We start from the raw sequence: 53,388 nt of genomic DNA, 5'->3' as shown, positions 1-53,388 counted from the left end.
CTGTTCCCGGGCAACAAGGTGCGCCTGAAGTACGGCCACGTCATCGAATGCACCGGCGCCACGCGCGACGCGAGCGGCAAGCTCGTCGAGGTGCAGGCCACGCTGGTGCCGGACACCAAGAGCGGCACGCCGGGCGCGGACGCCGTCAAGGTCAAGGGCAACATCACCTGGGTGGCCGCCGCGGACGCCGTGCAGGCCGAGGTGCGGCTGTACGAGCGGCTGTTCTCGGAAGCCAACCCGGGCAGCGGCGAGCTGCTGGAAGAGCTGAACAAGACGAGCCTGGAAGTGTGCTTGGCGTTTGTCGAGCCTTCGCTGGCGAATGTGGAAGCTGGCTCGGCATTTCAGTTCGAGCGGCACGGCTATTTTGTCAAAAACGCTGGTCAATCGACTTTGCAACCGTTCAATCGAGCGTGCACCCTCAAAGACACTTGGAAAGCATAAAAATGGATTTACAAACATCGCTTGACACGCATCGCCAAAAAATCGACGTAGACAATTTTGATCTAACCATTCGTGAAATTGTCAGTATGGTCAGAACCGGTGAAATCAAACGATCCCCTAGCTATCAACGAAAATTTCGCTGGAAAGAAGAAGACGAGTCTCGCCTAATCGAATCTCTGCTACTAGGCCTTCCTGTTCCAAATATTTTGTTGCCACGAATTCTGACGGATCTTGGGAATTAGTTGACGGACTTCAACGAATATCCACAGTCCTTCACTTTGTTTTAGAACAAGAAAATTCTGACGATTTGGTAATCCTTAAGGAGATGAAGAAAGAAACCAGTCTCTCGCTGCTAGATTTAGCGAAACTATCAAGCTTCAACGGCCTTCGATTTGTCAACCTCCCCCAATCGCTGCAATTTTTATTTTTAAAACGCCAGTTTCGAGTGACAGCTCTTTCAGATAAGAGCGATCATTTGGCACGCTTCGATCTCTTTGAAAGATTAAATCGCGGCGGAATTGCACTTTCACCTCAAGAAGTGCGCGACTGTGTTTATCGAGGTCCTTTTAGCAATCTTATTTCCGATCTATCACTTAACTCAGACTTCTTGCAACTGATTAAAGTGCAAAAGCTTCATAAAGATGATGGAACAATTGAAGAACAGGTATTGAAGTTTTTCGCCTATCTCAATTGGAGAGAGAATTTTGACGGCTCGGTAACAGAGTTCTTGAATCTTTACATGGAACACCGGCACAAAGAAACCAAAACATCAAAAGATAGGGCCGAATTTACGGCAACTGTAAAAGCGCTTCAACCTCACATTTCAGGTCCGATGTTACGTAAAAACACGAAGCTGACGCCACTTAATCAGTTCGAAGCAATACTTGTCGGCGCCGCAGAAGTTTTGCGTAAAAATAATGTCTTACAGCCTCAAAAAGGTTGGCTTGATGACGCGCAGTTGACAAAATTTAGCACCGGAGGCACGAACACGCGAGCAATGCTGAAGGGAAGAATACAGCGCGCTTCAGAGTTGCTGCTCGGTGCTCCAGTGGAATAATGGCAAACCGCTACGATGCCGAGTTATCCGCTTTACTCGTTAAGCTTGATGAAATCTCACAGTCTTTGCGTTGGGCTGACTCGGCAAGTCTAGGTTCCTCCCCCATACAAAAGCAGGTGGCACAACTAGTAATCTCTACATCATATGTACTAGCAGCCGCCGCAATTGAAGAGTACATGAGAGAAATGGTAAACGGTTTATGCAGAGAAATATGCAAGGCAAGGCCGACCTTTTCGGCACTTCGCTCTTCTTTAGTTTCGGTATTCGCCGGGTCGCAAATAAGCTCCATGAGAGACCTGAAAGACTACGAGAAAATATGGGAAAAGAGACGAGAATTTTCAAACCTATTTTCATCAACTAATCTGGTTGATGTCGAAAATACAGAAACCCCCATAGACGGAAAAACAATTCGGCCAGTTCATGTTGAAACTATTTGGCAGGTTTTTGGATTTGAGGAGCAGCCATTTACCAGCGCTTTATACAGAGCTTCACTTACCGATATAGCCGATGGTAGAAATGATGTTGCGCACGGGCACACTTCTATAAAAAAATTCGCCCACAAAAAAGGGGCGCCAGATACAGATAAGAAAATTCAAAGAATTCAGGAATTAGCACTTCATTTTACGATACATGCAGAGCGCTATATCGAAAAAAAGCTTTACCTCAAGTCGACTTAGATCTAATTAGGCGTATGCCCATGCTTTTATTCATGCAATGTGAATTAAATGCTCATCAACGGCTACGAACTGCAAGAGAGCGGTCGATTAGCGGTTTATACGCTCATTGGAAGTAGCGATTTAAGAAACACAGGCGATTACTGAACACCGCTATCTTCGAATTTTTTGGCTGGTCCCAGGGCGACACTCTCCGCACGAGGTCATGAACGCAGCGACGACGCTATAGATGCGACAATCGATTTAGTTGATACTTGTTTCGCGAATCATACGGATTGACTTACCAACTGATATTTATCCGAGATAGATACGTGACAAATCGGAGTAAGTAAGTCTTCAGACTTGCGCCACAAAGCCGGCTCTCGTGGTTTGGCATTTTTATGCTGCGCGTTATTCCGATCGTTTGTAGACGACGCCGAGCACCGCGCTGTTCTCGTCGGTGGTACACACAGCCGAGCGGCCTTGCGGGCCGACCTTCAGGTTGATGGCGTAGACGCCGTCGCGCGGCGTGGAGCCGCTGTCCACCGCGATGCTTCCCGCGGGCACTCGCAGCTCCCGCGCGGCAGCCGCGACGCAGTTCTTGACGCTCGCCTCGGGCGCGCCGCCGACGCGAACGGAGGTGCTGTTGCAGGCGGCCAGCAGGAGCGCCGCGCCGGCCATGCTTGTGATCTGGAGGAGGCTTCGCATCGTCATGAGGGTTCCTGTTGTTCACTAGATGAGCATTAGGGCGCGTCAACCAGAGGGCGTGGTGCAGGACGGCTGCTTCCCTGCGTGTGGCCCGTTGCCGCCTCTTGCGATGCAGCGGCTTTCCACCTGAAACTCAGAACCCTAAGTCGTTGATTTACATTGATTTTCCGTATAAATTCAATTTTCTAGAATTCATACGGAAAACCCATGGATTTCCAAGACATCGGCGACGACGCTCGCCGCCAGTACATCGACGCAAGGGCCACCTTCGAGGCCCTCGAAGCGGCCGAAGCCCAGGCTGCGGGAGTACGCGGTGGCATGTACTGGAAGACCGTCGGCGGCATCGACTACCTCATTCGCACCAGCACCCGCAACGCGCAGAAAAGCCTCGGGGCCCGGGGCCCTGAAACCGAAGCCATCCACAACAATTTCGTCCGAAGAAAGGAAGAAGCGGAAAGCAGGATCAAGGACCTGAGCGAAGCAGTGACGCGCCATCAGCGCATGAACCGCGCCTTGTTCGTCGGGCGCGCCCCGACCATCGTCGTCGACATCCTCGACATGCTGAAGCGCGCAGACATCCTGGAGCACTTCACCGTGGTGGGCACCCACGCGCTCTACGCCTACGAAACGGCGGCGGGCGTGCGCCTGCACAGCGCAGCGGTGGCCACGCGAGACGTCGACCTGCTCTGGGACACGCGCAAGCGCTTCCGGCTGGCGACTCAGCTCAAGCGGCTGGACTCGTCCATGCTGGCGTTGCTGCGCAAGGTCGACAAGACCTTTTCGCTGATCGACGATCAGCGCTATACGGCTGTGAACAGCAAAGGCTTCGAGGTCGACATCCTGCGCCGCGAAGCGCAAGAGCAAGACCCCCACCCCGCGCAGTTGAGCGACGCCGAAGACGACTTCTGGGTGGTGCAGGCCCGCAACGCGGAACAGCTGGTGAGCGCGCCCCGTTTTTCCGCGGTGGTGGTCGGCACCACCGGACACATGGCGCGAATGAACACCGTGCATCCGCTCGCCTTCGCGCGCTTCAAGCGCTGGCTGGCGGATCGCCCCGATCGCGATCCGCTCAAGTCAGGGCGCGACACCCTGCAGGCGGACACCGTCGAACAGCTGGTGCGAGACTATCTGCCGCAGCTGGCCGACACACCACGCGCCGCCACCCGCCCATGAATTTGCCAACCTCGTCCCGCCTGATCCGCTTCAACAAACCCTACGGCGTTCTCAGCCAGTTCACGCCCGAGGGCCGCTGGCGCGGGCTGAAGGACTTCATCGACCTCCCGGGCGTCTACGTCGCGGGCCGGCTCGATGCCGACAGCGAGGGCCTGCTGCTGCTCACCGACGACGGCAAGCTGCAGGCACGCATTTCCGACCCGCGCTTCAAGATGGAGAAGACCTACTGGGTGCAGGTCGAGGGCGTGCCGACCGAAGAGGCGCTTGCCGCGCTGCGCAGCGGCGTGCAGCTCAACGACGGACCGACGCGCCCCGCCCGGGCGCGTCTGCTCGACCCGCCGCCCGCCGTGTGGCACCGCGAGCCCCCCATCCGCGAGCGCAAGAGCATTCCCACCGCGTGGCTGGAGCTGGCGATCAGCGAAGGCCGCAACCGCCAGGTGCGGCGCATGACCGCGGCTGTCGGGCTGCCGACGCTGCGCCTGGTGCGCGCCGCCATCGGCCCCTACACGCTCGACGGACTGGCGCCCGGCACCTGGCTGGAACAACCCGGCGGCTGAGCCGCCCGCCGCACAACCCTTCATCCGGACCCTTTCCATGCACACCAAGCCTCCCTTCCCCGACCTCTCGTCCAGCGTCTTGAACCGCCGCGGTGCCGTGCTCGGCGCCCTCGGCCTGCTCGCGCTGCCCACGATGCACGCCAGCGCCGCGACCTCGGCCCACGCAAAAACCAGCAAAACGAAGAAGCAGCCGGCGCCCGACGTCTGGCCGCACGCCTCCCTGGTGCCGGGCGGCGTCGCCCGGCTGTCGCTCGGCCCCTCGGCCACGCGCCCGAAGGCCTTCGCCGGCGACGTGCCGCTGCTGGTGCTCGGCGACCCGATCGAATGGACCGCGCTGGTCGGCATTCCGCTCGCGGCCGAGCCCGGCGAGGCCAGCATCGCGGTGCGCGCCGAAGGCAAGCCCGAGCGGCAGGTCGCCTACACCGTCGCCCCCAAGCAGTACCGCGAGCAACGCCTGACGGTGGCGCCGCGCACGGTCGACCTGTCGCCCGAGGACGAGGCCCGCTATGTGAAGGAGCGCGACCACCTCACCGGCGTGATGGCCACGCTCACCGACCTGCGCCCCGACGCCGCGCTGCAGATGCGCGTGCCCGTGCCGGGCCGCCGCTCCAGCTCGTTCGGGCTGCGCCGCGTGTTCAACGGGCAGTCGCGCAACCCGCACAGCGGCATGGACATCGCCGCGGGCACCGGCACGCCAGTGCTGGCGCCGCTGCCGGGGAAGGTGATCGACACGGGCGACTATTTCTTCAACGGCGGCACGGTGTGGATGGACCACGGCGGCGGCCTGCTGACGATGTACTGCCACCTGAGCCGGGTCGACGTGAAGGTCGGCGACGTGCTGAAGACCGGAGAAGCGCTGGCCGCGGTGGGCGCGACGGGGCGGGTGACGGGGCCGCACCTGCATTGGTCGGTGATGCTGAACCGGGCGATGGTGGATCCGGCGTTGTTTATTGCGGGGTGAGTTCGCGAACGGCCCCCCGAGTTCCAGCTTCATGCGTCCCTCCGAAGCCTTGGCCCTTCATCGCGCGCGCATTGCTGAGATAGCGCTGCGCCATCGCGTGAACAATGTTCGCGTCTTCGGCTCGGCCTCTCGCGGCGAGGACGGACCCGACAGCGACCTCGACCTGTTGGTCGACCCCACGGAGCAGACCACGCTCATGGACATCGGCGCGATCCGCCACGAGTTGAAGCACCTGCTGGGAGTGAGAGTCGACGTGCTCACACCCAACGGCTTGCCGCCGCGCTACCGCGATCAGGTGCTTCGCGAGGCCGTGCCGCTGTAAGGAGCAACGCGCCGCTCCGTTGCGCGGTGCTGTTTTCGACGTGGACATGCAAGGTGTTGGACCCGGGGTGTTCATCGCCGATCAGGTAGTCACCCCGAGTTGCGAAACCCGACTCGCCTCCTAAACTCGCGCCATTCGAACAAGGGGTGGATCGGGAATGGCCAGACAGACAAAAGCCGAACGCCGGCGTGAGCGCGCACGAGGAGAACTGGCAGGCAAGGGATGGTCGGCGGCGATCATCGGTGTCTTGCTGCTGGTCGGACCCAACTTCATGCAGGGATCCATCGTCGGCACATTGGGCCCGGCGCTTCGTCCGGCGGGCTGGGCGGCGCTGGCAATCGGCGCAGTGCTGCTGGGACTGCACTACGTCATCGCCCGCAAGGCGCCGCTGCCGAAGGTGGAACGCGTCGCACAGCAATCGCCTGCCTTCGAAGCGGCTGCGCCAGCACCATCCCCGTCGGTGGCCCACCGGCGCGAACCCGTCTTCGCACCTGCGCCGCCTCGTTCCACGTCCCCGCCGGCATCCGTGCCGCGGCACGAGCGCTCATGGAGCCCTGCCGTGCTCGCAGCCATCGAATGGCGCCGCTTCGAAGCGGTGTGCGAAGCGCTCTACGCGCAGGCCGGATTCACGACGCGCAGCCAGTCGCATGGCGCGGACGGGGGCGTCGACATCTGGCTTCAGTCCAGGCACAGCGACGTGCCTCGCATCGTCCAATGCAAGCACTGGCAGAGCAAAGCCGTGGGCGTGAAGGAGATGCGTGAGTTCTTCGGTGTGATGGCGTCGCACCAGTTGAAGAGCGGCACCTACGTCACGAGTTCGACCTTCTCCGCCGAGGCCGCTGCGTTCGCCGAGGCAAACGGTATCCACGCACAGGACGGCGCCGCCCTGCTCAAGCTGATCGCCCAGCGCACACCCGAGCAGCAAGCGGCATTGCTCGCGGTGGCTTACGAAGGCGAATACTGGCGGCCGACTTGCGCAAGCTGCGGCACCAAGATGGTCGAGAGAAACTCGTCCAAGAATGACGGCAGCTTCTGGGGCTGCGCCAACTACCCGAAGTGCCGGGGCAGGACGATTGCAAAGTCCAAGGCATCTGCAGAGGTCTGATCTCCAGGCGAGCCGCCTTCAGGCGCTGCGATGAACTCGCTTGGCGCGGCGACTACAGCATCGCAGACAAGCCGCGCCACTTGCTTATCTGCTCATCTGCTGGCCGCGCTTTTCGGCCACGCGGCGGTGCACCACGCAATCAACCCCAGCAACCCCGCCTGCACCGGCAACCGCACCACCAACGCCCAATACGGCACGTTCGCAAACAGATCCGGCCGCTGCAGCATGTAGAAATGCGCCGGCGTGACGGCCAGCGTGAGCAGGAACAGCCCCACACCCGCGGCCCGCCGCGTCGGCCGCCACAACAGTCCGGCCGCACCCAGCAACTCGAACACCCCGCTCACCAGCACGGCCTCGCGCGGCCAGGGGATGTACGGGGGCACGATGCGCATCTCGGTCTCGGTCAGCGCGAAATGCGCCACGCCGCCGATGGCGAACCACAGGAAGACGAAGGCCAGGCCCGCCACGCGCCAGCGACCCAAGGCGGGCGTGGCCGGCCTGGTGGGAGTGGCGCTCATCGCGCGGCCAACCTCACAGCGGCTTGGTGAGGTACACCGCCTCGCGCCCGACGATCGTGCGCTGCGCGGGCATGAAGATCGTGCAGTCGTCGCACAGGGCGCGAATTTCTTCGGCGCCGTTGGTGGCGATGAGTTCGCCCTTGGCGAAGGTCTCGAAGCCGATCAGCGGGCGCACGAACGCGAAGTCTTCCGACTTGATGACATACGTCTGCAGCAGCTCGAAGCGCCGTTGCGGTTCGGGCTCGGGGGTGGCCGGGTTCTTGTCGACGAGGCCGAAGTACGCGAGAAAGTCGTAGGTGACGGCGGTCGCCAGCTCGGACGCCGAGCGCAGGAAGTGCTGGCCGCACTCGACCACCATGGCCACGCCCTTGCCGTCCGGGCCGCCGTGGCTGCCGTACTGGATCAGCGGCGTGCCCGAGCCCAGGCCGTCGGGCATCACCAGGTGCACCGACGGGCGGCCGATGGCCAGCGCGACCTTGGCGTTGCGCTCGAACGCCGGGTACACCCAGAACGGCACCACGGGCTGGCTGGTCGAGTGGATGTCCAGGATGTGGTCGGCCGCGTCCACCACCGGGCGCAGGATGCGCGCGCGGCGCAGTTCGGGGCTGTCCTCGGTGCCGTCGAGCCACTCGGGCGACCAGATGCGGTTGAGGTTGTGCACGATCTGGCGGCTGTCGTAGGGCGACTCCTCCTTGAACGACTCGTAGGCGTCGATGTTGGCGAAGGCCACGGTGAGCGTGCCGACCTTGGGGCGCACGTTGTTGTCGAGCAGGTGCGTGGCGGCGGTCATGCCGCAGATCTCGTTGCCGTGCGTGAGCGCGTTGATGAGCACGTGCGGGCCGGGCTTGCCGGATTCGAAGCGGTGCACGTAGTCGATGCCGACGTTGCCCTTGCGGTAGGCGGAGAGGTCGCGGGGGAGGACTTCGAGGGCGGCGGGAGATTGGGTCATGGGGCTCTGCGGTCGTGGGAGTGAAACGAAAAGGTCCGGCGAGTTTGCTACAGGCCGCGTGTTTGTGCTTCGGCTGGCACCGCGCCGGAGACCAGGCCGCCGACCGAGCCGGGCAACGAACCGAGCAATGCATAGCGCGTGGCCTTGCCCTGCCCCGTTCGCTCGAGCAGGCCCGCCGCGACGAGCTCGGTCAGCTCGCGGTAGGCCGTGGCGCGCGACACGCCGGCAATGGCCCCGTACTTCTCCGTGCTCATGCCGCCCAGGAACCCGCCGGGGCCCGCGTCGTACAGCTTGTTCAGCACCTTGCGCTGGCTGGACGCGAGCTCGGGGTGGGCGGCGTTCAGCGCGGCCCAGAAACCGCTTTTGGCACCCGCCGCCTGGATGTGCGCCACGGTGGACAGGCACGCCTTCTCGACGCAGCCCGCGAACCAGTGCACCCATGCGGTCACGTCCATGTCGCCCTGCGCGCTGGCCGCCTGCAGCTGGCTGTAGTAGCCCGACCGATCGAGCCACAGCTGCTGCGACATGCTGAACAGCCGCTGGCTGCTTCGCAGGTCTTGCGCCAGTGCCAGGTCGCTCAGCGCGCGGCCGATGCGGCCGTTGCCGTCTTCGAACGGATGGATGGTCTCGAACCACAGGTGCGCGAGGGCGCTGCGCACGATGTCGTCGATGCCCGGTTGCGCGCGGCCCGCCTCGAACCAGTCGAGCAGCGCGCGCATGTGCGCGGGAACATCGCGCGACGGCGGGGCTTCGTAGTGCACCGTGTCGGGCTTGCCCAGCCGGGGCGTGACGATCTGCATCGGGTCTTCGTGCACGCGGTAGCCGCCGGTCACGATGCGCGTGATGCCGCTGCGGCCGGTCGGGAAAAGCGCGGCATGCCAGTCGAACAGGGTCGCTTCGGCGAGCGGCTCGTTCCAGCGGGCCAGGGCTGCCTCGACGATGTCGAGCGTGGCCTCGGTGCGTTCGTCGCGGGGAATGCGGCTTGCGGGCGTCAAGCCCAGTCGCCGGGCGGCGGAAGCCCGCACCGAATTGACCTGCAGCGTCTCGCCCTCGATCTGCGCGGTGGCGATGGCCTCGCGCGACCATTCATCGAGCTGAAGCTCGGCGAGGTCCACAAGCTGCAGGTTGCTGGCCACGCCCAGCATGCGCCCCTGCGCCAGCCGCGCCGCGGACAGCGCGGGCTGCAAGGCCTGCGCATCGACCTCGAAGCGCGGCCATTTCTTGGTTTGCCAGATCCGCATGAAGCGCATCTTAGGCAAATACGCTTCAAAAATGAAGCGTATTTATGTCCAATACGCTTCAGGACAGTTCGACGCCTACCAATTCACCTCCCGCTCCGGCGTAGCCGAAATATGGTGGATCGACAGGTCCGCCCCGTCGAATTCCTCTTCCTGCGTCAGCCGCAGCCCCACCGCTTTCTTCAGCGCGCCGTACACCGCCCAGCCCGCCAGACCGGCCCAGGCCACGCCCATGAGCGTGCCGATGAGCTGCGCCCACAGGTTCACCCCGCCGATGCCGCCCAGCGCCTGGGTGCCGAAAATGCCGGCCGCGATGCCGCCCCAGGTGCCGCACAGGCCGTGCAGGGGCCACACGCCGAGCACGTCGTCGATCTTCCATTTGTTCTGCACCAGCGTGAACATCTTCACGAAGATGGCGCCGGCCACGCCGCCCACCACCAGCGCGCCCAGCGGGTGCATCAGGTCGGAGCCGGCGCACACGGCCACCAGCCCGGCGAGCGGGCCGTTGTAGACGAAGCCGGGGTCGTTCTTGCCCATGGCCAGCGCCACCAGCGTGCCGCCGACCATCGCCATGAGCGAGTTGACGGCCACCAGGCCCGAGATCTTGTCGATGCTCTGCGCGCTCATCACGTTGAAGCCGAACCAGCCCACGCACAGCACCCACGCGCCCAGCGCCAGGAAGGGAATGTTCGACGGCGGGTGCGCGCTGAGCGAGCCGTCGCCGCGGTAGCGGTTGCGGCGCGCGCCCAGCAGCAACACGGCCGGCAGCGCGAGCCAGCCGCCCACGGCGTGCACGACGACCGAGCCGGCAAAGTCGTGAAACTCGTTGCCCGTGAGCGAGGCGATCCAGCCCTGGATGCCGAAGTGCTTGTTCCAGGCGATGCCCTCGTAAAGTGGATACACGAAGCCGACGATCACCGCGGTGGCGATCAGCTGCGGCCAGAACTTGGCGCGCTCGGCGATGCCGCCCGAGATGATCGCGGGAATGGCCGCCGCGAAGGTCAGCAGGAAGAAGAACTTCACCAGCTCGTAGCCGCTTCTTGCCGACAGTTCGGTCGCGCTCACGAAGAAATGCGTGCCGTACGCCACGCCGTAGCCGACCAGAAAATACACGATGGTCGACACGGAGAAGTCGACCAGTATCTTCACCAGCGCATTGACCTGGTTCTTCTTGCGCACGGTGCCCAGTTCCAGAAAAGCAAAACCGGCGTGCATGGCCAGGACCATGATGGCGCCGAGAAGAATGAACAGCGCATCTGCGCCCTGTTTGAGTGCGTCCATGAAAGCTTCTTGCAGTTTTTGATTTGAATTGGTGCGTCGCACCCGAATCAGTCGGAGCGGCGGCCAAATCAAGCAAAAATGGTGCCTGTCAGCTCTTTGATGGTGCGGAATGAACCAAACAAGGGCTTGCTACGCCCTTTCAACATCCTTCGCGCACCGGATCAGCCCGCACCGGCGCCCGTGCGCAGCGCGTCGCGGTAGCGGCGGCTGCAGGGCACGGTGGTGCCGTCGTGCATGTGCAGGCGGGCGTCGCCGCCGTCGAGCGGCTCTATTTCCTTGATGCGGCCCAGGTTCACCGCGTGGCTGCGGTGCACGCGCGCGAAGGTGGCGGGGTCGAGCTGGGTGAGAAAGTCGGTGAGCGTGGCGCGCAGCAGGTAGTCGTGCCCGTTCACGTGCAGGCCGACGTAGTTGCCCTCGGCCTGCAGCCAGTCGATGTCGGTGGCGGCAATGAGGAATTCGCGGCGCAGCTTGCGCACCAGGAAGCGCTCGGGCCGCTGCGGAGCCGGCGGTGCGACCGGCTCTGATAAGGGCTCTTGCTGCGCCGAGGGTTCGAATGCCCCCGGTTCCGCCCGGATCCCGGCGGGCCGCACGACCCCCGCCTCCGGCGCATCCAGCACCCTCGCCTCCCCCTGCAGGCGCAGCAGGAACAGCCGGTACGCCCAGATGCCGAAGACGATGCTCGCGTACGCGCGCACGTCCTTCAGGTACTCGTAGCCCCACTGCGCGGCCCAGTCCGCGAAGTCGTAGTGCGCCCCGGCCAGGGCGTAGACCGCCGCGCGCAGGCCGAACATGCCGGCCACGTGCACCAGGCTGAACGCCACGCTGGCCGCCCCATGCAAGGCCACGAAGCGCAGCAGGTGCCCGCGCACCAGCGGCGACAGGCGCCGCTCGACCCACACCAGCGCAGGCACCAGCAGCAACAGCACGAGGTGGCTGGACACCTCCCAGGTCACGACCTCCCAGTTGTCGGCCGGCACGGCGCGGGTGCGCATGTCGACCAGCGCCACCATGGTGCCGAACACCGCCTGCAGCCCCATGAGCACGATCCAGAAAGCCACTTCCACGGGCCGGCGGACCGGCTCGTAGCGCTCGTACAGGTTCTTGCGGGGCGGAAGCATGGGCTGGAATTCTCGCGAAAAGCGCGCCGCCCGGGCCCTGGGGCGGGCTGATTTCGTCCCTGCGGGCCACCGCTTGTCACAAAGCCGGGCCGGTCCGTCCCATGGGTGCGCCGCGCGGGGCCGGCGGGCCGGAGCATGGCGCCTTTCCGACGTTTCCAGACCCGTTCAAGGAGCTTGCAATGAGCGCATCCACTGGCGCACCCACCCCGCCCGGCCACCGCCGACACGACATCGACGCCCTGCGCGCCCTGGCCTTCCTCTTCGTCATCCTCTATCACGTGGGCATGTACTACGTGGCCGGCTGGCCCTGGCACCTCAAGAGCCCGCATGCCGCCGAATGGCTGCAGTGGCCGATGGTGGCGCTCAACATCTGGCGCATGGACCTGGTGTTCCTGGTGTCGGGCGTGTCGCTCGGCTTCCTGAGCCGGGGCCAGGGCACCTGGGCGCTGCTGCGCAGCCGCGGCGTGCGGTTGCTGCTGCCGCTGGCCTTCGGCATGGCGGTGATCGTGCCGTACCAGGCCTACGCGCAGGGCGTGGCCAACGGCTACGTCGCGCCGGGCTTCGGCGCCTTCCTGCTCCGCTACCTGTCGATGGGTGCGCCCTGGCCGAAGCAGGCCTTCGACGGCGCGGAATTCGGCATCACCTGGAACCACCTGTGGTACCTGCCCTACCTGTTCGCGTACACGGCGCTGGTCGCGGCGACGCTGCCGCTGTGGCGCTCGGCCGCCGGGCAATGGCTGCGCCGCGCCTTCAACGGGCTGCGGGGCTGGCGCCTGCTGGTGTTGCCGGTGGTGCCTCTGCTTGTCTTCACGCTGCTGCTGGCGTCGCGCTTTCCGGGCACGCACAACTTCGTGCGCGACTTTCATCTGCACAGCATCTACTTCACGCTGTTTCTCTACGGCTACTGGATGGGCGTGGACACGGGCGTGTGGAAGGAGCTGGAGCGGCTGCGCCGCGTGTCGCTCGTGCTGGCCATCGCGGTGATAAGCACCTTCTTCGCGCTGCGCGCAGGCATGAAGGCGCCCTTGCCGAGCTCGCTGACCGACCTGCTGCGCGTGCTCTACCTGTGGCTGATGGTCGCGGCCATCCTGGGCCATGCGCACCGCCACCTGAACCGCCCGTGGCCGTGGCTGCGCTGGGCCAACGAGTCGGTGTACCCGTGGTACGTGCTGCACCAGACGCTGATCGTGGCCGGCATCACCGTGTTGGCGCCGCTGGCGCTCGGGCCCGTGGTCGAGCCCGCGTTGCTGGTGGTGCTGACGCTCGCGGGGTGCTGGCTGCTGACCGACGGCGTGATACGGCGCGTCGGCTTCCTGCGCCCGCTGTTCGGGCTGAAGATCACGCGGCCGGCTTCGCCGCAGCCCCTTGCGCCTCCTCCACCGGCACGAGGATGGCGTTCCCCGTCGCCACGAGCTTGAGCGCTTCTTCCCCGGCGCCCTCGCCTTGCGCATACAGCTCCGCCACCGCGAACACCTGCTTGCGCCCCGCCTTCACCACCCGGCCGCGCGCGACGAACGCGTGGCCCACGGCGGGCGAGATGCAGTTCACCGAGAAGTGCGAGGCCAGCACGCGCCCCGCCACCGTGGCGGCCGCGAAGCCGCTCACGGTGTCGAGCAGCGCGCCGATGAGCCCCGCATGCAGGAAGCCCGCGTACTGGCCCATGTCTTCCTTGCGAAAGCGCATGCGCAGCTCGGCCTCGCCGTTGGCGGCGCTCACGACCTCGAAGCCCGCCCAGCGGTTGAAGCCGGCGGTGGCGTTGATGGCCTGGATGGTGTCGAGCATGTCGGTCGTGGCGGTCATGGCGTTCATGGCGATCTCTTCTCGGGTTGATGCAACACGGCCCACTCTAGAAAGCACCACCCGCATTCGCCGTCGCGCGCGCGACGGCGAATGCGCCCTGCGTTACCTTGGCGACACGCGCCCTCAGAAGTCGAACTTGGCCGACAGCTCGAAGGTGCGGCGCGGCGCCAGCAGCACCTGGCTGGTCGCGCGGCCGGCCCACGTCGCGTAGAGCTTGTCGGTCAGGTTGCGCACGCGAAAGGTCAGCAGCGTGTTCTGCATGCGGTAGCTCACCGCGGCGTCGAGCGTGGTGAAGCCGTTGATGCGAATGTCGTTGGCCGTGTCGGTGTACATGCGGCCGGTGTGGTTCAGCGAGGCGAAGTACTCCAGCCTGGAACCGTCGGGCCGGTAGCTCGCGAACAGGTTGGCCACGTGCTCGGGCACGTTGGGCGGCGTCTTGCCCACGCGCGACACATTGCCCGCCTCCACCAGCGTGTCGAAGCGCGCGTCGAGCGCGGCCAGATTGCCCGACAGCGTCCATTCGCGCGTCGGCCGCCACACGGTCGACAGCTCGATGCCGCGCGACGACTGGCTGCCGTTGTTCACCGTGTTGTTGGGGTTGGCGGGGTCGCGCGAGAGCACGTTGCCCAGCTCGATCCTGTAGACCGCCGCGGTCCACTCCAGGTTGGCCTGCGGCAGGCTCTGCTTGAAGCCCACTTCGGCCTGCTTGCCGCGCGACATCGGAAACGCCGCGTTCGACGCCGACAGCAGGAAGAGCGAGTTCACCGGCAGCGTGGCGTTGGTGTACTGGGCATACACGCTCGAACCGGGCGTGATGTCGTACACCGCGCCGATGCGCCCCGACGTGGCCCGGTAGCTGGTGGAAAAGCGCGAGCTGCTGCCCAGGTTCAGGTCGACGATGCCGCGGTCGACCTCGGTGCGGTCGTGCCGCAGGCCGGCCACCAGCGTGAGGTTCTTCAGCGGCTTCAGCGCGTCTTCCACGAACACCGAGCTCACGCGCACCTTCGTCTCGGTGTTGGTGCGGTTGCCGCCGCCGGTGCTCAGCGCGGGGTTCTCGTTGAACGGCGCCAGGTAGGCGCCGAACACCGGCACGCGCAGCAGGCTGGCGGTGGCGGCGCTGCTGTCGGAAAAGCGGCGCTGGCTGCCGAAGCGCGTCTCGCTGTATTCGCCGCCGGCCACGAAGCGGTTGTCCATGCCGCCCAGCGTGCCCTTGTGCGTGGCGTCGAAGCGGTCGAGCCAGAAGTCCTGGTCGTGCGTGATGAGCGTCTGGTCGCGCGCGATGCTGGCCGGCGCCACGAACACGGCGCTTTCCGAGTTGCGGAACACGCGGTTGGCCTTGTTGGCCGAGAACTCGTTGCGCCACGACCAGCCGCCGTCGAGCTGGCCCGTGAGGCGCGCGCGCAGCCAGTAGGTCTCGGAGCTGTTCTCGTCGTCGGGCACGTTGTAGTTGTTGCCGGCAAGGCGCCGGTCGATCACGCGGCCGTCGGGCGTGGTCACCACGTTGGTGGGTTGCGTCGCGAAGCTGCGCGGCACCAGCGGCGTGCCCCAGTAGGCCTGGTTGTCGTCGCGCAGGTAGTCGAAGGACAGGTCCAGCTTCACCGAACCACCGAAGTCGACCGCCAGCCCGCTGGTGAGGTGGTCGATGCGCTCGCCGTTGCGCGCGATGGTGCCCACCTTGCTGTCGTTGCGGCTGTAGTCGAGCCGGTAGGCGCTGGCGTCGCCCAGCGCGCCGCCGAAGCCGAAGGCCGCGCGCGTGGCGCCGTAGCTGCCGTACGAGAGCAGCGCCTCCTTGTGCGGGTTGTCGCGGTCGGGCTGCTTGCTCACGAAGTTGACGGTGCCGCCGATGGCGCCCTCGCCGTCGAGCACCGAGGCCGGGCCCTTCAGCACTTCGATGCGCTCGTAGTTCCAGGTGTCCTGCACGCGGTTGGTCACGCCCGCGCCGGAGCTGCGCACGCCGTCGTACAGGTACTGCAGGCTGGTGAAGCCGCGCGTGGACAGCGTGGTCGGCGCCGAAGGCGGCCCGCCGCCCGACAGGCCTGCCATGCCGCGCAGCGCCTCGCTGAAGGTGCGCGCGCCGCGCTGCGCGATGGCCTCCTGCGTGAGGATCTCCACAGAAGCAGGCGTCTCGCGCACCGACAGGCCCAGGCGCGACGCGGTGCCGCTGGGCGCGTTCAGGTGCAGGCTGCTGGCGTCGCGGCTGTCCTCGATGGTGACGGTGCCGAGCTCGGCGGTGTCCTGCGCGTAGGTCGGCGGGAACGCGGTGGCGGCGGCCACCGCCATGGCCGTGCGGATGAACATGGTCATTGGAATGCTTGCTTGGGATTGAGAAACGAAAAGGAGGGGCAAAGGGACGAAGGCGCCGCCCGCGCCTACGCCACCGAGAACCGGCGCAGCCGCCATGCGGCCACGCCGAACAGCAGCAGGCTGGGCACCAGCAGCTGCAGCACGGCCCACGCCGCCTGCCCGCGCACGAGGCCCGCGGGCTCCTCTTGCCAGGCGAAAGCCGGAATGCGGTCGAAGTCGGCCGGCGCGAGCGCGTCGCGCGCGTCGATGCGGGCAAAGAAGAAGCGCTTCCACGCCGCGTGGTACGCCACGGTCTGCGCCTCGAAGCGCGCCTGGCGCCGGGTGCCCGTGCCGGCCAGCGCGGTCATGCCCTCGTAGGCCACGGCCGCCGGAGACACCGCGCTGAAGCGCCCCAGCAGCACCTGCTGCCGGGCCTGCTGCGTGTCGAAGCGGTCGAGCGCGGGCTGGATGGCGGCGTCCACCTCTTTCTCGATCAGGTAGTTGCCCAGCAGCCGACCCGCGATTTCGATCTTGCCGTCGCGCGGCACCAGGACGGCGCCGCGGCCGACGTGCTGGTAGTCGGTGCTCATCAGGTCGGCGTGGCGCTTCATGGCCTCGGCGGTGACGATGCGCTGGCGCGTGGCCAGCTCGGTGCGCGAAGGCGCGGGGCTGGCCTGCGTCACGGCCAGGTTCAGCAGCACGGGCGCGACCAGCACCAGCAGCACCCACGCGATCACGAGCACCATCGCATTCGTCGCCGACGACGCGCCGAAGGCGTTCACCGCGACCACCAGCGCGAACCAGAAGAGCGCGTAGGCGCCCACCAGCAAGGCCCACCACAGCGTGGCGTCCGACGAGGCGCCCATGCCTGTGGCGCCTGTCATGCCTGCCGCGCCCACGGTACCGGCGTGTCGCGCCACGAGCAGCACGGCCACCGGCAGCAGCACCGCGGGCCCCAGCAACACCGCCGCGCGCACCGTGAGCTTGCCCGCCAGCAGCGTGCGCAGGCGCAGCGGCTGCGACAACAGCAGCCGCAGGGTGCCGTTCTCGCGCTCGGCCGACAGCAGGTTGTAGCTGAGCGCGAAGATCAGCAGCGGCAGCAGGTACACGATGACGAAGGCCAGGTCGAAGTGCCCGCTCAGCAGGTGCCACGGGCTTTCGATGTCGCTCGGGTTCATGAACACCACGCGGCTCTGGCTGGTGACGTGGAACTGGCTGGGAAACAGGTCGCTCTGCCCCAGCGCGACCGGCCCCAGCGCGGCGGTCGGCAGGATGGCGTGGTGCCCGCCGTAGCCGCTGGCCATGCGCGAGGGGTCGGCCGGGTTCTCGAAGGGCGTGGGCTGCGCGGTGCCGGCGAGGATGCCTTCGAGCAGCACGCGCTGCGCGGCGCGGGTGTCGCGGTCGGCCTGCGCCACGGCGGCCTGCGCGCGGTCGCGGCTCGCGGTCTGCAGCAGGCCGTTGCCCAGCGCATAGGCCACGAGCAGCACGAAGAGCGCGCCGACGGCCCACAGCGTGCGCTCGGCCCGCAGGAGGCGGCATTCCTGGCGCATCACGGCGAGCAGGCGGCGGCCTTGCGGCGGATGGAGAGAGGGGGTCATGGGCATGTCTGTTCGGGTGTCTGTTCAGAGCGCCCGCTGGCGCACGGTGGCGAAGGCCGCGAACGCGGCGGACAGCAGCAGCCCGGCGACCAGCACCGCCAGGCTGCGCGCCTGGTGCAGCAGCGCCCAGCCGGCGCCGGGCGGGTGGTAGTCGAACGGCGGCACGGTGGCCCACAGGCCGGGCGCGGCCTGGTAGGCGAAGTGGCGGTCGCCCATGGGGTCGGCATGCGCCACCAGGTCTTCGCTCATCAGGTCCTGGATGTGGCGGCGATGCAGTTCGGCCGCGGTCGTGAAGCTGCGGTGGTGCGCGAAGTCGGTGCCGGCCAGGCCCATCGAGAAGCTGCGGATCGCGAGGATGGGCAGCAGCAGGCCGCTCCATTCCTGCACCTTCTGCTGCTGTTCCCAGGTGTCCCACAGGCGGCCGTAGTGGCGGTCGTACACGGGGTAGGAAGCCTGGTCGTCCAGGCGCAGCGCAATGCCCCATTTGCTGAGCGGCACGTCGCGGCCCCAGCGTTCGGTGGTGCCGAAGTTTTTTTGCCAGACCTGGTCGGACACCGACTTCAGCTCCGCCCCCAGCGCCTGGTTGAACTGCAGCCGCGTCGGGCTTGGAAACCATGCGCGCGACAGTTCGGACAGCACGCGCGGCGCCATCACGGCCTGGCCGATCCACAGCGCGAGCAGCAGCGTGATGGCCATGCGCGAGGTGGACGACGCGGCCGACACGCCGAGCACCAGGAACACGAAGATGCCGAGGTACACGGCGTAGCCGAGCGACCATGCGGCCAGCCGCAGCAGCGCATCGAGCCGCTCGCCCTCCCCGGCGCCGATGGCGACCGCCACCGCCGCGATGAGCGCGGCCGGCACCAGCAGCACGCCCAGCGAGGCCGCGAGCGCCAGGGCCTTGCCGCCGAGCAGCCGCAGCGGCGAAACGCCGAGGCTCAAGGTCTGCCGAAGAATGCCCTGCTCGCGTTCGCCGGCGAACGCATTGAAGCCCAGCACGATGACCAGCAGCGGCCCCAGCACCTGCAGGATCCAGCCGACCGAGAGGTTGCCGAAGCGCTGCAGGCCGGTCGCGTCCTGCGCGGCGTTGAATTTCACCTCGCTCTGCCGGTGCGCCTGAAGCCACACGGTGCTGCCGATGAAGGGGTTGATGCCCGAGTCGATCATGGCCAGCGCGGCCTCGGGCTTGAAGGCATGCATGCCCTGGTGGGCGGCGTCGTGCGGGTGGCGACTGTCCTGGTGCAGCCAGTCGCGGTAGTCCATGGCCTGGGCTGCCTGCTGCTCTGCGCGCGCGTCGCGCTGGTGGGCCCAACCCACGGCGAGTGCCGTCAGCAGCAGCACGGCCACGAGGCCGCCGGCCCAGTACAGGCGGCCGTCGCGCAGGCGTTCGAGGAATTCGCGTCTTGCGATCCAGTTCAGCAGCATTTCAGTGGGCTCCCTGGGTCGTTGTGTTTGGTGTTTGTTGTCGTGGCGTGACCGCGCCCCGAACGCTCGCCACCGCCAATCGAAAAGCACTTCATCTCAAGCCCTCATGTGCTGGAGATAGAGCGACTGCAGGTCCGTCCGCGCGATCTGCGCCTCGCCGTCGAGGCTTTCGACCAACCGCCCTCGTTTCATGATCCCCACGCGCGTGGCGGTCTGCTGTGCGTGGAACAGGTCGTGCGTGGTGGTCAGCACGGCCACGCCGCTGTCGGCGGCGCGACGCAACAGGTCGGAGAACTCCGCGGCCGCGTGCGGGTCGAGCCCCGAGGTCGGCTCGTCGAGCAGCAGCGCCTTGGCCTGCTTGGCGATGGCCACCGCGATCCACACCTTCTGGCGCATGCCCTTCGAATACGCGGATACGCGCTTGTCGGCGGCGGCATGGTCGAGCCCCACCTCGGTCATCAGCTCGAGCAGGCGCTCGCGCGGCAACTCGTGGCCCAGCGCCAGGCCCGCGAAGAAACGCAGGTTTTCCAGGCCCGACAAGGTGCCGTACAGCGTGACCTGCTCGGGGATGTACGCCACGTCCTGCTTGGTGGCCACCGGATGGCGCGTGACGTCGGTGCCGTTGATTTCGACCGTGCCGGCGCTCGGCGCGATGAAGTTCAGGAACAGGTTGATGGTGGTGGTCTTGCCCGCGCCGTTGGCACCCAGCAAGCAGTAGATGTCGCCGGCGCGGATGTCGAGGTCGAGGCGGTCGAGCGCGGTGTGGGCGCCGTACTGTTTGGTGAGGCCGGTGGCTCGGAGCATGGAAGAAAACCAGGTTGGGAAGAAGACGCGCGCAGGCTTGCGCCGGCGCGGGTGCGCCGAAACATTCGACAAGGGTTCGTGGGGGGACCGGCGCTTCGCGCGGGGGCGCGCCGGTCGGCGCTCTTCAGTCGGCGCCTGGGGGCTGCGCCGTGCTCAGCGCTTGTTCTTGTTCTTCGCGCCGCCCTGCCGCGCCTTGAAGCGCGGGTTGGACTTGCAGATGACGTAGGTGCGCCCGCGCCGCGTCACCACCTGGCAATCGCGATGGCGCTTCTTGGCTTCCTTGAGCGAGGAAAGGACTTGCATGGTCGTACTCGGGCCGTCGCTGGCCATGGGTTTGGGAACCCGCGACTATACGTTATTGAGAATACGTTCTCAATAACGATTCGATGCTGATCGACGGCTTGCTGCCGTGCGAGTGCGTCGGTGCTTCTTTTCGTCAGTGCGCCTTCGCGCGCGCCTTCTGTGTCTTTTGCGCTTTTTGCGCACCCGGCGCGCACGACGCGCACAGCCCGTGCAGCGTCACCTCGTGGCTCGTCACCTGGAAGCCCTTGGGCGCCAGGTCGTCCATGGGGCCGGGGCAGGCGTGCAGCAGAAAGACCTGCCCGCAGTTCGAGCAATGGAAGTAGTGATGGTGGTGGTCGGCGCCATTCGCATCGTGCCCGTCGTGCCCGTGCCCGTGCCCGTCTTGCTCCGGGTGCCCGTGGTCCTTCGCGTGCGCGCCGGGCTTGCAGGCGACCTCGTAGCGCGCCGGTTCGCCCGGCAGCTCGACCTTGGCGATCTCGCCGTCCGCCAGCAGCAGCGACACCTGGCGGTACACGGTCGACAGGCTGATCTCGGGCACGATCTCGCGCGCATGCGCGAGGATTTCAGGGGCGGTAAGCACGCGACCGGCGTCGCTGAAGGCGGAGAAAACGGCGTTGCGTTGGCGCGTGAGACGTTGCATTTTTCGATGATAGTGGGCCGCGCCGAAGCGCTTCGGCCTGCGGCGCGAACAACCTTGCGCCCGGCGCCGTGGCCGTCCTCAGGCGCAGGTCAGGCCGGCGTGGCATCCTCGGGAGCCGAACGCTGTGTCCGAATTTCCATGGGAGACGAAAACGTGAGATGGATCCATCGGCGGAGCGCGCTGGCCTTCTCGGCCGCCTGCGCCGCCTCCGCCCTGCTTGCCGCTTCGGGCTGCGGGCGGCAAGGCGCGTCCAGCGCACCTGGCGCATCTTCCGCACCTGTCGCACCCCTGGCCCCCACCGCACCCGGCGCCGAGGCCCCTGGCAGCGTCGCCATCACGCAGGACGACATCGACTGGTTCCGCCGCAGCAAGGCCGAGTGGATCGCCTGCGAATCGGGCGCGCCCGCCATCGTGCCGCCCGAGCTGTCGCTGGAGCAGTTCGGCGAGGCGCTGGACGGCGGCAACCCGCGCGTGTCGCCGCTGTTCGACCGCTTCGTGAAAGTGACCTCGGCCTTCTTCCTGCACGCGAGCTTCGCGCCGGGGCACTACGGCTTCGTGCCGCCGCTGGGAAAGCGCGATGCCTTCGACGTGTCCGCGGAGCACATCCGGCTGCTGCAGCACGCGAACTGGCGCACCTTCATGATCGATTGCAAGCGCCCCTACGGCGACTTCACGCACTACGAGATCGACATGGCCGACATCCTCGGGCTGCCGGTGGCCAAGGACGCCAAGGGCCTGGCGCAGATCGGCAAGGACGCCGAGCAGCGCATGGACGCGCTGCACGCCGACATGCTCTACGCGCTGCAGGCGTACATCCGCTTCGCGCGGCTGAGCCCGGGGCGCTACGTGGTGCCCGAGCGCGGGCTGTCGCAGACGGTGGGTCGGCCGCTCTGCCGGCCGGTGTCGGCGACGCGCATCGCGATGTACCAGCGCGCGCTGTCGGCGGCGGGGCCGCATCCGGATTCGCGGCGCACGGCGGCATTGAACGAGGCGGCCGGGGCGCTGTTCGCGCTGGACTGATCGGCCACGGGCAGGGCAGTGCGGCTCAGTCCTGCGGGTCATCGGCGGGGGCGTCTTCCGGTACGGCACCCGGCATGCTGTCCGACGCAGGCTTGGCCTTGCCCTTCTTGCTGCGCGCGGCCTTCTTGGCGGCGCGCTCGGCGTCGGCGCGCTGGCCCGCGGCCAGCCACTGCGCGAACTCCTCGGGCGTCTCGAGCGTGATGCGCCCGAGGTTGCCGGCGCGAAACTCGTGCATCACGATTTCCGCCGTCTTCTGCAGGTTGACCTTGCCCTTGCCCAGCAGCGCGCCGCGCTTGCGGCCGATGGTGTCGAGCAGGTCCTCGTCCTTCATGCCGGCCATGGTCTCGGTGTCGAGCTCGACCAGCTTGAAGCGCGTGGCCACGCCGGCGGCGTAATGCACCTTCAGGTAGTCGAGCAGCTCGAGCGCCACCTCTTCCTCGTCGAAGGCGTTGCGCCCCACCGCGCCGCTGGCGGCCAGGTTGTAGCCGCTCTTGGGCACGATGATGCGCGGCCACAGCATGCCGGGCGTGTCCCACAGGTAGAAGTCGTCGGCCAGCACGATGCGCTGCTCCAGCTTGGTAATGCCGGCCTCGTCGCCCGTCTTGGCCTTGCGCCCGCCGGTGAGCGTGTTGATGAGGGTCGACTTGCCCACGTTCGGAATGCCGCAGATCAGCACGCGCATCGGCTTGGCCATGCCGCCGCGGTTGGGCGAGAGCTCGTGGCAGGCCTTGACCAGCTGCTGGGCGGGCGTGGTCTGGCTCGCGTCCAGGCCGATGGCGCGGGCGGCAGGCAGCGCGTTGTAGTGCGCGAGCCAGCGCGCGGTCTGCGCGGGGTCCGCCAGGTCCTGCTTGTTGAGCACCTTCACGCTCGGGCGGCCGGCCGTGAGCTCGGCCAGCATCGGGTTGGCGCTGGAGCCGGGCAGGCGCGCGTCGAGCAGCTCGATGACCACGTCGATGTCCTTCACCCGCTCGATGATGGCCTTCTGGGTCGAATACATGTGACCGGGGAACCACTGGATCGCCATCGGTGGGGTTCTTTCTTTTTTCGCGCTGTCGCTGTCTGGAATGGGGAGGGCCTCGCAGGGCCGGGTGCGCATTGTGGCCCCGGAACCTGAACGCAAGCCTGAACGAGGCCTCCGCTACGTTTTCGATAGCTGCAAGGGCGCATTCTCGCCGCGCACCGAAAGCCGCGCCCCGGCACGTGCAGCCCTTGGTTCTCGCTCATTGACAGCGTGTTGCACACACGCGCAATCCCCTAGACGGTTTTGCATCGCGGGGCGCCATTGCGCGCGGTAACGCCCCTATCATTTGAAACAAGTGCGGCGCCCGAGCGTCGGTCGAATCGAAAACCCTTCATGGAGTTACACACGATGAAACCCGTCTCCGAACTGCTCAAACGCCATGACTCCGCAGCATGGCGCACCTCCCCGGACACCAGCGTGTTCGACGCGCTGTCCACGCTGGCGCGCTTCGAGGTCGGCGCGCTGATGGTGATGGACGGCGAGAAGCTGGTGGGCTTCCTGTCCGAGCGCGACTACACCCGCAAGGTGGCGCTGCAGGGCAAGAACTCGAAGGAAGTGAAGGTGCGCGAGATCATGACGCCCGACGTCATGACGGTCACCCCGCAGACCCGCACGCGCGCCTGCATGACGCTGATGAGCCAGCGCAAGTTCCGCCACCTGCCGGTGGTCGACGGCGACAAGGTGGTCGGCATGATCTCCATCCAGGACTTGATGGACGACATCATCTCGGACCACGAGGCGACCATCGAGCAGCTGACCACGTACATCCAGAGCTGAAGTCCCCACGCCGAACAGGGCGACGCAGGCCCGGCCAATCGCCGCATTGCGGACCCTGCCCGGCGCGTGGGTAGGGAATAGACCTACGCGCGCACCCGCGCTTCAGGGCGCACAGTGGGCTTTCGTTCATCCATCCAGCAGGGACATTGCATGCAGATTCAGGTCAACACGAGCAACGGTATCGACAACAAGGACACGCTGGAACGCTGGGCCGACACGGAGATCAAGCAGCACCTGAGCCGTTTCGCCGAGGACGTCACGCGCGTCGAAGTGCACTTGAGCGACGAGAACCACGACAAGACCGGCGGCGCCGACAAGTGCTGCGTGATGGAGGCGCGCCTGGCGCACCACCAGCCGCTGGCGGTGACGCAGCACGCGGCCAGCATCGACGAGGCCTTCCGCGGCGCGGCCGACAAGCTCAAGCGCCTGCTCGACAGCACGCTGGGGCGCCTTCACAACCATCGCGACCGCGGCTCGATCCGCACCGACCCGAGCTTCATCGCGGAATAAGCCCGGCAGCCCGGCGGAGGCACGGCAAGGGCCTAGCCCCGCCCTGCCCCTGGGGTTGTCAGCCCCGCTTGGCGTTCGCCATCGCCTTGCCGACCTCGTTGGTGCCCTGCGCGGCACCGCTTTGCGGCACCACCTCGCCGTCGCGCGAGGTCACCTCGGACAGCCGCGCGGCCAGTTGCTCCGGCGTGTCGGGGGCAATGCCCAGCCAGGCGCCCTGCGTCATCGTGATGTGGGCGGCCTCGAAGGTGCCTGCGCCCGCGCACAGGATGGTGCGGTTGGGCGCGTCCTGCGCGGCCAGCACCAGCATGGCGGGCACCACGGCCTCGGGCTTCAGCGCATCGAGCACTTCCTGCGGCATCAGGCCTTCGGTCATGCGGGTGGCGGCGGTGGGCGCCAGGCAGTTCACGCGAATGTCGTTCTTGGCGCCTTCCAGGCTCAGCGTCTGCATCAGGCCCACCAGCGCGAGCTTGGCCGCGCCGTAGTTGCTCTGGCCGAAGTTGCCGTACAGGCCCGAGGACGACGTGGTCATCACGATGCGGCCGTATTTCTGCTCGTTCATGAGCGCCCAGACGGCCTTGGTGCAGTTCACGGCGCCCATCAGGTGCACGTCGACCACCAGCTTGAAGTCGTCCAGCTCCATCTTGGCGAAGCTCTTGTCGCGCAGGATGCCGGCGTTGTTGACGAGGATGTCCACGCGGCCCCAGGCGTCGACCGCCTGCTTGACCATGGCCTGCACGGCCTCGAAGTCGGTCACCGAGGCGCCGTTGGCAATGGCTTCGCCGCCCGCGGCCTTGATTTCGTCGACCACCGCCTGCGCCGCGCTCACCGAGCCGCCGGAGCCGTCGCGCGCGCCGCCCAGGTCGTTGACCACCACCTTGGCGCCGCGTGCCGCCAGGGCCAGCGCGTGCTGGCGGCCCAGGCCGCCGCCCGCGCCGGTCACGATGGCCACGCGGCCGCTGAAGTCGATGCTGTTGCTGCTGCTCATGTCTCTCTGTCGCTTTCCTAGGGAGTTGCCGTTGGGGTTGCCGGTGTTCAGCGCCGCCCGGGGGGCGGCAGCGTGGCTTTTTAACCCAGAAAGGCGGGGGCGCGCAGTCTCCCGCGCGGGGGACAGTCTCGTGGGTGTCAGCGGCCGCGGTAGGCCCTGCTGTGGCCCGTTCAGCGCTTCAGTGCCGCGACGAACTCACCTGCTCGCAGTACGCCACCAGCTGGTCGAGCTCGGCCGACTTGTCGAAGAAGGCGTCGGCGCCCAGCTGCTGCGAGCGCTCCCGCATGTCGGCCGTGGCGTAGTTGCTCAGCACGATCACCTTCTGGTGTGGCGCGCGGTTGCGGCAGGCGTGGATCACGCCCAGCCCGTTGCCGCGCTTGAGAAACAGGTCGACGATGGTCAGGTCCCAGTCGTCGCGGTGCAGGCGCAGCCAGGTGACGGCTTCGTCCTCGGTGCTGGCGGAGGCCACGACGTGCGCGTCGGCCACGTCCTCCAGGAAACCCACCAGGTTTTCCCGGATGACCGGACTGTCTTCGACGAGGTAGGCCTTGAATGTCATGACTGCATGGTCGCCCTGCACCGCGTACCTGCGGTGGGCGATGCGGGCCAATGCCTGTAGGCCATCGGCCCCCGCCCCTGTCGTCATGGGAACGGGAGCAGGGCGAAAGTCTTAAGCCGACGAGTGTCAGGCCGCCATGGCCATGCGACCACGCGCGATGCCCAGGCGCGCGGGCGACACGTACTGCTCGCGGTAGATCTCGAAGGGCATGGTGTCTGCCGCCTCGATGCGCTTCTGCTCCTGGATGGAGTCGGCCGTCATCTGCTCGAAGCCGGCCTGCAGTGCGGGCGGGAACGGCAGCCCGAGCAGCTGCGCGCGCGTTTGCTCCGACTGGGCACGCACGAAGCCGATGAAGGAGTTGCCGTGCTCCTGCTCGATGGCCGCGAGCACGCGCGCCGAGGGCAGGCTGTCGGGGTTGCGCAGCGCGGCCAGGGCAGCGTGCACCGCGTCGGCGTGCTGGGTGCCGCTGCCGTTTTCCTGACCATGTGCAATGTCCAGCGCCTCGGCGATGGGCAGGCACTGCTCGGCCAGCTCCGTGCCCCAGTCCGCCAGCGACACCTCGCGCCCCTCGCGCTGCAGCTGCAGGCCGGGTTCGCGGCCGCGCGCGGCCGTCAGGTGCTGGTTGTGCGCGAGCTCGGCGATTTCCTGCGGCGTGTCGTCGGCGCTGTCGCTCAGCAGGCAGTGCAGCAGGAACACGTCGATGAAGCGCATGGTCTGCGCGTTGATGCCCACCGTCTCGAAGGGGTCAAGGTCCATCAGGCGCACCTCGACGTACTCCACGCCGCGTTCGCGCAGCGCATGCAGCGGGCGCTCGCCGGGGTGGATCACGCGCTTGGGGCGGATGGTGCCGTAGAACTCGTTCTCGATCTGCAGCAGGCTGGTGCCCAGCTGGTTGTAGTCGCCGCCCAGGTTGCGGATGCCGATGGCCTCGTAGGCCGGCCACGGGCGCGTGAGCGCGTCCTGCAGCGAGGCGCCGTAGCCGTCCAGGCTGTTGTAGCTCACGGCCAGCGAGGCCTGCGCGTCGCTCTGGTAGCCCAGGCGGCCCATGCGCAGCGAGGTGCCGTGCGGCATGAACATGCTGCCGTCGCCCAGCGGCTGCAGCTCGTGCGGGCGGCCCGCCACGAAGCTGGAGCACAGCGCCGGCGAGGCGCCGAACAGGTACAGCAGCAGGAAGGCGTGGCGGCGGAAGTTGCGGATCAGCGCGAAGTACTGCTCGCTCGACACATCCGGCAACGACCAGTTGTAGTGAATGCCCGAGATGGTCTGCATGCGCCGGCCGTAGCGGTGGCTCAGGCCCATGCGGTACACGCTCTTGGCGCGGCCCACGTTCGACGAGCCGTAGCGGCCGATGGGAATGGTCTCGTCCGTAGGCAACCCACAGGGCATGCTAGACGCCCACAGGCGCTCGTCGCCCAGCGTGTCGAGCACGCGGTAGGTGAACTGGTGCACCCGGGTGAGCTCGTCCAGGGCCGATTCGACGTCGCCATGGACGCCCGTGATGAGTTCGAGCTGCGATTCGCTGAAGTCGGTGGTGATGTGCGGGTGCGTGAGCGCCGAGCCCAGGGCCGCGGGGTGCGGCGTGAGCGCGAGCTTGCCGTCCGGCAGCGCGCGCAGGCTTTCCTTCTCGATGCCACGTCGCATGCCTTTCAGTCGTGCGGCTGAAAGTGCACCCAACCTCTCCAGCAATCTGTTGCTCATATTGTTATGACTCATCAATCTTCTTGAGGGGCTGGAAGGTAGCACGGGCGCGCGGGCGTTGCTTGCGCAGGGAATCCCGGCCTTTTACGCCCTTCGATGCGCTACCTTTTTGATAGCTGCATGCACCCAGACAACGCCTGCCCATGCCCAGAATGGCTCGCGAAAATCCAGCCCTTCAGGCCTTCGCGCGGCCTGCCGACAGGTCGATCTCGTCCGACTGGTAGACGTGGATCTCCGGCACGCCGTCGGCCATGGCGGCCAGCGCCTTGCCGAAGGCGCGCGACGCGTCCACCCGAAAGTGCACCTGCAGCGCGGCCATGTCGCTCCAGCGCTCCACGAAGGTCAGGCGCAGCGGCTGCAGCGCGTCGGTGGTCACCTCATGCGAGATGCAGCCGGGCTCGGCGCGCGAGCGCAGCACATGCTCGGTGCTGATGGCCAGCATGGCCTGCAGCGTGTCGGGCTTGGCCAGGGCGTGTCCGATGACGAGGATCATGGGTCGGTCTCCTTTCAGGTGGCGGCCTGCAATGCGGTCAGCCCAGCACCCGCAGCAGGAAGCGGTTCAGGTCGGCAATTTCTTCCATGCACACCGAATGCGCCATCGTGTATTCATGCCATTCGACGGTGTAGCCCAGCGCGGTCAAGGAGTCGCGCGAGCGCAGCGCGGCGGCGATGGGCACCACCGGGTCTTGCCGGCCATGGGCGAGGAACACGGGCGTGTCGTGGTTGGCGGCGTGGCGCTCGGCGGCGGTGGTGGCGGCAATCGGCAGGTAGCCCGAGAGGCCCACGATGCCGGCCAGCCGCTCGGTGTGGCGCAGCCCGGTCATGAGCGACATGGCGCAGCCTTGCGAAAAGCCCGCCACCACGATGCGTTCGGCCGCGATGCCGCGGGCCTTCTCGTTGGCGATGAGCGCCTCGATGGCCGCCTGCGAGCGGCGCAGGCCGGCCTCGTCTTCCTGCGCGGCCAGGTCGGCCACGGCAATGTCGTACCAGGCGGGCATCTGGTAGCCGCCGTTGATGGTCACGGGAATGACCGGCGCATTCGGGAACACGAAGCGCACGGCGCCCACGGAGGAGAGATCGAGCTCGTTGGCGATGGACACGAAGTCGTTGCCGTCGGCGCCCAGGCCGTGCATGACGATCACCGTGGCGGTGGGGTTGGGGGCGGTTTCGATCTCGATGGGGGGACGGGCAGCGGACATGGTCGGACGAAGGTAATCAGAAAAACCGGAAAGATGGATGGCCGGACCTTAGCGCATCCAGTGCCTGCCAGAGCCGGCGGAGCCCACCCGCGCGCACCGGAGCAGAGCGCGCAAGGGGCATGGAAACGGCCGGTTGGCTGACTTGCGCATCGCCGCGCGCCACCCAACATGGCCCGAAGCACCCTTAAAAACACACCAAGGAACCCGCGTGAGCCATTCCCCACCCATGGTCGAGACCAAGCTGGCCGGCGTCGCGCTCGTGTGCGGCGAGTGCGAAGAACGCAAGGACGGCCCCTCGAAACTCAACGCCCGCCAGGTCCGCAAGGAACTCAAGCATGGCCTCTCGCACATGCCGGTGCGACTGCGCGTGGTGCAGTGCAGCTGCCTGGGCCTGTGCCCGAAGAAGGCGATCGCGCTGGCCGCCGTGGCGCAAGGCCACGCGCCGCTGGCCGCCGAGGTGTGCCGCGAGGACGATGTGGAGGCCTTTGCCAAGGCGGTGGCCAAATCTCTGAAGTGACTTTGAAGTGGCGCTGAAGTGAGGCCGGATGGCGCCGGAATGCTGCGCAGCCGATCAGCCCGCCAATCTCAACCCGCCAACGTCACTCGGCCTTGATGCCCACCGCCTTCACGATCTGCGCATAGCGCTCGTACTCCGCCGACACCAGCGTCTGGAACTGGCGCTGCGGATAGCCCGTCGCCTCGATGCCCTGCGCCGCGAGTTCGCTGCGCAGGCCCGGGGTCTGCACGATGCGCCCGGCGTCCGCGGCAATCGCGTCGATCACCGGCTGCGGCGTGCGCGCCGGCGCGAACAGCCCGAACCACGTGCCCGAGCGGTAGCCCTTGTAGCTCTCGGCCACGGTGGGCACCTCGGGCAGCAGCGCGTGGCGCTTCTCGCCGCTGGCGCCGAGCGCCACCAGCCGGCCGCTGCGGATGTGCGGCAGCGCCGGGCCCACGGCGATGAACATCACGTCGACCTGCCCGCCGATCACGTCCTGCATGCCCAGCGGGCCGCCGCGGTAGGGAATGTGGGTCACGTAGATGCCCGCCTTCTGCTTGAGCAGTTCCATGCTCAGCTGCTGCGGGCTGCCGTTGCCGGCCGAGGCGTAGTTGATACGCCCCGGGTGCGCCTTGGCCGCGCGCACGAAGTCGGCCACGGTGCGGAAGCCGGTCTTGGGGTTGGCCACCAGCACGAAATCGATTTGCCCCAGCGACACTACCGGCACCAGGTCGCGCCGCGCGTCGTACGGCAGGCCGGCCTGGATGTTGGGCAGGATGGTGATGGGCCCGTCGGCACCCACCAGCAGCGAATAGCCGTCGGGTTGCGCCTTGGCCAGTCCATCGGCCGCCAGGATGCCCGCCGCGCCGGCGCGGTTGTCGACCACCACCGGCTGCTTCCATTGCTCCGACAGGCGCTGGCCGAGCAGGCGCGCGAGCACGTCGGGCGAGCTGCCGGGCGTGTTCGCCACCGTGATGTGCACCGCCTTCGAGGGAAAGGCCGGCGCTGACGGTGTCTGCGCTTGCGCTTGCGCCCCCAGGGCGAGCGACACGCCGGCCCACAGCGCCAGGACCGGTTTGAGCAGCTTCAGGGGGGAACGCACGCGCATGGAGAACTTTCGGTTGCAGAAGACAAAGCGCGCGATTCTGTCGCGCCTTGGCCCGCAAGCGAACGACCCATTCGTCAGATGCTTAGGTGCATTCGGGCATATGGCGCAACCGCCACAGCGTCTGTGGCGCCTAAAGCGCCTACAGCGCCTACAGCGTCTGCAGTGCCCGCAGTTCCCCGTAGAACGCATCCACCTGCCGCTGCGCACCGTCACGCATGGCCGCGTTGCGCCGCGCGCAGCTCGCCGCGTCTTCCACCGCGCCGGTCTCGCCCACCTTGCGCGAGGCGTCCTGCACGAAGCGGCACACCGGAAAGCGGCGCTCGCCGAAGGCGCGCAGCACAGCCTGCGAAATGCCGTGCGCGGCCAACATGTCGGCCAGCACCACCGCGTCTTCCACCGCCATCGCGCCGCCCTGCCCCATGAACGGGGTCGACGCATGCGCCGCGTCGCCGATCAGCAGCACCCGCCCCGCATGCCAGGGCAGCGGCGCCTGCACCTCCTCGACAGCCGTGTAGAGCACTTCGGAGTGCGCGCCCAGCTGCGCCAGAAAGGTCCGCGCCGGGCCGGCGAATTCAGCGAAGCGCTCGCGCATGCGCTCGGGCCAGCTCTCCTTCGGGTACCAGCGGCCGGCGGGTTCGCTCACCGTGCCGAAGAGGTACAGCCGGTCGTCGCCGATCGGCATGATGCCCAGGCGCTTGCCGACGCCCATCATCATCACCTTCGCGTTCATGTCGCGCGGGCGCTCGTGCACGCTGCGCCACACGCCGAAGCCGGTGTAGCGCGGCATCAGCGCGCCGGCGCCGGCGACGGCCTCGCGCACCTGCGAGCGGATGCCGTCGGCGCCGACCACCAGGTCGAAGCGCTGCTGCGTGCCGTCGGAAAAGCGAATGTCGGCATGCGCGGCATCGCCCGGCGCATCGATGGCCGCGACCGTGGTCGCCAGCCGGATCTCCACGCCCAGCGCACCGAGCCGCGCGGCCAGCACGCGGTGCATTTCCGAGCGCTTGATGCCCACGATGGGCGCCGCGCCGCCGCTGAAGCGCGGATAGAACACATCGACGATGGGCGCGCCCTGGTGGTCGAGGTACACGTTGCGTCCGTCCTCGATGGCAAAGCCCGCCGCCAGGATGCCCGGCAGCACGCCGACCCTGCGCAGCGCCTCCAGCCCGTTGCCGTAGATGAAGATGCCCGAGCTCTGGAAGCGCCATTCGGCCTGCTTCTCGACCAGCGTCACCCGAAGGCCGCGGTCGGCCAGGGCGATGGCGGCGGCGCAGCCCGCAATGCCCGCGCCCACGATCAACACATGTGATGTCTGTTTCATGCCGTGTCCCCGTGTCCTCGCTCGTTCACAGTTGCGTGCGCACCGACCACAGCTCCGGAAAGAAGCGGTGGTCGACCACGCTGCGCAGCCAGCCCACGCCGGCCGAGCCGCCCGTGCCCGGCTTGAAGCCCAGGATGCGCTCGACCGACACGAAGTGCCGCCAGCGGTACTGCGAGAACACGTCGGCGATGTCCATCAGCGCCTCGCCCAGTCGGTACAGCTCGTTCTCGGGCGTGGGGTCGCCGTACACCCACAGCCACGCCGCCTCCACGCCCGCGTTGGGCACATAGGGCGCCGACCAGTCGCGCGACAACGCCTCAGCGGGCACGGCGATGTCGCGCCGGTGCAGCAGCGCCAGCACGTCGTCGTACAGGCTGGGGGCGTTCAGCGCGCGCTCCATCTGCGGCCACACGTCGGGGTTGTTGGCATGCGCGCGCGCCAGTGCCACCGACTTGTTGCCCAGCACGAACTCCACATGCCGGTACATGTACGACTGCTGGCCCGAGGCAATGCCCAGCGTGTCGCGGAACTGGTTGAACCCGTGCGGCGTGATGGTCGAGAGCACGTCCCAGGTCTTGCCCAGGTACTCCAGCAGCGCGCGCACCCGCGGCGCCAGCTGCAAGGCGCCGGCCACGTCGTCGGCCCGAACGCGCGCCTGCATGTTGGCCAGCTCGTAGTGCAGGGCCTTGAAGGTGAGCTCCTTGCAGTGCGTGATGCACAGGAACACCATCTCGTCGTGCCCTTCGCTGCGCATGTGCTGCAGGCTCAGCAGCAGGTCGTTGCGCTGGTGTTCCAGGTAGGGGTTGCTGCGGCCCTCGAAGGCGACCAGCGGCTCGCCGTCGGTGTGCTGCACGGTGGCGGCGCGCTGCGCGTTGTCGCCGGCGGCGATGGGCTTTGCCAGCGACAGCTCGAGCGCGGGGTCGCGCACCTGGGGAATGACTCTTTTGCGGGTGATGGCCATGCGCCCATTGTTCGGCGCGGGCGCGGCGGCCTCAACCTCCGGCACGCCGGATCTGGGCACCGTTCGTCCGCAACGCGCGCCTCTTGAACAACGGCGTGATGTGCCCGGTGTCAGCCCGCCGCGTCCCGCCGTGCGTACGCGCTGGGCGTGAGCCCCGTCCAGCGCTGGAAGGCGCGCGAGAACGCCTTCTCCGACGCATAGCCGACCGCCTCCGCCACCTGGTGCAGGCTCAGTTGCCGGTTCTTGAGCTTCTCGGCCGCCACCGTCATGCGGTAGGAGCCCAGGTAGTGCATGGGCGTGACGCCCACCAGCGCGCGAAAGCGCTCGCTGAAGACGGTGCGCGACAGGTAGCTGGCCTGCGCCAGCGTGGCGACCGACCACGGGTGCGCGGGCCACTCGTGCATCAGCGCCATGGCGCGCGCGATGGCCTCGTCGTCGAGCCCGCGAAGCTGGCCCAGGGCCGGGCTCGGCATGCCGTCTTGCCCGTGCGCGCCGGGCTGCAGAGGCGCCTGCGGCTGCGCGTAGAGGTGCTCGCACAGGATGTGCACCAGCAGCAGGTCGGCCATGCGCGCCGCCGACAGTTGCCAGCCCGGGCGCTGCGCGGTGGTTTCGTTCACCAGCGACTCCATCGCCTGTGCCAGCGAGGCGGTGGTGGGAATCTGCGCGCGCCGCAGCACGATGAGCGGCGGCAGGCTCGCGATGATCGAGCCCAGCCCCTGTGCCGGCATCCACAGGTGCAGCGAGAACAGCGTGGTCGCGGCACCGCCGCCGCCGTGCGAGAAAACGATGGGGTGGTCGCCGTGCCGGCCGACCGAGTGCGCCTCGATCAGGCTGCGAAACGGCACCGGCGCCAGCCCGGGCGCCGAAGACACCGTGTGCGCCCCGCCCTGCGCCAGCATGGCGATGTCGTGCGGCGCGACCTGCACCGGCTCGCCGCCGTCGACCGCGATCCAGTAAGGCGCCCCCGTGCACATTCGAATCAGCGGGCCGTCCACGCCGCTCGAATGCAACGCCCAGGGCGCCGACAGCGAGAAGCGCGCCGTCACCGCCCGCTCGGACCTGTACGTGGCCAGCACGTGGCTGAGTGCATCGCCGTCGCGCGCTGTGTGCATGCTGTTCGTGGCGCCCGCGGGCCCCGCTGTTCGAAGGGGGCGATTATCTGGCACGGCAGGCGGGCGATTCGCCGCGGCGCTACCCATGCGGCCCGTGGATGCAACACAATGGCGTTCCGCATGAAGACCTCCACCTCGCACCCGAAGCCCCCTCTGGTCGCCGCCCCGTTCGACAGCGAAGCGCTGCTGCGCGACAACGGCCTGCGCGTGACGCGCGCCGCGCAGACGGTGCTCGAACTGCTGGCGCACGCCTCCCAGCCGCTCACGCACGAAGACGTGGCCGCGGCCTACACCACCTCCACCGGCGAGGCGCCCGACCGCGTGACCGTGTACCGCGTGCTCGACCGCCTGGTCGAGGCCGGCCTGTGCGACCGGCGCGTGGGCGCCGACCGGGTCAACCGCTTCTCGCGCCATGTGGAGGCCGCCTCCGGCAACACCTTCGAATGCGACCAGTGCCACAAGGTGCTTGCGCTGCCGTCGGACCCCGAGCTTCCGAAGGTGATGGGCCGGCTGGGCAAGGCGCTGCGCAAGCAGGGCATCGACACCCGCCACACCGCGCTCACCCTGCACGGCACCTGCGGAGAGTGCGCCCGCTAGCCCTGGCTCACACGTTCCAGGACGGGAACGGGTCCTGGAAGTTCTGCCACCACGAAGCGCCGAAGCGCATTTCGTTCTCCGTCAGCAGGCAGGCATCGAGCCGCGCGCGCAGCGCGGCTTCGTCCATGCCGATGCCGATCAGCACCAGCTCCTGGCGCGCGTCGCCGGTGGCCGGATCCCAGTTCTTCTGGATCAGCGCCAGCGCCTCTTCGTCGGTCGGCCAGTGCTCGCGCGGCACCGCGGCCCACCAGAAGCCGGCCGCCCCGTAGCGGCAGGCCCCGCCGGCCTGCGACCAGGTGCCCGCGCGCGTGGCGCGGCTCGCGAGCCAGAAGAAACCCTTGGAGCGCACCACGCCTTCCCACTCGCTTTGCACCAGCTTCCAGAAACGCATCGGGTGGAACGGAAGCCGCGAGCGGTACACGAAGCTGCGAATGCCGTAGGCCTCGCTCTCGGGCACGTGCTCGCCGCGCAGCTCGGCCAGCCAGCCCGGCGCCTGCTCGGCCTGCTCGAAATCGAACAGGCCGGTGTCGAGCACGCGGTCGAGCGGCACCCGGCCGAAGGCCGACAGCTCGATGCGCGCGCGCGGGTTCAGGCTGCGCAGGATGGCCATCAGCCGCTCGCGCTCCCCGGGCGTGACGAGGTCGGTCTTGTTCACCACCAGCACGTCGCAGAACTCGATCTGCTCGATCAGCAGGTCGACCACCGTGCGCGTGTCCTCGTCGCCCAGCGACTGGCCGCGCTGGCCCAGGCTGTCGGCCGAGCCGTAGTCGCGCAGGAAGTTGAAGGCGTCGACCACCGTCACCATGGTGTCCAGGCGCGCCACGTCGGCCAGGCTCTTGCCGTCTTCGCCGGCGAAGGTGAAGGTCTCGGCCACCGGCAGCGGCTCGGAGATGCCGGTCGACTCGATCACCAGCTGGTCGAAACGCCCTTCCTTCGCCAGGCGCCGCACTTCGAGCAGCAGGTCTTCGCGCAGCGTGCAGCAGATGCAGCCGTTGCTCATCTCGACCAGCTTTTCCTCGGTGCGCGAGAGCTTGGCGCCGCCGTCGCGCACCAGCGCGGCGTCGATGTTCACCTCGCTCATGTCGTTCACGATGACCGCCACGCGGCGCCCCTCGCGGTTGTGGAGGATGTGGTTCAGCAGCGTGGTCTTGCCGGCACCGAGAAAACCGGAGAGCACGGTGACGGGGAGGCGGTCGGCCATGGGGGCAGGCTCCATATATGCAACAGGATTGCATTATAGGGAGCATATGCAACACGGTTGCATATTTGAGCGGGCTGGTTTCCCGGGACGCCCCCCTCACCTTCCCGCCTTCCCGCCGTCCCGCCCCGGCGTTGCCCTAGTAGCTCAGCTTGGGATACCAGTCCTTGCCCCGCCCTTCGGGCGTCAGGTCGAGCAGGTTCCAGATCGGCATCGGGTCGGGCGCGCCGCGCGGGTCCTGGCCCGCGTCCGCCGTGCCCGGGCCCATCTCGGCGGCCCAGAAGTGGCGCAGCACCTTGCCGTCGCGCCGGAACACGTTGAACGCCGGCACGTCGCCACTGTCTGGCGTTTCCCCGGCGTAGTCGGCGTTGAAGCTGTTGCCTGCCGACGAATACAGCGGCAGGTGGTGCCAGCCGCGCTCGGCGGCAAAGGCCGTCATGCGTTCGATGGGCGAGGTGGCGATCACCGCGAAGGCCACGCGCTGCAGGATGTCGGGCATTTCCCCGTCGTAGGCGCTCAGCAGCGACGTGCACATGGGGCACGGCCGCTCGCGCTGCGGGCCGAACATCCAGTTGTAGGTGATGAGCGTGGGGTGGCGGCCGAAGAGTTCGGAGAACTTCACGGGGCCGTCAGCGCCCTGGAACACATAGTCTTCGGGCACCTCGCCGCCCGGCGGCAGCGCCCGCCGCATCTCGGCCACGCGCTCGATGCGGCGCCGCAGGTCGATTTCTTCCGCGAGCAGTTCGGTGCGCGCCTTGCGGTACGCGACGCTCTCGCCCGGAAAGCGAACGGGGCTGGACCTTGCGAGCTGGCTGGCGGACGCAGGGCCGAAGGATTCGGTGGCGGCAGACATGGCGAATCACCTCCTGGAGGGTGGCGGGTGGGTGCAAAGCGAGAACGAGAAGAAACCGAGAAAAAATCGGGAAGCTGGGCGAATGTTGCGCCCGCGCGCGCCGCACCGCCAGTACGCGCTTTTCCCATGTAGCGAGCGAATTTGTCCTACCCGGCCAGCCACCAGCCGCGCTGTCGCAGCCCGGGAGCGCTACATCTCGAACGCCGGCACCCGCCTGCCATCGACGTCCGTGAATCCATACGCCAGCGCCAGGTCGGCCACGCGCAGCACCTCGCCCGTCTTTTCCATCACCTGCGCGTCGCCCGCCAGCGCCGCCACCGCGCGCCCCAGGTAGCGCGGCGACTCGGTGCGCGCCAGCGCCGGGCGCTCCTGCCAGTGCGCCTCGTCGGTCTTGTGGCCGGCCAGCACGAACTCGGTGCGCATCCAGCCGGGCGACACGGCCACCGACGCCACGCCATGCGGCCTGAAGTCTTGCGCCATGCCGAAGGCCAGGCGCGTCATCGCGGCCTTGGCGAGGTCGTAGTACAGGTTGCCGCGCAGGTAGCGGTCGCGGTCCCAGAAGGTGGTGGTCACGACCAGTCCCTTTTTCTGCCGCAGCAGCAGGGGCGCGGCGCAGCGGCTGGCGAGCAGGTGGTTGCGCACGCCGCGGTCGAACATGGCGTCCCAGTTGGCCAGCGGGTGCTCCCAGAAGGGCGCGTCGAACACGCCGGTGAAGCTCTCGTGCCCGCCCCAGGCGTTGTTCACGAGCAGGTCGAGCCGGCCGGCCTCCTGCGCGACGCGGTCGAAGAGCGCCGTCACTTCTTCCTCGCGCGTGTGGTCGCACTGCACGGCGATGCCGTGACCGCCGTGGCGCGTGACCTCGTCGGCGGTGTCGTCGATGCTGCCGGGCACCGCTGCCATGTCCGACAGCGCCAGCAACTGCCCGTAGCTGCCGGCGGGCTTCGTGCGCGTGCTGCGTCCGGTGACGTACACGGTGGCGCCGGCCGCGCCCAGTTCGAGCGCAATGCCGCGCCCCGCGCCGCGGCTGGCGCCGGTGACGATGGCCACGCAGTCTTTCAGGGGCCGGGGAGTGTCGTGGTCTTGCATCTTCTTCATCGCTCCGTTATTTCCTTCGTGTCCTTCAATGGCATTGGCTGGGAACGGCCGAAGATAGAACGCCCTCAACCCGCCGTCTTGGAAGAACCCGCAATCGCCCGGCCGAGGAACTCGGTCGGTGTGACGCCGCACAGCGCACGAAACTCGTTGACCAGGTGCGACTGGTCGTAGAAGCCGCCGTCCAGCGCCACCTCGGCCCAGGCCGGCGCGGGCTGCCCGCGCAGCGCGCGCAGGCAGCCGTGCATGCGCGCCAGCCGGCGCCAGGCGCCCGGCGTCAGGCCGACGTGGGCATGGAACAGCTGCTGCAGCCGCCGCTCGCCGACGCCCACGGCGGCGGCCACGTCGCGCAGCCGCTCGCGCCCGTCCGCGGCCGCGATGCGCCGCGCCGCGTGCAGGGCGATGGCGCTGCCGGCGGGCTCGCAGCCCTCGAGCCGGCGTTGCAGGGCCGTGTGCAGCAGCGCGATGCGTGCCGCGTCACCGCGCGCCTCGGCCATGCGCTCCAGCAGGCGCGCGCCTTCGCCGTGCCACAGCGCATCGAGGTGCAGCGCGCTGCCGCCGATGTCCCCGGCCGGCAGCCCGAGCAGGGCCGCCGCGGCGCCCGGGCGCAAGGTGACCGAAATGCCATCGACCTGGCGCCGCATGCGCACCACGACCGGCACGGCCGAGGCGCCGATGGCCTCCACCGGCTGGCCTTCGCTTTCATCCGCCGTCGGCGCGTCGCCGAAGTTGAAGACCAGCCGCACCGCGCCGTCGGGCAGCACGCGCTCGCGCACCTCGTGGCCGTCCGCGAAGCGCTCGCGGCAGCGCAGGATGTGCGACACATGGCCACGCAACGCGGCACCCACCGGCAGCGCGCGCAAGGTGCCGGCGGGCACGCTGGACTCCGGCCCGTGCAGCGGGTCGTCGTCGAGTCGCAGGAAGAGGCGTTCGGCCATGGGCTGCGATTGTCTGGAAAAACCCGCGCGGCGGCGAGCGCGCGGCCGTGGCGGAAAATCGGCGGCTCCTCTTGCCGCAGCCCTCCCGAATGTCCGTCGCTTTGCCTGTCGCTTTGCCCGTCGCTCTTCCTGTCACCCTTCCCGTTCTGTATTCGTTTCGCCGCTGCCCCTACGCGATGCGCGCCCGCCTCGCGCTGCTGGCCGGCGAACAGCAATGCGAGCTGCGCGAGGTGGCCCTGCGGCACAAGCCGCCCGAGATGCTCGCGGCCTCGCCCAAAGGCACGGTGCCGGTGCTGCTAACGCCAGAGGGCGAGGTGATCGAGCAGAGCCTGGACGTGATGCTCTGGGCCCTGCGCCGCAACGACCCGCAGCGCTGGCTGCAGCCGACGACCGGCACGCTGGACGACATGCTGGCGCTGGTCGCCACCTGCGACATCGACTTCAAGCCGCAGCTCGACCGCTACAAATACCCGGACCGCCATGCAGATGGCGGCGAGCCGGCGCGCGAGCGCGGCGCGCAATGGCTGCGCGGCCTCGAAGCAAGGCTGGCGCACTCGCCCCACTCTCCCCACCCGACCCATCACCTCATGGGCGACCACGCCACGCTGGCCGATGCGGCCCTGATGCCCTTCGTGCGCCAGTTCGCGGCGGTCGACGCGGCCTGGTTCGACGCGCAGCCCTGGCCGCTGCTCCGGGCGTGGCTGGCGGGCTGGACCGCGTCGGCGCTGTTCGAGCGCGCCATGCACAAGTACGCGCCGTGGAAGACGGGCGATGCGGCCGTGGAATTTCCGCCGACCTAAGCACCCATCGCCACCGCCGAAGCCCGCTGGATGCACTCGATGAAGTGCTGCGCCGCCGGCGTCGTCAGCTGCCCCTTGCGGCGCACCACACACACGTTCAGCATGGGCAGGTGCTCCTCGACATCGACGCGGCGGATGCCGTGCCGCTTGAAGGTCAGCTTGACCAGCGGCTCGACGAACAGCCCGATCAGGTCCATGTGCCCCACCAGCCCCAGCGCCACCGTGACCGACTGGCCCTGGATGATGCGCGAGGGCGGCGGCAGCCCCAGCGGCGTGAACAGCGGCGCCACCGAATCGCGCCCGCGGTGGTCGTCACCCGGCAGGATCCACTCGCCCGCGTACAGGTCGAGCAGCGAGCGCGCGCCGCGCAAGGGATGGCGATTGCGCATGCCCACCACCAGCTGCACCGGGAACAGCTCCAGCGCCTCGAACTGCGGGTCGAGCGTGCCGGGCACCACGTGCGCCACGGCAAAGTCCAGGTAGCCGTCGCGCAGCCGCGCGAGCATCCACGGCAGCACGGCCTCGCTGAACTGCACGTCGACCGCGGGCAGGCGCGTGTGAAAGTCCTTGAAGGCGCTGGGCAGCACGGTGAGCGCGAAAGACGCGCTCACGGCCATCGACACCGAGCCCGTGGCGCCGTCGCGAATCTGCGCAATCTCGTCGCGGGCGCGCTGCATGTCGGCCAGCAGCAGCCGCGCGCGGGGCGCAAAGGCCTGGCCGAACTCGGTCAGCCGCACGCCCTTCACGCTGCGCTCCACCAGCGGGGCGCCCACCTCGCGCTCCAGCTCGCGCACGATCTTGGTCACGGCCGGCTGCGAAATGTGCAGCACGCGCGCGGCGGCGCGGATGCTCATCTGCTCGACCACGGCCACGAAGGCGTGCAACTGGTTGGGTTTCATCGGTGCCTTGCGCCGTCATAGGGTTTGAACCATGACAACAAAAAGTTATCTTTCCGCCCCAATTATTGTCTTTTCATGACAGCAGCGAGTCTCTAGCATCCGGCGCGGTCGACGCTTGCCTTTGGCCGGCTCCGACCCTTCCCTCGAAAAAAAGCAAACTCACTGGACAGACATGAGCACCCCAAGCAACCGGCTTTCACCCGCGTCGCCAGCACCCTCGGCTTCGGCGCCCTCCCCCGCACGCCGGCGCCAGACCATCGTGGCCACCACCATCGGCAACGGGCTGGAATTTTTCGACTTCACGGTCTACGGTTTCCTGGCCCTGGTGATCGGCAAGCTGTTCTTCCCGACCTTCAATTCGTACGGCCAGCTGCTGCTGACGGTGGCGAGCTTCGGCGTGGGCTTCATCATGCGGCCGCTGGGCGGCATCGTCATCGGCGCCTATGCGGACCGCGCCGGCCGCAAGAAGGCCATGACGCTCACCATCTTCCTGATGGCGCTGGGCTGCGCGCTGATCGCGTTCACGCCCACCTACGCGGCCATCGGCGTGGCGGCGCCCATCGTCATCGTGCTGGCGCGGCTCATCCAGGGCTTCTCGGCCGGCGGCGAGGTCGGCGCGTCGACCACGCTGCTGGTGGAACACGCCACGCCGGCGAACCGCGGCTACATGGCGAGCTGGCAGTTCGCCAGCCAGGGCCTGGGCGTGCTGATGGGCGCGGTGGTGGTGGGCGTGCTCACCACGGCACTGTCGCCCGAGGCCATGCTGAGCTGGGGCTGGCGCGTGCCTTTCATCATCGGCATGCTGATCGCGCCGGTGGGCATGTACATCCGCCGCCACCTGGAAGAGTCGCTGCACATCACGCCGGCCGAGGCCGCGAAGCCGCGCGAGAGCAGCCTGAAGATCGTGTGCACGCAGCACGGCAAGACGGTGCTGGCCGCCATTCTGTCGCTGGTGGGCGGCACCACGGCCGCGTACGTGGTCACCTTCTACATGCCGACCTACGCGGTGCGCGAGCTGGGCTTCACGCCGTCGGTGGCGCTGTTCGGCGCGGCGCTCACGGGCCTCATCTCCTTCGCCTTCGCGCCCTTCGTGGGCAAGCTGTCCGACAAGGTGGGCCGCAAGCCGCTCATCGTGTGGAGCCGCATCGGGCTGGCGCTGCTCATCTACCCGGGCTTTCTGTGGCTCAACGCCTCGCCCACGCCCACGGTGCTGTTCGTGGTGCTGGGTGTGTTCAGCTTGGGCCTGGTGGTGCAGACGGTGCCCGGCATCACGATGCTGCCCGAGATGTTTCCCAAGGCGGTGCGCGCGAGCGGCATGTCGCTGGTGTACAGCGTGGGCGTGGCCCTGTTCGGCGGCTTCGCGCCCTTCATCAGCACCTGGCTGCTGAACGCCACCGGCAGCAAGCTCGCGCCGGCCTGGTACCTGGTGGCGATGACGGTGGTCTCGCTGCTCGGCCTGCTCTGGCTGCGCGACCACACGGGCCGCGACATCGATGCGGCGGGCGCGCACGCCAACGGCTGATCGCGCGCTGCAGGCTGACTGCATCCGGCGGACCGACCGCCTCCTTCATTTCAAGACATCCAAAGCACAGGAACCCCACGCCATGTCGACCCCGTCCACAACTTCCACCACATCCACCCACCGCAGCGCCGCCACGCGCCATTTCTCGGGCACCTACGCCGAAGCCCGCGCCAAGTTCCTCGATGCCGCCGCCCAGCGCGGCGCGGCCGTCGAGTCGTTCGTGCACCCGGAGCACCGCGGCGCGCTCGGCGAAGAGCTGGCCACCGACGTGGCGCTCATCGGCGCCATCGACGCGAAGAAGGTGCTGCTCGTCACCTCGGGCACGCACGGCCCCGAAGGCTTCTGCGGCTCGGGCGCGCAGGTGGCCACGCTGAACGACGCCGACCTGCTCGCGCGGCTGCAGCAGGCCGGCGTGGCGCTGCTGCTGGTGCACGCGGTGAACCCGCACGGCTTCTCGCACCTGCACCGCACGAACGAAGACAACATCGACCTGAACCGCAACCACATCGACTTCGGCGCGCCGCTGCCCGTGAACGCGGCCTATGCCGAGGTCGAGCCGCTGGTGCTGCCCGACGCCTGGCCGCCCACGCCCGCCGACGAAGCGGCCGTGCACGCCTATATCGGCAAGCACGGCATGACGGCCTTTCGCGCCGCCGTGACCAAGGGCCAGTACACCTCGCCCGACGGCCTGTTCTACGGCGGCACCGCGCCGTCGTGGAGCAACAAGACCATCCGCGCGATCCTGCGCAAGTACGCCGCGTCGGCCACGCACCTGGGCTGGATCGACGTGCACACCGGCCTGGGCCCCTACGGCCACGGCGAGAAGATCTACCCCGGCCGCAACACGCCCGAAGACCTGGCGCTGGCGCATGAATGGTGGGGCGCCGACGTGTTCGCGCCGTTTGCCGGCGACTCGGCCTCGGCCGACGTGTCGGGCCCGGTGATCTCGACCGCGTACGACGAATGCCCGAACGCGCGCGTCGCGCCCATGGGCCTGGAGTTCGGCACGCTGCCCGACCTGGAAGTGCTCGACCGCCTGCGCGCCGACACCTGGCTGCGCCGCCACCCCGAGGCGCCGGAATCGCAGAAGCGCGAGATCCGCCAGCGGCTGCGCGACGCGTTCTACTGCGACAACGAAGAGTGGAAGGGCATGGTGCTGGGCCAGACGCGCGTCGTGCTGCTGCAGACGCTGCAAGGCCTGCGCAAGGCCTGACGCGGCAGGCGCGCCGACCTCAACTGAAGTTGGGCGCGCGCCGTTCGCGCAGCGAGGCCACGCCTTCGCGCACGTCGGCGCCGGCGAAGCCCATGAACTCGAGCGCCAGCGAGGCGTCGAAGGTCGGGCCGGCCTGGCGCAGCCAGTTGTTCAGCGCGTACTTGGTCAGGCGAATGGCGCTCTGGCTGCCGGCGGCGAGCCGGTCGGCCACCTCGTAGGCGCGCGGCAGCAGGTCGGCTTCTTCCACCGCCAGCGACACCAGGCCGATGCGCTCGGCCTCCTCCCCGCTCACCGGCTCGCACAGCAGCAGGTGGTACTTGGCCTTGGCCATGCCGCACAGCAGCGGCCACACGATGGCCGCATGGTCGCCCGCAGCCACGCCCAGGCGGGTGTGGCCGTCGACGATCTTCGCGTTCTTCGTGGCGATCGAAATGTCGGCCAGCAGCCCCGCCACCAGCCCGGCGCCCACGGCCGGGCCGTGCATGGCGCTCACGATGGGCTTGTCGCAGTTGATGAGGTTGTAGACCAGGTCGCGCGCCTCTTTCCACACGCGCTGGCGCACCGCGTCGTCGGTGGTCATGTCCTGCACCATCGCGAGGTCGCCGCCGCCCGAGAAGCCCAGGCCTTCGCCGCGCAGCACGGCGCAGCGCACCGAGTCGTCGGCGGACACGTCGCGCCAGATTTCCGCCAGCTCGCGGTGCCCGTCGTGGCCCGCCGTGGGCAGCTTGCCGTTGGCCGCGCGCATCTGGATGTCGAGCACCGCGCCGTTGGCGCCCCGGCGCGTGATGGCAAGGGTCTGGTAGCGGGCGTAGTCCATGGCGGCGGTGTCTCCAAGAGCGGGTTTATTTTTTCGCGGCCACCTCGCGGCAGCGCTTCACGTTCGCGTCCAGGCGCGGGGCCAGGCCGGGCTCGCATTCGTCGGAAGGCGCGAGCCGGCACATGCCGACCACAGCGTAGTCCATGACGGCGGCGGTGCACATCGGGTAGGCCGCCAGGTCGGGGTTGGCCGTGACCTTGAAGCCCCAGCGCTCCGAGAACTGCACCGTGCGCACCATCGCGCCATGGAAGAAGCTGCGGTCCTTCGCGGCGATGGCGGCGTCCATGCGGGGCAGCTCCTCGTTCAGGTAGCCGACCGCGTCGAGCGGGAAGTCGGCCGGGTTCTGCTGCGCGATGGCGACGGATGCGGCGAGCGCGAGGGGCAAGGCGGCGAGCGTGCGAAGGGCCGCGGCGGGCGCGCGGCGTGGGGGCGTGCGGTGGAGATGCATGGCTTCGAATTCTGCAACGTTTTGAAGCACTTTTGAATGCGCGGCGATGCGTGGACGCGACGGCGGTGCTTCAGTGGCGCTTCAGTGGCGCCTCAGTGGATTCAGCCCTGGCGGCCCTTCTTCTGCCTGTCGTACTTGCGCCAGTACTGGAACTCGTCCTCGTGCACCTCGAGGTCGATCTCGGAGATGCGCGACTGCAGCCGTTCCTGCACCTCGGCCACCGCCTTGTTGTAGACCAGCGGCCCCACCTCTTCCAGGAAGAAGCCGAGCAACGCGCCCGCCGCGATGTTGCCGATGGGCTCTTCCATGTTCTCGCGGAAGTAGCGTTCGATGGAGGTGATGGCGAGCTGGCGCGCTTCCTTCGATATCTCGATGCTCATGACAGGGGTTCCGGTGATGGAGTCGGACGATTGTGCGGTTCGCGCGGTCCGCATGGTTCGATACGATGCGCCCCACAACAACACCGGAGACAGACACCATGGCATTCCGCCCCGCCGCGCTCGCGGCCCTTGCGCTGGCCACCCTGGCAGCCTGCACCTCGATGACGCCCACCGTCCCCCAGCGCCAGCTGATGCTGGTCGCCAACGACGAGAAGCAATCGTGGAACGACGCCGGCGCCGTCATCCTCTCGCCCATGGGGCGCGACACGGTGCAGGTGCTCGACATCGGCACCGACCCGCTGGCGCCCAGGGTACTGGGCACGCTGCAGCTGGACAACACCATCGCCGGCCCGCCCACCAACCTGGCGATCACGCCCGGCGAAACGCTGGCGCTGGTCGCCAACTCGCTCAACGTGGTCGAGGAGAACGGCGTGCGCAAGCAGGTGCCCGACAACCGCCTGTTCGTCATCGACCTGACCACCACGCCGCCCAAGCTGCTCGACACCCTGCAGGTCGGCAAGCAGCCCTCGGGCCTGTCGATCAACCGCGCGGGCAACCTGGCGCTGGTGGCCAACCGCGCCGACAACTCGGTGAGCGTGCTGCGCATCGCGGGCAAGCAGGTGACGCTGGTCGACACCGTGGCCATGGGCGAGTCGGTGGCGCACGTGCGCTTCACGCCCGACGGCAGGCGCGCGCTGGCGGCCAAGTTCACCAGCCACAAGATCGCCCTGCTCGAGGTCGACGGCGAGAAGGTCAGCTACAACAAGGTCGACCTGGCCGCGGGCCTGTGGCCCTACAACGTCGACGTGACACCCGACGGCAAGCTGGCGCTCACGGCCGACAACGGCAACGCGGGCGCCTCCGACGGGCAGGTCGACACTGTGAGCGTGATCGACATGGAGGCGGCGCCGCCGCGCGTTGTCGACAAGGTGGTGGTCGGCGACGGCCCCGAAGGCCTGGCCGTGAGCCCGACCGGCAGGCATGCGGTGGCCGTGATATTGCGCGGCAGCAATTCGGCGAAGAACGCCTACTTCTACAACCGCAACGGCTCGGTGGTACTGCTGAAGATCGACGGCAAGAAGGTCACGCGCGCCAACGAGGTGGTGGTGCGCGGCCTGCCCGAAGGCGCGGTGTGGAGCGCCGACGGCAAGTACCTGTACGTGGGCAACTTCATCGACCAGGACATCACCATCCTGCGGCTCGACGGCGACACGCTGGTGCCCACGGGCAAGTCGTTTCCGCTGCAGGGTCATCCGGCCGCGATGCGCGGGACAATGACGCACTGATCCACCCTCCCCCGAACGAAGACAAGCCATGGCGCAACCCAAACGACAACTCCGCACGCTCGAACGCGGCATCCTCTGCCTGGTGATCGGCGCCGCCGTTCTGCTGGGCCCGCGCTTCCTGCAGGGCACGCGCTGGTTCGAGATGGTCGCGGGGGCCTACCTGGTGGGCTGGTTCGCGCTGGTGCTGGGTGCGGTGCTGGTCGTGGGCGAGCTGATCAAGCGGGCCAGGCAGCCGCGCCCATAACGAAAAACAACGACAAAACCCGCCCCTCGGCGGGTTTTTAGCAAAGGGAGCAGCTCGGCTCCCTGACAGTGACAGCCTTGGGCGTTGCGCCCCAGGCCCTGCGAGCTTTTCAGGCCTTCTTCTTGCGCAGCTTGCCGACCAGCTCCACCACCGCCAGCACGATGGCGCCGGCCACCAGGCCCACGCCGGCGTTCACGCCCATCGAGCCGAGCGTGCCGAACACGCCGCCCGTGGCCTTGGCCCAGTCTTCCACCGCATGGCCCAGCGCCGGCACGCCGTGCACCAGGATGCCGCCGCCCACCAGGAACATGGCCGCCGTGCCCGCCACCGACAGCGCCTTCATGAGCCACGGTGCCGCCCACAGGATGCCGCGGCCCAGGGCCTGCGCGCCGGCGCTCGCACGCTGGCTCAGGTAGAGGCCCGCGTCGTCGAGCTTCACGATGCCGGCCACCAGGCCGTACACGCCGATGGTCATGATCAGCGCAATGCCCACCAGCACGCTCAGCTGCGTCGTGAAGGGCTGGCCCTGCACGGTGCCCAGCGTGATGGCGATGATTTCGGCCGAGAGAATGAAGTCGGTGCGCACGGCGCCCTTGATCTTGTCTTTCTCCATGGCCACCACGTCGACCGCGGCGTCGGCCACGGCCTTCTCGTGGCGCGCGGTGTCGGCGTCGTGTTCGTTCTTGTGCAGGAATTTGTGCGCGAGCTTCTCGGTGCCTTCGAAGCAGAGGAATGCGCCGCCCACCATCAGCAGCGGCGTCACCAGCCAGGGCAGCCAGGTGCCGATGGCCAGCGCGGCCGGCACCAGGATGGCCTTGTTGATGAACGAGCCCTTGCACACGGCCCACACCACCGGAATTTCGCGCTCGGCCCGCACGCCGGACACCTGCTGCGCATTGAGCGCCAGGTCGTCGCCCAGCACGCCGGCCGTTTTCTTGGCGGCCACCTTGGTGAGGATCGACACGTCGTCGAGAACGGTCGCTATGTCGTCGAGCAGCAGGAGCAGGCTGGTGGCCATGGGCAATGCGGGGGGTTGAAAAGAAGCGGCGAGCTTAGCCGCAGCCGCCGCCCCGCCCCTTCAATACCCGTACGCAACCGACCCGAAGCAGGCCGCAATGCGCACTTGCGGCCGGCGAATCAGAGCGCGCTGAGCGCCAGCCCCAGCACCGCGGCCAGCGAAGCGCCGAACAGCACCAGCCCCACGCGGCGGCGGCGGTGCGTGAGCATCCACAGCGCCACGCCCGAGAGCGACAGGAAGATCAGGCTGCCGGCGAGCGTGTCGACCAGCAGGATCCACGGCAGCGGCATGCCGCCGCCCTTGTGCATGTTGGTGAGCGTGGCGACGAAGCCGTTGTGCGTGGTGGTCACGCCGACCGAACGGTTGCCGTGCCAGTACTCGGCCTGCACGATCTCGTTCGGGCCGCCGAAATTGAAGACCCAGTGGGCCGGCTGCGTGAGCGCGGGGGCGCCCTTGTCGCTCTTGTCGGCCCAGGCCACCGGCTTGGCCGGCTCGATGCGGCTCGAATTGGGCGGGCCGCTCATGCGCAGCGCGTCCTGCAGCCAGCGGCTCATGGCCTCGGGCGTCTCGGGCACGGGCTCGGGCAGCGCCAGTTGCGCGCGGGTGCGCTCCTGGGCCTGCGGCAGCTTCAACACGTTGCGGTGGTTGAGCCAGATGCCGCTGAACCCGAACAGCAAGCCCAGCACCGCGCCCCACAGGCCGAACCAGCCGTGGGTGCGGCGAATCCACTGCACGAGGGTGGTGCGGCGCTGGTGGGCGCGCACGCGCGCGGCGTGACCGGTGGTGCTTTCGCCAGTGCTGCTGTCGGGGCTCATGAACTTCAGGCGACGCTGCGCTTCAGGCGGATTTCCTCGACGCGCACGGAACCCATGGCGGTCGTCTTGGCGGTCTTCATCTCGCGCTTGAAGCCGGCGAGTTCATGAAAGCGCAGGGCGCGGTCGTTGCGAATGGGCACCCACACGGTCACGGTGGTGCAGCCTTCTTCTTCCAGGCCTTCGCGGGCGGCGTCCCACAGGGCCACGCCCACGCCCTTGTCCCAGTGCTCGGGCTTGACGTAGATGGCCCAGATCTCGCCCGTGGTGGGCGGCGTCTTGGGGTCTCGCGAGCGGTCGTAGCCCACGAAACCGACGATTTCGCTGCCCAGCACGGCCACGCGGACCTGCGGTTCGCTGTATTCGATGGCTTCGCGCCACTTGGCCTCGCGCGAGGCCGGGGCCAGCACGGGCAGTTCTTCTTCGGGGAGGATGCCTTGGTAGGCGGCCTTGGCGGCCAGGGCATGGACTTCTGCGACGGCCTTGGCGTCGCGCAGGGTAGCGGGGCGAACTTCGTAATCTGACATGAATGCGGGGAATCGGATGGAACCGCGTATTGTCGCTGCACCGCTAAACTGCCTGCTGTATCCGTCGTAACAACAGGAGAAATCGACATGGCCAAAGGTCAGCAACGCGCCAACAAGGAAGCGAAGAAACCGAAGAAGGACACTTCGCCACCCAAGCCCGTGGGCACCGGCGGCATCGAGCCGGTGCGCACGATCACCACCGCGGTCATTCCGCGCGGCAAGCTCAAGAACAAGTGACCGGCGACGCGCCAGCACCGGCCCCGGCCCCCGCAGCAACGGCGGCGGCGGCAGACCCGGCCGCTGCGGCCAGGAAAGTCCAGCCGCGCAACCCGCTGCACGGGCTCACGCTGGAGGCCATCGTCACCACGCTGGCCGACTACTACGGATGGGAGCACCTGAGCGAGCTGGTTCCCATCCGTTGTTTTGCGATCGACCCGAGCGTGGGCTCCAGCCTGAAATTCCTGCGCAAGACGCCGTGGGCGCGCGAGAAGGTCGAGAGCCTCTATCTCTTCATGCTGCGCGAGCAACGCCGAGAACAACAGCAAGAAAAGCAGCAAGATCAGCAAGCGCAGCAGCAACCGAAGCCGCCAGAAATCCCACCCCAGCCATGAAGGTTCGACTCTCGCCGTCGGGCCTCGCGTTCGACACCGAGGCCGGCACCACCTTGCTGAACGCCGCCGAAGCCAGCGGCATCGAACTGCCCGCCTCGTGCCGCAACGGCACCTGCCGCACCTGCATCTGCAAGCGGCTGTCGGGCGAAAGCCGCCACACCATCCAGTGGCCCGGGCTGAGCGCCGACGAAAAAGACGAGGGCTGGATCCTGCCCTGCGTGGCCGAGGCCGTGAGCGACCTGTCGCTCGAGGTGCCGGGCGCGCGCGCTCTCTTCGCCGACTAGGTTTTCAGACTAGGGCCGCGCAGCCGGTACCGTGGGCACCGCCACCGGCACGCCCGCCACCGCAGGCACCGCCACCACCAGCCGGTCGCGCTGCGCCAGCGAGGGGAACAGCTTGAACCAGGTGATGGCCACCAACATCGTGCCCACGCCGCCCACCACCACCGAGCCGACCGGCCCCAGCAGCGCCGCCGTGGCGCCCGACTCGAACTCGCCCAACTGGTTGCTCGCGCCGATGAAGATCGAGTTCACCGCGCTCACCCGCCCGCGCATGCCGTCGGGCGTTTCCAGCTGCACCAGCGTCTGGCGGATCACCACGTTGACCATGTCGGCGCCGCCCGAGACCGCCAGCGCGATGAGCGACACGATGAAGCTCTTCGAAATGCCGAACACCACCATGCACAGCCCGAACAGCGCAATGGCCATCAGCAGCGTGCGGCCCACATGGCGTTCCACCGGCCGGCGCGTGAGCGCGATGGACATCACCAGCGCGCCCACCGCCGGTGCGCCGCGCAGCAGGCCAAGGCCCCAGGGGCCCGTGTGCAGGATGTCCTTGGCGTAGATGGGCAGCAGCGCCACCGCGCCGCCCAGCAGCACCGCGAACAGGTCGAGCGAGACCGCGCCGAGCACGGGCTTGCGCTTCCAGATGAAATCGACGCCTGCGAACACCGTGGCCAGCGTGACCGGCTCGCGCGCGGCGGGCGTGTAGGCGTAGCGCAGCCGCAGCACCAGCGCGCAGGCCAGCGCGAAGCACACCACGCTGGCCCCGTAGACCACCGCCATGCCCGCCACGAACAGCAGCCCGCCCAGGGCCGGCCCGCCGATGATCGCGCCCTGCATGCCGGCCGAGCTGAAGGCCATGGCGCGCGACAGCATGGTCGGCGGCACCAGCAGCGGCGTCAGGGCCTGCTGCGCGGGCATCTGGAAGGCGCGCACCGCGCCCAGCACCAGCGACAGGCCCAGCAGCAGGCCGCGCGTGTCGTGCTTTTCCAGCACCGCCAGGAGCAGCGCCAGCGCCACCAGCCCCTGCACCGCGAAGCAGGCAGCCACGATGCGGCCCCGGTGGTGGCGGTCGACGATGTGGCCGGCCAGCAGCGCCAGCAGCAGCGCCGGCACGAACTGGTAGAGCCCGACCAGGCCCAGGTCCCACGCGCTGCCCGTCAGGTCGTACATGTGCCAGCCGATGGCCACCAGCAGCATCTGCGAGGCGGCGGTGCCGAACAGGCGCGCCGTCCACATCTGCATGAACGGGCGTTCGCGTGTCAGGTCCGAAAAGCTGGGGGGAGAGGCTGTGCCCGCGGCCGGAACGGCAGGGGCATCGGGGGAATCGGGAGACTCGGGAGAAGGGGTGAAAGCGGGAGCGGGGCCGGACATTCGTTCGAGGATAGCCGAGGCTTCGTGAGCGGGTCGTGAGGGCGCCCCAACGGCCCTGCACGGCGCTTTGTGGCGCGCGGCGGCCTTCCAGGACGCTTCGGGAAGCCTCCGAGGCCGTCAGCGGGCGTCTCTACACTCGACGCCTCCATGACCACGCCGCCGCCCTTCCCCGCCGCTGAACCCGTCGCTGAACCCACTGTCGATGTCGTGCACGAGGACCCGTTCCTGCTGGTGCTCGACAAGCCCGCCGGCCTGCTCTGCGTGCCCGGCCGCGGCGAGGACAAGCAGGACTGCCTGAGCGCGCGCGCCATGCGGCGCTGGCCCGACGCGCTCATCGTGCACCGGCTCGACATGGGCACCAGCGGCCTGGTGGTGATGGCGCGCGGCATCGAGATGCAGCGCGCACTGAGCGCGGCCTTTGCCGAGCGCCGCGTGCACAAGCGCTACGAAGCCATCGTCGATGGCACGATGCCGATGCGGGACGACTGGTGTTCGATCGATGCGCCGCTCGCGGCCGACTGGCCTCGCCGCCCGCTGCAGAAGGTCGACCCCGCAGGCAAGCCGAGCCTCACGCGGTGGAAGGCGGTGTCTTCGTCTTCAGACCAGGGGGGCGCTTCGACGCATGTGCTGCTGGAGCCATTGACCGGGCGTTCGCACCAGCTGCGCGTGCACCTGCTGTCGATCGGCCATCCCATCCTGGGCGATGCCTTGTACGGCGACGCCGCCCTGCAGGCACGCGCACCGAGGCTGTTGTTGCACGCGAGCGAGCTGGGCTTCGTGCACCCGGTGACGCAGCAGGCGCTCCGCTTGCGGCGAGCGCCTGATTTCGTGCCTGCTTGAGCGTCGACTTCGGCTCTTTTTCTCGGCTTCTTTCGTCTGGGTCTTAGTACAAGCCGCCCTTGACCACCAGCACCGGCATGTTCGCGTCCTGCAGCACGCGCTGCGTCACGCTGCCCAGCAGCAGCTTCTCGATGCCACTGCGGCCGTGCGAGCCCATCACGATCAGGTCGGCCGCGATGGCGATGGCCGTGTCGACGATGCCTTCGTGTACCACATGGCCGTCGATCACGCGCTGGTCGCTGTGCAGGCCTTCGGCCGCCAGGGCGGCCACGCCGCGTGCGAGCGCCGCGTTGGCGCTGGCCGTGGCGGCGGCGAGGTATTCGTTCTGGCCGAGCGCGTAGTCCGCGCCCACGCCGATGAAGGGGTAGTTGTCGATCACGTGAATCAGCGTGATGCGGCTTCCGAAGGCCAATGCGAGGCCGCTGGCCTTGCTGACGGCGAGCATGGAAGTTTCGGAGCCGTCGATCGGAACCAGGATGTGATTGAACATGGCGGGACCTCGCTTTCGTTCGCAGACAGACACGGTCCCTGAAGAAGACACAAGGGACCGGGACTCGAATTTAACCTCTGTTGCATGACGGGCCTGTAGGACTCCGGCCAGCAACGGCACAGCGCTTTGCGCGAGCGCCTTCTGCGTGTGCGCTCCACACGCCCTTCACACGCTTTTGACACGCTTTCGCGCGGGATCAGTCCCCCTGGAAACCCTTGGCGCGGCAGGTGATGACCAACGTGTCGCGCCAGCCTTCGCCGCCCTCTTCGAGCGGCTGGATGGGCGTGGACTCATGGATCACGCGTGCGTCGTCGAGCACCAGCAGGCTCCACGGCTCGGTCATGGTGAAGCGCTCGCCACGGCGGCCGTTGGCCTCGAACACGCGCGTCTCGCCGCCCTTGATGCCGTGCCGCCCGACCAGCGCCACCGCCACCAGGTCCACACCGTCGCGGTGCGCGCCTTCGGGCGTCGGCCGGCCGATGCCGCCGGCCGTGTCGATGCGGAACTGGTGCGCTTCCACGTACCAGCGCTGCGGCGCGCCGCGCATGTCGCTGCTGGCCTTGCCGAGCTGCTGCAGCAGGCGCTGCCAGACCGGTTGCGCCACCGTGTCTTCGAGCATGGGGGCGAACCAGCGCTGCATGCCGCCATGCAGCGCGTTGTATTCCACCGGCTGCCAGTGCGCGCGGTGCGACACCTGCGCCAGCGTGGCGTGGTCGTCGGACTCGACCGTGAAGCACGCGTGGCGCCGCGTGCGGTAGCGCCCGCCGTCCTTCAGGTATTCGTCGGGCGGGAGCGCGTTCCAGTCGGCATGCAGTGCCTCGAGTTGCGCCAGCGGCACGCCCAGCCATTCGCTGACACCCTGCGGGCTCAGCACCGCGTAGCCCTGCTCGCGCAGCGCGGCGGGCAGTTCGGCGGGAGCGATGAACGGGGGAGTGAACGCGGCCGTGGTCACTGTGCGCTGACCTTCACGTCCTTCCAGAACGCCACGCGGTCGCGGATTTCTTCGGCTTCGGGCTTGGGGTCGGCGTAGTACCAGGCGGCGTCGGTGTTGAGCTCGCCGTTGACCAGCAGCGAGTAGTAGCTCGCGGTGCCTTTCCAGGGGCAGGTGGTCTTGTGGTTGCTGAAGGTCACGTGATCGCGATGGAGCGAACTCATCGGGAAATAGTGGTTGCCTTCGACAAGCACGGTGTCGTCGCTTTCGGCGATGGTGACGCCGTTCCAGGTTGCTTTCATGATCTTGGTCTCCAGAGGGAGGGTTGCGGGCGCTGGCCGTTGCGCTGCCGCACGGGGCGGGGGGTATTGTGCCGCTGCTTGGCGCTTCAGCTTTTGTAGTTGCGGATATAGGCTTTATTGGGTTGTTTGTTTTCCGGGGCCGGGTCTCGCCCCGGCGGGCGATCTACTTTCTTTTGCTTCGCCAAAAGAAAGTAGCCAAAGAAAAGGCGACCCT

The 53,388-nt window shown here is 67.9% G+C and carries 61 protein-coding genes (1 of these 61 only partly in view); 23 read left to right on the top strand and 38 right to left on the bottom strand.

Going from position 1 to position 53,388, the window contains the following annotated elements; genetic code table 11:
- From AB6807_RS23405 to AB6807_RS23395, 3 genes are all read left to right on the top strand, one after another.
- Positions 1 to 441: the 3' portion of a glutamine--tRNA ligase/YqeY domain fusion protein gene (locus tag AB6807_RS23405; RefSeq protein WP_371086429.1), read on the top strand. 1,380 nt of this gene lie to the left of the window's left edge; the window shows 441 of its 1,821 coding nt (coding positions 1,381-1,821); its start codon lies beyond the left edge, outside the window; the stop codon is at positions 439 to 441.
- 133 nt (positions 442 to 574) lie between these two features.
- A complete protein-coding gene (locus tag AB6807_RS23400; RefSeq protein WP_371086591.1) occupies positions 575 to 1,498 on the top strand; it encodes a DUF262 domain-containing protein in 924 nt (307 codons plus the stop codon).
- Positions 1,498 to 2,175 (top strand): HEPN domain-containing protein, encoded by a 678-nt coding sequence (locus tag AB6807_RS23395; protein WP_371086428.1) that lies wholly within the window; start codon positions 1,498 to 1,500, stop codon positions 2,173 to 2,175. The genes AB6807_RS23400 and AB6807_RS23395 overlap by 1 nt, the downstream gene beginning before the upstream one ends.
- Before the next feature lie 387 nt (positions 2,176 to 2,562).
- On the opposite strand, the gene AB6807_RS23390 is transcribed toward AB6807_RS23395, so the two are convergent.
- Entirely contained in the window at positions 2,563 to 2,865 is a 303-nt protein-coding gene (locus AB6807_RS23390; RefSeq protein ID WP_371086427.1) for a hypothetical protein, read from the bottom strand.
- A 201-nt stretch (positions 2,866 to 3,066) separates the two neighbouring features.
- Here AB6807_RS23390 and AB6807_RS23385 point away from each other — a divergent pair, with 201 nt between their 5' ends.
- The 5 genes from AB6807_RS23385 (at position 3,067) to AB6807_RS23365 (ending at position 6,977) form a co-directional block, all read left to right on the top strand.
- Complete coding sequence (locus AB6807_RS23385; protein ID WP_371086426.1) at positions 3,067 to 4,032, top strand: GSU2403 family nucleotidyltransferase fold protein; 966 nt, start codon at positions 3,067 to 3,069, stop codon at positions 4,030 to 4,032.
- Entirely contained in the window at positions 4,029 to 4,589 is a 561-nt protein-coding gene (locus AB6807_RS23380) for an rRNA large subunit pseudouridine synthase E (RefSeq protein WP_371086425.1), read from the top strand. Before AB6807_RS23385 ends, AB6807_RS23380 begins: the two co-directional genes overlap by 4 nt.
- 37 nt (positions 4,590 to 4,626) lie before the next feature.
- Positions 4,627 to 5,550, top strand: coding sequence for a peptidoglycan DD-metalloendopeptidase family protein (locus AB6807_RS23375; protein ID WP_371086424.1), 924 nt, complete (start codon positions 4,627 to 4,629; stop codon positions 5,548 to 5,550).
- Positions 5,551 to 5,581: 31 nt separating this feature from the next.
- Positions 5,582 to 5,872 carry a nucleotidyltransferase family protein gene (locus AB6807_RS23370; RefSeq protein ID WP_371086423.1) on the top strand — a complete coding sequence of 97 codons (291 nt, stop codon included), beginning with the start codon at positions 5,582 to 5,584 and terminating at the stop codon, positions 5,870 to 5,872.
- Between the two features lie 157 nt (positions 5,873 to 6,029).
- On the top strand, positions 6,030 to 6,977 hold the full coding sequence (locus tag AB6807_RS23365) for a restriction endonuclease (protein ID WP_371086422.1): 948 nt from the start codon (positions 6,030 to 6,032) through the stop codon (positions 6,975 to 6,977).
- 92 nt (positions 6,978 to 7,069) lie between these two features.
- Here AB6807_RS23365 and AB6807_RS23360 read toward each other — a convergent pair whose 3' ends face one another.
- From AB6807_RS23360 to AB6807_RS23340, 5 genes are all read right to left on the bottom strand, one after another.
- On the bottom strand, positions 7,070 to 7,495 hold the full coding sequence (locus tag AB6807_RS23360; RefSeq protein WP_371086421.1) for a hypothetical protein: 426 nt from the start codon (positions 7,493 to 7,495) through the stop codon (positions 7,070 to 7,072).
- A 13-nt stretch (positions 7,496 to 7,508) separates the two neighbouring features.
- A complete protein-coding gene (locus AB6807_RS23355; RefSeq protein ID WP_371086420.1) occupies positions 7,509 to 8,444 on the bottom strand; it encodes a succinylglutamate desuccinylase/aspartoacylase family protein in 936 nt (311 codons plus the stop codon).
- Positions 8,445 to 8,491: 47 nt separating this feature from the next.
- Positions 8,492 to 9,685, bottom strand: a complete 1,194-nt coding sequence (locus AB6807_RS23350) for a Fic family protein (RefSeq protein WP_371086419.1) — start codon at positions 9,683 to 9,685, stop codon at positions 8,492 to 8,494.
- 75 nt (positions 9,686 to 9,760) lie between these two features.
- Positions 9,761 to 10,963: an ammonium transporter gene (locus tag AB6807_RS23345; protein ID WP_116912886.1), complete on the bottom strand. Its 1,203-nt coding sequence runs from the start codon at positions 10,961 to 10,963 to the stop codon at positions 9,761 to 9,763.
- 161 nt (positions 10,964 to 11,124) lie between these two features.
- Positions 11,125 to 12,081, bottom strand: a complete 957-nt coding sequence (locus AB6807_RS23340) for a LytTR family DNA-binding domain-containing protein (protein WP_371086418.1) — start codon at positions 12,079 to 12,081, stop codon at positions 11,125 to 11,127.
- A 179-nt stretch (positions 12,082 to 12,260) separates the two neighbouring features.
- On the opposite strand from AB6807_RS23340, the gene AB6807_RS23335 reads away from it, so the two are divergent.
- Complete coding sequence (locus tag AB6807_RS23335; protein WP_371086417.1) at positions 12,261 to 13,499, top strand: acyltransferase; 1,239 nt, start codon at positions 12,261 to 12,263, stop codon at positions 13,497 to 13,499.
- On the opposite strand, the gene AB6807_RS23330 is transcribed toward AB6807_RS23335, so the two are convergent.
- From AB6807_RS23330 to AB6807_RS23300, 7 genes are all read right to left on the bottom strand, one after another.
- Complete coding sequence (locus AB6807_RS23330) at positions 13,420 to 13,863, bottom strand: PaaI family thioesterase (protein WP_371086590.1); 444 nt, start codon at positions 13,861 to 13,863, stop codon at positions 13,420 to 13,422. The genes AB6807_RS23335 and AB6807_RS23330 overlap by 80 nt on opposite strands.
- Positions 13,864 to 14,004: 141 nt before the next feature.
- Positions 14,005 to 16,185: a TonB-dependent receptor gene (locus AB6807_RS23325; protein ID WP_371086416.1), complete on the bottom strand. Its 2,181-nt coding sequence runs from the start codon at positions 16,183 to 16,185 to the stop codon at positions 14,005 to 14,007.
- Positions 16,186 to 16,250: 65 nt separating this feature from the next.
- Positions 16,251 to 17,762, bottom strand: a complete 1,512-nt coding sequence (locus AB6807_RS23320; protein WP_371086415.1) for an ABC transporter permease subunit — start codon at positions 17,760 to 17,762, stop codon at positions 16,251 to 16,253.
- 24 nt (positions 17,763 to 17,786) lie between these two features.
- Positions 17,787 to 19,187 (bottom strand): ABC transporter permease subunit, encoded by a 1,401-nt coding sequence (locus tag AB6807_RS23315; RefSeq protein ID WP_207786812.1) that lies wholly within the window; start codon positions 19,185 to 19,187, stop codon positions 17,787 to 17,789.
- A 96-nt stretch (positions 19,188 to 19,283) separates the two neighbouring features.
- The gene (locus tag AB6807_RS23310) at positions 19,284 to 19,991 is read right to left on the bottom strand and encodes an ABC transporter ATP-binding protein (protein ID WP_371086414.1); all 708 of its coding nucleotides are present in this window, start codon (positions 19,989 to 19,991) and stop codon (positions 19,284 to 19,286) included.
- Positions 19,992 to 20,144: 153 nt separating this feature from the next.
- Entirely contained in the window at positions 20,145 to 20,294 is a 150-nt protein-coding gene (gene ykgO / locus AB6807_RS23305) for a type B 50S ribosomal protein L36 (RefSeq protein WP_013542562.1), read from the bottom strand.
- Between the two features lie 133 nt (positions 20,295 to 20,427).
- A complete protein-coding gene (locus AB6807_RS23300) occupies positions 20,428 to 20,934 on the bottom strand; it encodes a Fur family transcriptional regulator (RefSeq protein ID WP_371086413.1) in 507 nt (168 codons plus the stop codon).
- Between the two features lie 153 nt (positions 20,935 to 21,087).
- Between AB6807_RS23300 and AB6807_RS23295 the strand changes: the two genes are divergently transcribed.
- A complete protein-coding gene (locus tag AB6807_RS23295; protein ID WP_132748999.1) occupies positions 21,088 to 21,954 on the top strand; it encodes a hypothetical protein in 867 nt (288 codons plus the stop codon).
- 25 nt (positions 21,955 to 21,979) lie between these two features.
- Here AB6807_RS23295 and ylqF read toward each other — a convergent pair whose 3' ends face one another.
- Positions 21,980 to 22,978 carry a ribosome biogenesis GTPase YlqF gene (ylqF, locus tag AB6807_RS23290; protein ID WP_371086412.1) on the bottom strand — a complete coding sequence of 333 codons (999 nt, stop codon included), beginning with the start codon at positions 22,976 to 22,978 and terminating at the stop codon, positions 21,980 to 21,982.
- 345 nt (positions 22,979 to 23,323) lie between these two features.
- On the opposite strand from ylqF, the gene AB6807_RS23285 reads away from it, so the two are divergent.
- Together AB6807_RS23285 and AB6807_RS23280 are read left to right on the top strand one after the other, a co-directional pair.
- Positions 23,324 to 23,752, top strand: a complete 429-nt coding sequence (locus AB6807_RS23285; RefSeq protein WP_130422069.1) for a CBS domain-containing protein — start codon at positions 23,324 to 23,326, stop codon at positions 23,750 to 23,752.
- Positions 23,753 to 23,902: 150 nt separating this feature from the next.
- Positions 23,903 to 24,262 (top strand): HPF/RaiA family ribosome-associated protein, encoded by a 360-nt coding sequence (locus tag AB6807_RS23280; RefSeq protein WP_116912876.1) that lies wholly within the window; start codon positions 23,903 to 23,905, stop codon positions 24,260 to 24,262.
- A 58-nt stretch (positions 24,263 to 24,320) separates the two neighbouring features.
- Here AB6807_RS23280 and AB6807_RS23275 read toward each other — a convergent pair whose 3' ends face one another.
- The 5 genes from AB6807_RS23275 to AB6807_RS23255 all read right to left on the bottom strand — a co-directional run bounded on the left by AB6807_RS23275 (position 24,321) and on the right by AB6807_RS23255 (position 28,703).
- Positions 24,321 to 25,247, bottom strand: coding sequence for an SDR family NAD(P)-dependent oxidoreductase (locus AB6807_RS23275; protein ID WP_286518378.1), 927 nt, complete (start codon positions 25,245 to 25,247; stop codon positions 24,321 to 24,323).
- 178 nt (positions 25,248 to 25,425) lie between these two features.
- The gene (locus AB6807_RS23270; RefSeq protein WP_371086411.1) at positions 25,426 to 25,806 is read right to left on the bottom strand and encodes a response regulator transcription factor; all 381 of its coding nucleotides are present in this window, start codon (positions 25,804 to 25,806) and stop codon (positions 25,426 to 25,428) included.
- Between the two features lie 126 nt (positions 25,807 to 25,932).
- The gene (gene gshA, locus AB6807_RS23265) at positions 25,933 to 27,504 is read right to left on the bottom strand and encodes a glutamate--cysteine ligase (protein ID WP_116912874.1); all 1,572 of its coding nucleotides are present in this window, start codon (positions 27,502 to 27,504) and stop codon (positions 25,933 to 25,935) included.
- Positions 27,505 to 27,679: 175 nt separating this feature from the next.
- Complete coding sequence (locus AB6807_RS23260) at positions 27,680 to 27,997, bottom strand: putative quinol monooxygenase (RefSeq protein ID WP_116912873.1); 318 nt, start codon at positions 27,995 to 27,997, stop codon at positions 27,680 to 27,682.
- Between the two features lie 37 nt (positions 27,998 to 28,034).
- Complete coding sequence (locus tag AB6807_RS23255) at positions 28,035 to 28,703, bottom strand: alpha/beta hydrolase (RefSeq protein WP_371086410.1); 669 nt, start codon at positions 28,701 to 28,703, stop codon at positions 28,035 to 28,037.
- 208 nt (positions 28,704 to 28,911) lie between these two features.
- Here AB6807_RS23255 and AB6807_RS23250 point away from each other — a divergent pair, with 208 nt between their 5' ends.
- Positions 28,912 to 29,220: a hypothetical protein gene (locus AB6807_RS23250; protein WP_371086409.1), complete on the top strand. Its 309-nt coding sequence runs from the start codon at positions 28,912 to 28,914 to the stop codon at positions 29,218 to 29,220.
- 82 nt (positions 29,221 to 29,302) lie between these two features.
- On the opposite strand, the gene AB6807_RS23245 is transcribed toward AB6807_RS23250, so the two are convergent.
- The 4 genes from AB6807_RS23245 to AB6807_RS23230 form a co-directional block, all read right to left on the bottom strand.
- Positions 29,303 to 30,307, bottom strand: a complete 1,005-nt coding sequence (locus AB6807_RS23245; protein ID WP_371086408.1) for a Bug family tripartite tricarboxylate transporter substrate binding protein — start codon at positions 30,305 to 30,307, stop codon at positions 29,303 to 29,305.
- Between the two features lie 148 nt (positions 30,308 to 30,455).
- On the bottom strand, positions 30,456 to 31,628 hold the full coding sequence (locus AB6807_RS23240; RefSeq protein WP_371086407.1) for an FAD-dependent oxidoreductase: 1,173 nt from the start codon (positions 31,626 to 31,628) through the stop codon (positions 30,456 to 30,458).
- 25 nt (positions 31,629 to 31,653) lie between these two features.
- Positions 31,654 to 32,589: a tryptophan 2,3-dioxygenase gene (locus tag AB6807_RS23235; protein ID WP_371086406.1), complete on the bottom strand. Its 936-nt coding sequence runs from the start codon at positions 32,587 to 32,589 to the stop codon at positions 31,654 to 31,656.
- A gap of 110 nt (positions 32,590 to 32,699) precedes the next feature.
- Positions 32,700 to 33,701 (bottom strand): AraC family transcriptional regulator, encoded by a 1,002-nt coding sequence (locus AB6807_RS23230; RefSeq protein ID WP_371086405.1) that lies wholly within the window; start codon positions 33,699 to 33,701, stop codon positions 32,700 to 32,702.
- Positions 33,702 to 33,821: 120 nt separating this feature from the next.
- Between AB6807_RS23230 and AB6807_RS23225 the strand changes: the two genes are divergently transcribed.
- Entirely contained in the window at positions 33,822 to 34,298 is a 477-nt protein-coding gene (locus AB6807_RS23225; RefSeq protein ID WP_116912920.1) for a Fur family transcriptional regulator, read from the top strand.
- Positions 34,299 to 34,305: 7 nt separating this feature from the next.
- Here AB6807_RS23225 and zigA read toward each other — a convergent pair whose 3' ends face one another.
- From zigA to AB6807_RS23205, 4 genes are all read right to left on the bottom strand, one after another.
- Entirely contained in the window at positions 34,306 to 35,499 is a 1,194-nt protein-coding gene (gene zigA, locus AB6807_RS23220; RefSeq protein WP_371086404.1) for a zinc metallochaperone GTPase ZigA, read from the bottom strand.
- 136 nt (positions 35,500 to 35,635) lie between these two features.
- Entirely contained in the window at positions 35,636 to 36,349 is a 714-nt protein-coding gene (locus AB6807_RS23215) for a DUF899 family protein (protein ID WP_116912866.1), read from the bottom strand.
- Between the two features lie 189 nt (positions 36,350 to 36,538).
- Positions 36,539 to 37,444 (bottom strand): SDR family oxidoreductase, encoded by a 906-nt coding sequence (locus AB6807_RS23210; protein ID WP_371086403.1) that lies wholly within the window; start codon positions 37,442 to 37,444, stop codon positions 36,539 to 36,541.
- Between the two features lie 65 nt (positions 37,445 to 37,509).
- Positions 37,510 to 38,379 carry a helix-turn-helix domain-containing protein gene (locus AB6807_RS23205; RefSeq protein WP_371086402.1) on the bottom strand — a complete coding sequence of 290 codons (870 nt, stop codon included), beginning with the start codon at positions 38,377 to 38,379 and terminating at the stop codon, positions 37,510 to 37,512.
- 89 nt (positions 38,380 to 38,468) lie between these two features.
- Here AB6807_RS23205 and AB6807_RS23200 point away from each other — a divergent pair, with 89 nt between their 5' ends.
- Entirely contained in the window at positions 38,469 to 39,179 is a 711-nt protein-coding gene (locus AB6807_RS23200) for a glutathione S-transferase (RefSeq protein WP_371086401.1), read from the top strand.
- Here the strand turns inward: AB6807_RS23200 and AB6807_RS23195 are convergent.
- Positions 39,176 to 40,078, bottom strand: coding sequence for a LysR family transcriptional regulator (locus AB6807_RS23195; RefSeq protein ID WP_371086400.1), 903 nt, complete (start codon positions 40,076 to 40,078; stop codon positions 39,176 to 39,178). The two genes, AB6807_RS23200 and AB6807_RS23195, sit on opposite strands and share 4 nt — an antisense overlap.
- 172 nt (positions 40,079 to 40,250) lie before the next feature.
- Here AB6807_RS23195 and AB6807_RS23190 point away from each other — a divergent pair, with 172 nt between their 5' ends.
- Positions 40,251 to 41,600, top strand: coding sequence for an MFS transporter (locus tag AB6807_RS23190; protein ID WP_371086399.1), 1,350 nt, complete (start codon positions 40,251 to 40,253; stop codon positions 41,598 to 41,600).
- Positions 41,601 to 41,682: 82 nt separating this feature from the next.
- Complete coding sequence (locus tag AB6807_RS23185) at positions 41,683 to 42,813, top strand: M14 family metallopeptidase (RefSeq protein WP_371086398.1); 1,131 nt, start codon at positions 41,683 to 41,685, stop codon at positions 42,811 to 42,813.
- Positions 42,814 to 42,832: 19 nt separating this feature from the next.
- Here AB6807_RS23185 and AB6807_RS23180 read toward each other — a convergent pair whose 3' ends face one another.
- From AB6807_RS23180 to AB6807_RS23170, 3 genes are all read right to left on the bottom strand, one after another.
- Complete coding sequence (locus AB6807_RS23180; protein ID WP_116912860.1) at positions 42,833 to 43,630, bottom strand: enoyl-CoA hydratase/isomerase family protein; 798 nt, start codon at positions 43,628 to 43,630, stop codon at positions 42,833 to 42,835.
- A gap of 25 nt (positions 43,631 to 43,655) precedes the next feature.
- Positions 43,656 to 44,078 (bottom strand): hypothetical protein, encoded by a 423-nt coding sequence (locus AB6807_RS23175; protein WP_371086397.1) that lies wholly within the window; start codon positions 44,076 to 44,078, stop codon positions 43,656 to 43,658.
- A 101-nt stretch (positions 44,079 to 44,179) separates the two neighbouring features.
- Entirely contained in the window at positions 44,180 to 44,458 is a 279-nt protein-coding gene (locus AB6807_RS23170; RefSeq protein WP_116912858.1) for a DUF2164 domain-containing protein, read from the bottom strand.
- Between the two features lie 98 nt (positions 44,459 to 44,556).
- On the opposite strand from AB6807_RS23170, the gene AB6807_RS23165 reads away from it, so the two are divergent.
- Together AB6807_RS23165 and AB6807_RS23160 are read left to right on the top strand one after the other, a co-directional pair.
- Complete coding sequence (locus tag AB6807_RS23165; protein WP_371086396.1) at positions 44,557 to 45,744, top strand: YncE family protein; 1,188 nt, start codon at positions 44,557 to 44,559, stop codon at positions 45,742 to 45,744.
- Positions 45,745 to 45,772: 28 nt separating this feature from the next.
- Positions 45,773 to 45,988: a hypothetical protein gene (locus AB6807_RS23160; RefSeq protein WP_371086395.1), complete on the top strand. Its 216-nt coding sequence runs from the start codon at positions 45,773 to 45,775 to the stop codon at positions 45,986 to 45,988.
- Between the two features lie 109 nt (positions 45,989 to 46,097).
- On the opposite strand, the gene AB6807_RS23155 is transcribed toward AB6807_RS23160, so the two are convergent.
- The 3 genes from AB6807_RS23155 to AB6807_RS23145 form a co-directional block, all read right to left on the bottom strand.
- Positions 46,098 to 47,006, bottom strand: coding sequence for a DUF808 domain-containing protein (locus tag AB6807_RS23155; RefSeq protein ID WP_371086394.1), 909 nt, complete (start codon positions 47,004 to 47,006; stop codon positions 46,098 to 46,100).
- A 119-nt stretch (positions 47,007 to 47,125) separates the two neighbouring features.
- Positions 47,126 to 47,821, bottom strand: coding sequence for a PepSY-associated TM helix domain-containing protein (locus AB6807_RS23150; protein ID WP_116912854.1), 696 nt, complete (start codon positions 47,819 to 47,821; stop codon positions 47,126 to 47,128).
- Between the two features lie 5 nt (positions 47,822 to 47,826).
- Positions 47,827 to 48,345, bottom strand: coding sequence for a GNAT family N-acetyltransferase (locus AB6807_RS23145; RefSeq protein ID WP_116912853.1), 519 nt, complete (start codon positions 48,343 to 48,345; stop codon positions 47,827 to 47,829).
- Between the two features lie 87 nt (positions 48,346 to 48,432).
- Between AB6807_RS23145 and AB6807_RS23140 the strand changes: the two genes are divergently transcribed.
- From AB6807_RS23140 to AB6807_RS23130, 3 genes are read left to right on the top strand one after another with little or no spacing between them, the layout of a single operon-like run.
- Positions 48,433 to 48,582 carry a hypothetical protein gene (locus AB6807_RS23140; protein ID WP_015866429.1) on the top strand — a complete coding sequence of 50 codons (150 nt, stop codon included), beginning with the start codon at positions 48,433 to 48,435 and terminating at the stop codon, positions 48,580 to 48,582.
- Positions 48,579 to 48,956, top strand: a complete 378-nt coding sequence (locus tag AB6807_RS23135) for a VF530 family DNA-binding protein (protein WP_371086393.1) — start codon at positions 48,579 to 48,581, stop codon at positions 48,954 to 48,956. The genes AB6807_RS23140 and AB6807_RS23135 overlap by 4 nt, the downstream gene beginning before the upstream one ends.
- Entirely contained in the window at positions 48,953 to 49,240 is a 288-nt protein-coding gene (locus AB6807_RS23130; RefSeq protein ID WP_371086392.1) for a 2Fe-2S iron-sulfur cluster-binding protein, read from the top strand. Before AB6807_RS23135 ends, AB6807_RS23130 begins: the two co-directional genes overlap by 4 nt.
- 9 nt (positions 49,241 to 49,249) lie before the next feature.
- Here the strand turns inward: AB6807_RS23130 and AB6807_RS23125 are convergent, their stop codons facing one another.
- Positions 49,250 to 50,482, bottom strand: a complete 1,233-nt coding sequence (locus tag AB6807_RS23125; RefSeq protein ID WP_371086391.1) for an MFS transporter — start codon at positions 50,480 to 50,482, stop codon at positions 49,250 to 49,252.
- A gap of 276 nt (positions 50,483 to 50,758) precedes the next feature.
- On the opposite strand from AB6807_RS23125, the gene AB6807_RS23120 reads away from it, so the two are divergent.
- The gene (locus tag AB6807_RS23120; protein WP_371086390.1) at positions 50,759 to 51,451 is read left to right on the top strand and encodes an RluA family pseudouridine synthase; all 693 of its coding nucleotides are present in this window, start codon (positions 50,759 to 50,761) and stop codon (positions 51,449 to 51,451) included.
- A gap of 43 nt (positions 51,452 to 51,494) precedes the next feature.
- On the opposite strand, the gene AB6807_RS23115 is transcribed toward AB6807_RS23120, so the two are convergent.
- From AB6807_RS23115 to AB6807_RS23105, 3 genes are all read right to left on the bottom strand, one after another.
- Entirely contained in the window at positions 51,495 to 51,941 is a 447-nt protein-coding gene (locus AB6807_RS23115; protein WP_116912848.1) for a universal stress protein, read from the bottom strand.
- Positions 51,942 to 52,137: 196 nt separating this feature from the next.
- Positions 52,138 to 52,893 (bottom strand): 2OG-Fe dioxygenase family protein, encoded by a 756-nt coding sequence (locus AB6807_RS23110; RefSeq protein WP_371086389.1) that lies wholly within the window; start codon positions 52,891 to 52,893, stop codon positions 52,138 to 52,140.
- Positions 52,890 to 53,174, bottom strand: coding sequence for a DUF427 domain-containing protein (locus AB6807_RS23105; protein ID WP_116912846.1), 285 nt, complete (start codon positions 53,172 to 53,174; stop codon positions 52,890 to 52,892). Before AB6807_RS23105 ends, AB6807_RS23110 begins: the two co-directional genes overlap by 4 nt.
- Between the last annotated feature and the right edge of the window lie 214 nt (positions 53,175 to 53,388).

It is taken from the genome of Variovorax sp. RCC_210 (genome assembly GCF_041355175.1).
GTDB lineage: Bacteria > Pseudomonadota > Gammaproteobacteria > Burkholderiales > Burkholderiaceae_C > Variovorax.
The sequence above is the reverse complement of the archived record's forward strand: the minus strand, read 5'-3'. Positions and strand labels throughout refer to the sequence as shown.

Coding starts and splice junctions, on each gene's coding strand:
- AB6807_RS23260 (WP_116912873.1), bottom strand. CDS start 27,997: ATGATCCTCGTCATCGGACACGCCCTGGCCAAGCCCGACACGCTGCAG.
- AB6807_RS23240 (WP_371086407.1), bottom strand. CDS start 31,628: ATGAAACAGACATCACATGTGTTGATCGTGGGCGCGGGCATTGCGGGC.
- AB6807_RS23350 (WP_371086419.1), bottom strand. CDS start 9,685: ATGCGGATCTGGCAAACCAAGAAATGGCCGCGCTTCGAGGTCGATGCG.
- AB6807_RS23310 (WP_371086414.1), bottom strand. CDS start 19,991: ATGCTCCGAGCCACCGGCCTCACCAAACAGTACGGCGCCCACACCGCG.
- AB6807_RS23165 (WP_371086396.1), top strand. CDS start 44,557: ATGGCATTCCGCCCCGCCGCGCTCGCGGCCCTTGCGCTGGCCACCCTG.
- AB6807_RS23330 (WP_371086590.1), bottom strand. CDS start 13,863: ATGCTCGACACCATCCAGGCCATCAACGCCACCGCCGGCTTCAACCGC.
- AB6807_RS23130 (WP_371086392.1), top strand. CDS start 48,953: ATGAAGGTTCGACTCTCGCCGTCGGGCCTCGCGTTCGACACCGAGGCC.
- AB6807_RS23180 (WP_116912860.1), bottom strand. CDS start 43,630: ATGGACTACGCCCGCTACCAGACCCTTGCCATCACGCGCCGGGGCGCC.
- ylqF (WP_371086412.1), bottom strand. CDS start 22,978: ATGGCGATCCAGTGGTTCCCCGGTCACATGTATTCGACCCAGAAGGCC.
- AB6807_RS23395 (WP_371086428.1), top strand. CDS start 1,498: ATGGCAAACCGCTACGATGCCGAGTTATCCGCTTTACTCGTTAAGCTT.
- AB6807_RS23230 (WP_371086405.1), bottom strand. CDS start 33,701: ATGCACACAGCGCGCGACGGCGATGCACTCAGCCACGTGCTGGCCACG.
- AB6807_RS23150 (WP_116912854.1), bottom strand. CDS start 47,821: ATGAGCCCCGACAGCAGCACTGGCGAAAGCACCACCGGTCACGCCGCG.
- AB6807_RS23255 (WP_371086410.1), bottom strand. CDS start 28,703: ATGTCCGCTGCCCGTCCCCCCATCGAGATCGAAACCGCCCCCAACCCC.
- AB6807_RS23380 (WP_371086425.1), top strand. CDS start 4,029: ATGAATTTGCCAACCTCGTCCCGCCTGATCCGCTTCAACAAACCCTAC.
- AB6807_RS23370 (WP_371086423.1), top strand. CDS start 5,582: ATGCGTCCCTCCGAAGCCTTGGCCCTTCATCGCGCGCGCATTGCTGAG.
- AB6807_RS23170 (WP_116912858.1), bottom strand. CDS start 44,458: ATGAGCATCGAGATATCGAAGGAAGCGCGCCAGCTCGCCATCACCTCC.
- AB6807_RS23340 (WP_371086418.1), bottom strand. CDS start 12,081: ATGCTTCCGCCCCGCAAGAACCTGTACGAGCGCTACGAGCCGGTCCGC.
- AB6807_RS23225 (WP_116912920.1), top strand. CDS start 33,822: ATGAAGACCTCCACCTCGCACCCGAAGCCCCCTCTGGTCGCCGCCCCG.
- AB6807_RS23385 (WP_371086426.1), top strand. CDS start 3,067: ATGGATTTCCAAGACATCGGCGACGACGCTCGCCGCCAGTACATCGAC.
- AB6807_RS23195 (WP_371086400.1), bottom strand. CDS start 40,078: ATGAAACCCAACCAGTTGCACGCCTTCGTGGCCGTGGTCGAGCAGATG.
- gshA (WP_116912874.1), bottom strand. CDS start 27,504: ATGAGCAACAGATTGCTGGAGAGGTTGGGTGCACTTTCAGCCGCACGA.
- AB6807_RS23200 (WP_371086401.1), top strand. CDS start 38,469: ATGTCCGTCGCTTTGCCTGTCGCTTTGCCCGTCGCTCTTCCTGTCACC.
- zigA (WP_371086404.1), bottom strand. CDS start 35,499: ATGGCCGACCGCCTCCCCGTCACCGTGCTCTCCGGTTTTCTCGGTGCC.
- AB6807_RS23375 (WP_371086424.1), top strand. CDS start 4,627: ATGCACACCAAGCCTCCCTTCCCCGACCTCTCGTCCAGCGTCTTGAAC.
- AB6807_RS23345 (WP_116912886.1), bottom strand. CDS start 10,963: ATGGACGCACTCAAACAGGGCGCAGATGCGCTGTTCATTCTTCTCGGC.
- AB6807_RS23120 (WP_371086390.1), top strand. CDS start 50,759: ATGACCACGCCGCCGCCCTTCCCCGCCGCTGAACCCGTCGCTGAACCC.
- AB6807_RS23185 (WP_371086398.1), top strand. CDS start 41,683: ATGTCGACCCCGTCCACAACTTCCACCACATCCACCCACCGCAGCGCC.
- AB6807_RS23105 (WP_116912846.1), bottom strand. CDS start 53,174: ATGAAAGCAACCTGGAACGGCGTCACCATCGCCGAAAGCGACGACACC.
- AB6807_RS23245 (WP_371086408.1), bottom strand. CDS start 30,307: ATGCGCGTGCGTTCCCCCCTGAAGCTGCTCAAACCGGTCCTGGCGCTG.
- AB6807_RS23210 (WP_371086403.1), bottom strand. CDS start 37,444: ATGAAGAAGATGCAAGACCACGACACTCCCCGGCCCCTGAAAGACTGC.
- AB6807_RS23125 (WP_371086391.1), bottom strand. CDS start 50,482: ATGCAGATGTGGACGGCGCGCCTGTTCGGCACCGCCGCCTCGCAGATG.
- AB6807_RS23215 (WP_116912866.1), bottom strand. CDS start 36,349: ATGTCTGCCGCCACCGAATCCTTCGGCCCTGCGTCCGCCAGCCAGCTC.
- AB6807_RS23190 (WP_371086399.1), top strand. CDS start 40,251: ATGAGCACCCCAAGCAACCGGCTTTCACCCGCGTCGCCAGCACCCTCG.
- AB6807_RS23390 (WP_371086427.1), bottom strand. CDS start 2,865: ATGACGATGCGAAGCCTCCTCCAGATCACAAGCATGGCCGGCGCGGCG.
- ykgO (WP_013542562.1), bottom strand. CDS start 20,294: ATGCAAGTCCTTTCCTCGCTCAAGGAAGCCAAGAAGCGCCATCGCGAT.
- AB6807_RS23160 (WP_371086395.1), top strand. CDS start 45,773: ATGGCGCAACCCAAACGACAACTCCGCACGCTCGAACGCGGCATCCTC.
- AB6807_RS23145 (WP_116912853.1), bottom strand. CDS start 48,345: ATGTCAGATTACGAAGTTCGCCCCGCTACCCTGCGCGACGCCAAGGCC.
- AB6807_RS23300 (WP_371086413.1), bottom strand. CDS start 20,934: ATGCAACGTCTCACGCGCCAACGCAACGCCGTTTTCTCCGCCTTCAGC.
- AB6807_RS23335 (WP_371086417.1), top strand. CDS start 12,261: ATGAGCGCATCCACTGGCGCACCCACCCCGCCCGGCCACCGCCGACAC.
- AB6807_RS23315 (WP_207786812.1), bottom strand. CDS start 19,187: ATGCTGCTGAACTGGATCGCAAGACGCGAATTCCTCGAACGCCTGCGC.
- AB6807_RS23365 (WP_371086422.1), top strand. CDS start 6,030: ATGGCCAGACAGACAAAAGCCGAACGCCGGCGTGAGCGCGCACGAGGA.
- AB6807_RS23270 (WP_371086411.1), bottom strand. CDS start 25,806: ATGACATTCAAGGCCTACCTCGTCGAAGACAGTCCGGTCATCCGGGAA.
- AB6807_RS23115 (WP_116912848.1), bottom strand. CDS start 51,941: ATGTTCAATCACATCCTGGTTCCGATCGACGGCTCCGAAACTTCCATG.
- AB6807_RS23360 (WP_371086421.1), bottom strand. CDS start 7,495: ATGAGCGCCACTCCCACCAGGCCGGCCACGCCCGCCTTGGGTCGCTGG.
- AB6807_RS23155 (WP_371086394.1), bottom strand. CDS start 47,006: ATGGCCACCAGCCTGCTCCTGCTGCTCGACGACATAGCGACCGTTCTC.
- AB6807_RS23325 (WP_371086416.1), bottom strand. CDS start 16,185: ATGACCATGTTCATCCGCACGGCCATGGCGGTGGCCGCCGCCACCGCG.
- AB6807_RS23275 (WP_286518378.1), bottom strand. CDS start 25,247: ATGAGCAGCAGCAACAGCATCGACTTCAGCGGCCGCGTGGCCATCGTG.
- AB6807_RS23175 (WP_371086397.1), bottom strand. CDS start 44,078: ATGCATCTCCACCGCACGCCCCCACGCCGCGCGCCCGCCGCGGCCCTT.
- AB6807_RS23235 (WP_371086406.1), bottom strand. CDS start 32,589: ATGGCCATCACCCGCAAAAGAGTCATTCCCCAGGTGCGCGACCCCGCG.
- AB6807_RS23140 (WP_015866429.1), top strand. CDS start 48,433: ATGGCCAAAGGTCAGCAACGCGCCAACAAGGAAGCGAAGAAACCGAAG.
- AB6807_RS23355 (WP_371086420.1), bottom strand. CDS start 8,444: ATGACCCAATCTCCCGCCGCCCTCGAAGTCCTCCCCCGCGACCTCTCC.
- AB6807_RS23280 (WP_116912876.1), top strand. CDS start 23,903: ATGCAGATTCAGGTCAACACGAGCAACGGTATCGACAACAAGGACACG.
- AB6807_RS23285 (WP_130422069.1), top strand. CDS start 23,324: ATGAAACCCGTCTCCGAACTGCTCAAACGCCATGACTCCGCAGCATGG.
- AB6807_RS23320 (WP_371086415.1), bottom strand. CDS start 17,762: ATGACCCCCTCTCTCCATCCGCCGCAAGGCCGCCGCCTGCTCGCCGTG.
- AB6807_RS23205 (WP_371086402.1), bottom strand. CDS start 38,379: ATGGCCGAACGCCTCTTCCTGCGACTCGACGACGACCCGCTGCACGGG.